Origin of the sequence: Nocardioides insulae DSM 17944 (assembly GCF_000422825.1) — a bacterium.
Lineage (GTDB): Bacteria > Actinomycetota > Actinomycetes > Propionibacteriales > Nocardioidaceae > Nocardioides > Nocardioides insulae.
Genome location: NZ_AUGU01000013.1, coordinates 572,144 through 629,814, shown reverse-complemented (window position 1 = coordinate 629,814; position 57,671 = coordinate 572,144). Strand labels below are relative to the sequence as shown.

The following is a 57,671-nucleotide window of genomic DNA, read 5'->3' as shown; positions in this document are numbered from 1 at the left end:
GGCTGGCGCTCACCCTCGGGCTCGGCCTGTGTGTGATCTGCCTGGTGCTCTCCGGGATGCTGCGCCGGCCGTGGGCCTACACCGCCGGTTGGGTGGTGCAGGTCGCCGCCATCGCGATGGGCTTCCTCACCCCGATCATGTTCGTGCTGGGGATCGTGTTCGCCATCCTGTGGGCGATGGCCGACCTGCTCGGCCGCAAGATCGACCGGGAGCGGGCGGCGGCGTACGCGGCCCTCGACGCGCAACTGGCTGCGGAGTCGGGCGAGACCGGGCAGGATGTCGGCTGACCGCTGACCCCGTCCCTCGGAGGCCCGATGTCCGGCACGATCCGCAGCATCCACCGCTACCCGGTGAAGTCGATGGGCGGGGAGGACCTGGACCGCTGCGAGGTCGACGGTCAGGGGTTGGTCGGTGACCACCGGTTCGCCCTGGTCGACGTCGCGACCGGCAAGATCCTCAGTGCCAAGCGGCCGCGCCGCTGGGCCGGCCTGTTGGACTTCTCCGCCGCGTACGCCGGTGAGCCCGTGGCCGGCGAACCGCTGCCGCCGGTGCGGATCACCTGTCCGGACGGCACGGTCGTCTCCGGCGACGACCCGCAGGTCGACGAGGCGCTCTCCCGGGTGCTGGGCACCGCGGTGCGGCTCACCGATGTGGGCGCGCTGGCCGGGCAGACCATGGAGATGGTGTGGCCCGAGGACCAGCCGCTCAACGGCTTCGCCCGCGACGCGGAGCGCAACGACGACGGTGAGCGGCAGGTGGACATCCAGTCGCCCCCGGGGCGCTCCTACGACGTGGCCGCCCTGCATCTGCTCACCAGTTCCTCGCTCGACCTGCTGGAACGGGCGAGTCCGGAGGCCGCCCCCGGCGCGTTCGATCCGCGGCGCTACCGCCCGAACCTCGTGATCGACTCCGTCGGCGAGGGCTTCGTGGAGAACGGGTGGGTCGGCCGCACCGTGCACGTCGGTGCGGTGGCCGCCCGGGTCTTCATGCCGACCGTGCGCTGCGTCATGACCACCCTCGGTCATGCCGGGCTGCCGGCCGACCGCGACGGGTTGCACGGGGTCATCCGGGCCAACACCCTGCCCGTCGAACCGTTCGGCGAGTGGGCCTGTCTGGGCGCCTACGCCGGCGTCGCCGCCCCCGGCGTCCTGGCCGTGGGCGACCCGGTGCGGGCCGAGTAGTCCGGGCCCCGAGGCCGTGCGGGCAGGGGCTGTCGTCGTGGAGCAGGACTCCTTCGCGATCTCCTACTGACCGAGGCCCCGGGTCAGTGCGTCGAGGGCGCGGTCGAGTTCGTCGTCGGTGACACCGCCGAACCCGACCACGAGGCCGGTCAGGCCGCTGCTGCGGGAGTAGTCGCGCAGCAGGTTGATCTCGAACCCGGCCAGGCGAGCGGAGTCGCGGGCCCGAACGGCGTCGGCGTGGGGGAGCAGCCAGGTGGAGTACATCCCTGCCAGCGGGCCGGCGAGTTCGGCGTACGGCGCGAGCGCGGCCGCGACGCGGGGCGCCCGCTCGGCGTACACCCGACGGGCGGTGCGGACCACCTTGTCGACCCAGCCGTCGCGCAGCAGGGTGAGCAGGGCGCGCTGGGAGGGCCAGGCGGCGCCGGCGTGGGTCACCCTGCGCCGGTGGGTGATCGCCGCGGTGAGCGACGCCGGGGCGACCAGCCAGCCCAGCCTCAGCGTGGGGGAGACGATCTTGGCCGCGGTGCCGAGGTAGGCGACCCGGCCGCGGTCCAGGCTCGCCAGGGCCGGCACCGGTGCGACGTCGTAGCGGAACTCGGAGTCGAAGTCGTCCTCGACCACGACCGCCCCGGCGGCCGCGGCGGCTGCGAGCAGGCCGAGCCGGTCCGCCGCGGACATCACCATGCCCAGCGGGTGCTGGTGGGCCGGGGTGACGTACGCCGCCACGCAGCCGCGCAGATCGGTGACCGGTTCGCCGGCGCGCAGGTCGACCACCCGGCGCCCGGCCAGTCGGACCGTTTCGACGGCGGCGCGGTAGCCCGGATCCTCCACCGCGACGGGCCCCTGCGGCAGTTCGGGCAGCAGGTTCCGTAGGCCGTCAGCGGTGCCCGCGGTGACCAGCACCTCGTCGGGATCGACGTCGAGGCCACGGGTGCGAGCGAGCCGGTCGGCGAGGGCGCGGCGGAGCTCGGGCAGGCCGCGGGGGTCGTCGTACCCGCGCGGGGGAGCGGCGGCCGAGACCTCGCGCCACGCCCGTCGCCAGCCGGCTCGGTGGACCGGGTCGATCCAGGGTGTTCCGGTGTCGAGCCGGACCAGGGTGGGACCGGGGCTCGGCGCCGGTCGGACGGCGGGTGGAGGGGAGACGCCGGCGAGGGCGGTGGGCGCGACGTAGGTGCCCGCGCCCCGTCGGGTGTGCAGCCAACCCTCGGCGAGGAGCTGCTCGTAGGCCTGCTCCGCCACCGAGCGGGACACCCCGAGGTCACCGGCCAGTGCCCGGCTGGACGGCAGTCGGTCCGCACGGCGCAGCGTCCCCGCCATCACCAGGCCGCGGATCTGGGCGGCGATCTGGGCGGGCAGTGGGTCGGACGCCGCCCGGTCCACTCGGAGGGGGAGTGTGGGCATCGGAGTGTCCTGTCGAAATGCCGGTCGATTGGCCCGTGCGTCCAGGCCACTACCCGTTCAGGATAGGGGCCATGACCACCGCGACCGCCGCACCGCTCTCGCCCACCCCCCGCACCAGCCCCACCCGAGGCCGCAACCGCACGGTTGCGGAACGGGACCACCTCCTGGCCTTCCTCGACGAGGCCCTGCTGGCCCACCTCGGGGTCTGGGCCGGCGGGCACCCGGTCGTGCTGCCCACGGCGTACGCCGTCGACCCGGACGGGCCCGATGAGGGGGGCAGCCTCTACCTGCACGGTTCGGTCGGGGCGGGCTGGCTGGCTCGTGCCCTCGAGCACGACGTCTGCGTCACCGTCACCGAGCTCGACGGCCTGGTGGCGGCCCGGAGCGGGTTCCACCACTCGATGAACTACCGCAGTGCGGTGGTCATCGGCCGAGCCCGCCGGGTGGAGGACGAGCAGGAACGCCGGCACGCCCTCGACCTCGTCGTCGACCAGATGATCCCCGGTCGGTCCGCCAGCCTGCGTCCGCCGACACGCAAGGAGCTCGCCGCGACCGTGGTGCTCGCCCTGCCGCTGGCCGAGGCGAGCATGAAGCGGCGGGCCGAGGGTCCGGTCGACGATCCCGAGGACATCGCGGCCGGCATCTGGGGCGGCGTCATCCCCTTGCGCCGGGTCGCCGGCGGCCCGGTGAGCGACCAGGACTCCGATCCGAGCCGGGTGCCGGCCGACGTCGCGGACCGGGCCGCCGGGTTCCGCTGAGCGGGTGGTGCCCTAGGCTGCGCCCCATGACCCAGCGCACCTTCGTGATCATCAAGCCTGACGCGGTCCGCCGTGGCCTGGTGGGTGAGGTCCTCTCCCGGTTCGAGGCGAAGGGCCTCGCCATCGTGGCGATGGAGCAGCGGATCATCGACGCGGAGATGGCCGACACCCACTACGCCGAGCACGTCGAGCGCGACTTCTACCCGCCGCTGCGGACCTTCGTCACGAGCGGTCCGCTGGTGGCACTGGTGCTCGAGGGCGACGAGGCGATCGAGGTGGTCCGCGCCCTCAACGGCGCCACCGACGGACGCAAGGCCGCGCCCGGCACGATCCGGGGCGACCTGTCCCTCTCCAACCGCGAGAACCTCGTGCACGGCTCTGACTCCGAGGAGTCAGCGGCGCGCGAGATCGCGCTCTGGTTCCCCGGCTTCTGACCCCACGGGCGTCCTGATCCGCCGGCTGCGCCGTCCCGTTCGCAGCCGCACCCCAGCGGCGTGCTCGTCCAGCGACTCGACGAGCGGCAGGCGGGCGGATCGGCGCTGAGATCGGGATCACGTTCCCCGGGTTTCGAGAGATGTGATCCGGGGAACACCCGGCCCATGCGCGTGCGCCCTTGCCCTGCCCCCTCGCGCGCTCCGTCCCCCGGAGCGCCCCTGCCTCGGCAGCAACCGGAGAGCGAAGTCGTCATCCTCACGCCGCAGTCCTCAGAGCCCTCGTCCGCCAGCAACACCGGTAACACCGCCGACGCCGCCTCGCCCGCGTCCTCGGATGCCGACCCGAAGCCCGCCTCCGACGACATGTTGCTGGCCGCCGAGGCGGCGGTCGAGGTGACCGTGCAGGGGCTCGCCCCGTGGCTCCCCGAGGCCGAGCAGCGCGAGACCCGGTGGCGGACGGCCGGCGAGGGCGCGGTCAAGAGGGTGGGCCTGGTCGTCGACCGGGGTCATGGACGTCCGGAGAGACTCGAGGCGCTGGCCGGCACCCTCGAGGGAGCCGGCTGGGAGGTGCTCCGCGGCGACGGTGCCGAGCAGGGGTTCACCGCCCGGTCGGAGGAGCAGACCTTCGCGGCGTCGTACACGCCGGGTGAGGACGTGCTGACCATCCGGATCGAGGGTGCCGCCGTGTACGTCGGGGACCGGGCCGGGAGGTTGGCCGACGGGTCCTGAGCCCGCCCGACTGCGTCACCGCTCGAAACGGTCCGGCCGGTTCCGCCGACCGGCGAGTCCCGTGAGTCACATACACCACACCCGTCACGGCGTGCCTCCCGGGGGAGGGGCGGGAGTCGACCTAGCCTCGTCCACGGGTCGGGCCGTCCTGCCTGCCCCACCTTCCCCGAGACCAGGACGACGAGGACAGGCATGGCGAACAGCTTCATCGGCCGTGACATGGCGGTGGACCTCGGTACCGCCAACACGCTGGTGTACGTGCGTGGCAAGGGCGTGCTCGTCGACGAGCCCAGCGTCGTCGCCGTCAACCAGACCACCGGCGAACTCCTCGCCGTCGGGCACGAGGCCAAGCGGATGCTCGGCCGCACCCCCGAGAACATCGTCGCACTGCGCCCCCTCGAGGACGGCGTGATCGCCGACTTCGAGGCGTGCGAGCAGATGCTGCGCTACTTCATCCACCAGGTGCACCGGCGGCGCTACTTCGCCAAGCCGCGCCTGGTCATCTGCGTGCCGAGCGGGATCACCACCGTGGAGCAGCGCGCCGTCAAGGAGGCGGGCTACCAGGCCGGCGCCCGACGGGTCTACATCATCGAGGAGCCGATGGCCGCGGCCATCGGAGCGGGCCTGCCGGTCCACCTGCCCACCGGAAACATGGTGGTCGACGTGGGCGGCGGCACCACCGAGGTGGCGGTGATCAGCCTCGGCGGCATCGTGACCAGCATCAGCGTGCAGACCGCCGGCGACGACCTCGACGCCGCCCTGGTGACCTGGATGAAGAAGGAGCACGGGCTGCTGCTGGGCGAACGCACCGCCGAGGAGGTCAAGATGACGCTCGGCTCGGCGTGGCCCTCGAGCAACGAGCCCGAGGCCGAGATCCGCGGCCGCGACCTCGTGTCGGGCCTCCCGCGGACCGTCTCGGTCCGCAGCTCCGAGCTGCGCACGGCCATGGACGAACCGCTGAGCACCATCGTCGATGCCGTCCGCGCCACCCTCGACCAGACCCCGCCCGAGCTCGCCGGCGACATCATGGACCGCGGGATCGTGCTCACCGGCGGCGGTGCCCTGCTGCGCGGCCTGGACGAGCGGCTCCGCCACGAGACCGGGATGCCGGTGCACGTGGCCGAGAACCCGCTGGCCTCGGTCGCCCTGGGCTCCGGCCGCTGTGTCGAGGAGTTCGAAGCGCTCCAGCAGGTCCTGATCTCCGAGACCCGGCGGTTCTGAGATGACCCTGCTCCACGAACGTCCTCTGCGCCGGGAGACCGGCGCGCGGCCCGGCCGGCTCGGCGGCCGCCCGCCGGGGGACCCCCGCGGCCCCAGGCGAGCGACCCTGGTGGCGCTCCTGCTGGCCTCGGCGACCCTCATCACCGTGGACGCCTCCACCGGAGCCCTCGAGCCTGCCCGGCAGGCGGCGGGGGCGGTCTTCGGTCCGGCCGAGTCCACGGCGGCGACGGTCGCCCGCCCGCTGACCTCGATCCCGGACTGGTTCCGCACCCAGTCGGACCTGACCGACCAGGTCGCCGCCCTGGAGGAGGAGAACGACGAGCTGCGCGGCCAACTGGCCACCCGGCCCTACGACCGGGCCAAGCTCGCCTCCTACGAGGGCCTGACCCGCACCGCCGAGCAGATCGGGTACGCCGTCGTGCCGGCCCGCGTGATCGGCCTCGGTCCCGCCCAGAGCTTCTCGCTCACCGCCACCATCGACGCCGGCTCGGACGCCGGCCTGCGCCCGGACATGACCGTGGTCAGCTCGGAGGGGTTGGTCGGGCGGGTCCTGCGGGTCACCGCCTCCACCGCCACGGTCCTCTCGATCAGCGATCCCGAGTCCGTCGTCGGCGGCCGGGTCGGAGACAGCGGCGAGGCCGGGTTCGTGCACGGTACCGGCGGGGTGGGGGAGAAGACCCGGCTCGACCTCGAACTGCTGGACCAGACCGAGGTGCCCCGCCGCGGAGCCCCGGTGGTGACCTGGGGGAGCAACCGCGGGGCGCCGTACGTCTCCGGCGTGCCGATCGGGCAGGTGACCGCGGTCTACTCCAGCGTGCGCGACTCCTCCCAGCGTGCCGAGGTGCGGCCCTTCGTCGACTTCGCCGAACTCGACGTCGTCGGGGTGGTCGTGCCCTCGGGCACCGAGAGCGACCGGGCGATCATCGAGGCAGACGGAGAGTTGCGATGACCCTGGTGCGCGGTGTCCTGATCGCCGTGGTGATCTCCCTCGCGGTGGTGCTCCAGACCTCGGTCCTGTCCGGCTTCGCCTGGCGCGGGGTCGTTCCCGACCTGGCGCTGCTGGTGGTCATCGCCCTGGCCCTGACCCTGGGCGGACGGGTCGCGCTGCCGGTGGCGTTCGCGACCGGCCTCCTCCTCGACCTGGTCCCACCCGCCGACCACGCGGCCGGACGCTGGGCACTGGCGCTGGTGCTGGCCGCCTACGTCGCGGCCCGGTTCCGGCCCGAGGACCGGACCGGACCGAGCGCCACCGCGACGGTGGCCACGGTTGCGGCCTGTTCCTTCCTCGCCACCAGCGTCTTCGCCCTCAGCGGACTGATCCTCGGCGATCCCATGGTGCCGGTGTCCGACCTGCTCTGGGTGATCGCGGTCGCGGTGGCGATCGACGTGCTGATCACCCCACTGGTGATGCCTCCGCTGCTGTGGTGGCTGCGTCGCTTCTCCCACGACCCGCAGCCCGACCTGTCGCCGATGCGGGGCTAGCCGATGAACCGCACCTCCCGCACCAGTCGGCTGCGCCTGGTGGTCATCCAGGCGCTCGTGGTCGCTCTGTTCGCGACCCTCCTGGCTCGCCTCTACTACGTCCAGGTCGTCGACGGCGATGCGTACACCGCGGCCGCCGCCTCCCAGTCCGTCCGTGAGGTGGTGCAGCAGCCCGCCCGCGGCCTGATCGTCGACGCCCAGGGCCGGCCGCTGGTCACCAACCGGATGTCGTGGCGCATCAGCGTGGACCGCACCGTGCTGGGCAGTCTCGAGGAGCGCGACCAGAGGCGCGTCCTGCGGCGGGTCTCCAGGGCGGTGGACGTGCCGGTACGCCGGATGCGTGCGGCCCTGGTGGACTGCGGTACCGAGGACGCCGTCGAGGACCGCTGCTGGAACGGCTCGCCGTACCAGCCGGTGCCGGTGGCGACCGGGGTCAAGGAGCGGGTCGCCCTCTCCGTCCTGGAACAGCCGGAGGACTACCCCGCGGTGGTGGCCGACCAGGTGAACGTGCGGGCCTACCCGCGGCCCTACGGCGTCAACCTCGCCCATGTGCTCGGCTACCTGAGCCCCATCACCGGTGAGGAGTACGACCGGGCCGAGGAGGACGGAGACCAGTCGGTCAATGGCACCTCGGTGATCGGCCGGGCGGGCGTCGAGAAGGAGTACGACGCCTGGCTGCGCGGGATGCCGGGGCACACCTCGGTCGCGGTCGACTCGCGCGGCCGGGTGCTCGGCGAGGGTGAGGCGGTGCCCGCCCAGGCCGGCGACACCCTGGTGACCAGCATCGACGCCAAGGTGCAGGGCATCGCCGAGCGGCAGTTGCACGCGACCATCACCCGGGCCCGGGGCACCTTCGACGAGGTCACCGGACGCAACTACGAGGCCGACTCGGGCGCCGTCGTGGTGATGGAGGCGAAGACCGGTCGACTGGTCGCCCTGGCCAGCCAGCCGACCTACGACCCCTCGGTCTGGGTCGGGGGTATCACCCAGAGGCAGTTGAAGCGGCTGTACAGCGAGCAGGCCGGCATGCCGCTGCTGAGCCGGGCCACCCAGGGCCAGTTCGCACCGGGGTCGACCTGGAAGCCGTTCATGACCGCGGGTGCGCTGAGCAACGGCTACAGCACCGACACCCAACTCAACTGCTCCTCGGACTTCCAGGTGGGCAACCGCGCCTTCCACAACTACGAGTCCGCCGCCTACGGCAACATTTCCTTCGCCCAGGCGCTCCAGGTCTCGTGCAACACCTTCTTCTACCGGGTCGGCTACGACTTCTGGGCGCGCTACGGCACCGACGTGGACGACGTGAAGGCCAAGGACCCGCTGGTGACCACCGCGAAGAGGTTCGGCTTCGGTGAGCGCACCGGAGTCGACCTGCCCGAGGAGGCCACCGGTCGGATCGCGGACCGGAAATGGAAGCGGAGCTACTACGAGTCCCAGAAGGACTACTACTGCAAGCTCGCCGAGGACGAGGGCAGCGACTTCCTCCATCGCTTCGCCGAGGAGTTCTGCATCGAGGGCTATGCCTACCGGGCCGGCGACGCGGTCAACTTCGCCATCGGGCAGGGCGACACGTTGGTGACGCCGCTCCAGTTGACCCGCGCCTACGCCGCCCTCTCCAACGGCGGCACGCTCTACGAGCCCCGGATCGGCCGTGCGGTGGTGAGCGGGGACGGCACCGTCCTGCGCAAGATCAAGCCGGCGAAGGTGGGCCGGGTCAAGGTCGACAAGGGCGCCATCGACTACATCGACGAGGCGCTGCAGGGCACCACCCGCACGGGCACCCTGGCGTGGAAGTTCACCGACTTCCCCCTCGACGATGTGCACGTGCGCGGCAAGACCGGCTCCGCCGAGGTCTATGGCAAGCAGTCCACCTCCTGGGTCGCCTCGTACGACGAGAACTACGTGGTCGTGATGATGGTCAGTCAGGGCGGTACCGGTTCGGGCACCAGCGGCGACGCCGTCCGCTCGATCTGGGAGGCGCTCTACGGCGTCCAGGACGGTGCGGAGAACGACGAGAGGGCTGCGATCCCCGGGGTCACCCCGCCGGAGTCCCTTCCCACCTTCACCAAGGACGGCGCGATCATGCCGCCGGGCCGGAAGGACGAGGACCGATGAGCCAGGGACTCCTCAGCCGCAGACCGGCCGCGACCGGGCGGGCGCCGATGGGCTGGAGCCGCAGCGCCCGGCACGGGCCGGGACTGCGCGACCGGCTCGCCCGGGTCGACTGGATCCTGCTCGCCGCGGTGCTCGCCATCGTGTGCCTGGGCACCCTGCTGGTGGCCTCCGCGACCCGGGACTCGCTCTCCGGTCTGGTGCCCCGGCATCTGGTGAACATCGGGATCGGTCTGGGCCTGATGATCACCGTATGGCTCATCGACCACCGCATGGTCCGGATCCTCGCGCCGGTGGTCTATCTGGCCTCGGTCGTCGGTCTGGTCCTCGTGCTCGTGATGGGCTCGACGGTCAACGGGTCCAAGTCCTGGATCGACCTGGGCGGCTTCTCGGCCCAACCCTCGGAGTTCGCCAAACTGGCGGTCGTGATCGGCATGGCCCTGGTCCTGGCCGAGCGCACCGAGGGGCGATGGCGGGGACGGGTGGGCAGCGGTGACGTGTTCGCGATGCTGCTGGTCGCCGCCCTGCCCGTCGTGCTGATCGTGCTGCAGCCCGACCTGGGCACCACCCTGGTGCTGGGGGCCACTGTCTTCGGGGTCCTCGCCGCGGCCGGTACGCCGCGCCGCTGGCTCGGGGCGCTGGTGGTCGGCGCGGTCGCAGCCGCCGTGCTCGCGGTCGCGCTCGGGGTGCTCGAGGACTACCAGGTCGATCGCTTCCTCGCCTTCACCGACCCCGATCTCGACCCGCGCGGAGCGGGCTACAACGTCCAGCAGGCGCGGATCGCGATCGGCAACGGTGGCCTCTTCGGGCAGGGGCTCTTCGACGGCAGCCAGACCCGGGCGGGCTTCGTGCCCGAGCAGCACACCGACTTCGTCTTCACCGTCGCGGGCGAGGAACTCGGCCTGCTCGGCGCAGGGTTGCTGATCGCCCTGCTGGGGGTCGTGCTGTGGCGGGCGCTGCGCATCGCCGTACGCACCGACGACATCTTCGGCCGGGTTGCCGCGGCCGGCATCGCCTGCTGGATCGGCTTCCAGGCTTTCCAGAACATCGGGATGTGCCTGGGCATCATGCCGGTCACCGGCGTTCCCCTCCCGTTGGTCTCCTACGGCGGCTCCTCGATGTTCGCCGTGCTGCTCGCGATCGGGCTGCTGCAGAACATCCATGGGCGCACCGCTGCCACCCCCGCCGGCAGGCTCGCCCTGAGCTAGTGCTGGGCTAGCTGAGCTAGGCATGGGCTAGCTCAGGGCCCGCCCCGGCGGTTGGCCCCGTTCGATGCGCGGCACGGGCGCCGAGCCGGTCCCACGGTCGTCACCGGGTGGGCCGGCGGGGTGCGCCCTCAGGGCTGGACGGAGACCACCAGGAAGGCGGCCAGCAGCACCAGGTGCACCCTGCCCTGCAGGCTCTTGGCCTGGCCCTGCGAGATGCTCAGGATGGCCAGCACGACCGAGAGCAGCAGCAGGACCATCTGGGTGGGAGCCAGGCCCAGGGTCAGGGGCCCGTCGATCCAGATCATCGCGACCGCGATCGTGGGGATGGTCAGGCCGATCGAGGCCATCGCGGAACCGTAGGCGAGGTTGAAGCTGGTCTGCATCCGATCGCGCTTCGCGTTGCGCACCGCGGAGATGGTCTCCGGCGCCAGCACCATCATCGCGATCACCACGCCCACCACGCCGTACGGCAGACCGAGCGAAGTGACCCCGTGCTCGATCGTCGGGGAGAGCAGCTTGGCCAGCCCGACCACCGAGACCAGCGCGCACAGGAGCAGGCCCAGGCTGAGCCAGGCCTCCCGGGCCGGGGGCGGGTCGGCGTGGTCGTCGCCGTCGGCGTCGAGCAGCCCGGTGATCCGGCCGTACCTGTCCGCGGTGACCGGCAGGAAGTAGTCGCGGTGACGGACGGTCTGGGTGACCACGAAGGCGCCGTACAGGGCCAGCGAGGCGACCGCGGCGAAGCCCAGCTGGAAGGTGGTGTACTCCCCGCCCTGCGCCGACGTGGTGAAGCTCGGGAGCACCAGGCAGATCCCGGCCAGCGCGATGACCGTGGACAGGGCGGAAGCCGTGCCCGAGGCGTTGAAGCTCACCACCCGGTCCTTGCCGGCGCCGACGAGCAGGGAGAGCCCGACGATGCCGTTGACCGTGATCATCACCGCCGCGAACACCGTGTCGCGCGCATAGGTGGCGGTGGCGTCGCCGCCGCTGGTCATCAGCATGATGATCAGGCCGACCTCGATCACCGTCACCGCGACGGCGAGGATGAGCGAGCCGAAGGGTTCCCCGACCTTGTGCGCGATGACCTCCGCGTGGTGCACGGCGGCGAGGACCGCGCCCACCAGGCCGAGCGCGATCAGGGTCAGCAGGATCGGACCCTCGTGATACGACCAGGTCGACGAGAGCAGCACGAGTGCGGCGATCGGGACCACCAGGGTCCATTGGAGTGGGCCTCGGACCATGGGCGCGCTCATGGGCGGAGTTTACGGATGCGCCCGGGCCCTGGCTCGGGCCGGGGCACCGGCGGGCGCTGAGGCACGGTGAGGAGTCGTGGCGACCGGCCCGCGCGACGTACCCTAGGAGACGTTCTGTCCCCGCCCTCCATGAGGTGTTCTGTGGTGTCTGTCGGTCTCGAGCCGGCCTCGGTGTTCTCCCGGCTGGAGCCCCGCCTGGCGCTGGTGTCAAAGCCGATCCAGTACGTCGGCGGCGAGCTCAACTCGACGCAGAAGCAGTGGGAATGCGCGCCGGACGGCGAGAGCGTCCGGTGGGCGCTGATGTACCCCGACGCCTACGAGGTCGGACTGCCCAACCAGGGCGTCCAGATCCTCTACGAGGTGCTCAACGAGCGCGACTGGATCCTCGCCGAGCGCACCTACTCGGTCTGGCCGGACCTCGAGGCGGTCATGCGCACCGGCGACGAGCAGGGCCCGATCCCGCAGTTCACCGTCGACTCGCACCGGCCGGTGCGCGCCTTCGACGTGTTCGGCCTCAGCTTCTCCACCGAGCTCGGCTACACCAACATGCTCACCGCCCTCGACCTGGCCGGCATCCCGCTGCACGCGGTCGACCGCACCGAGGACGACCCGGTGGTGCTCGCCGGTGGACACGCGGCGTTCAACCCGGAGCCGATCGCGGACTTCCTCGACGCGGCCGTGCTCGGTGACGGCGAGGAGGTCGTGCTGGCGATCTCCGAGGTGGTCCGGGAGTGGAAGGACCAGGGCCGCCCCGCGGGGGAGATGGATTCCCCGCGCGACGAGCTGCTGCGCCGACTCGCCGTCTCCGGGGGCGTCTACGTCCCCAAGTTCTACGACGTCAGCTACGCCGCCGACGGCACCATCGCGGCCGTCGTACCCAACCGCCCGGGCATTCCGCACCGGGTGCGCAAGCACACCCTGATGGACCTCGACGCCTGGCCCTACCCCGCCAAGCCGCTGGTGCCGCTGGCCGAGACCGTGCACGAGCGGTTCAGTGTGGAGATCTTCCGCGGCTGCACCCGCGGCTGCCGGTTCTGCCAGGCCGGGATGATCACCCGGCCCGTCCGGGAACGCTCGATCAACACCATCGGCGAGATGGTCGAGAACGGCCTGAAGAAGTCGGGCTTCGAGGAGGTCGGCCTGCTCTCCCTGAGCTCGGCCGACCACACCGAGATCGGCGAGGTCGCCACCGGGCTGGCCGACCGCTACGAAGGCTCGAACGTCTCGCTCTCGCTGCCCTCCACCCGGGTCGACGCCTTCAACATCACCCTGGCCAACGAGTTCTCCCGCAACGGCCGCCGCTCCGGCCTCACCTTCGCCCCCGAGGGCGGCAGTGAGCGGATGCGCAAGGTGATCAACAAGATGGTCACCGAGGAGGACCTCATCCGGACGGTCGCCACGGCGTACTCCCACGGCTGGCGGCAGGTGAAGCTCTACTTCATGTGCGGTCTGCCGACCGAGACCGACGAGGACGTCCTCGCCATCGCCGACCTGGCCAAGAAGGTCATCGCCAAGGGTCGCGAGGTCTCCGGACGCAACGACATCCGCTGCACCGTCTCGATCGGCGGGTTCGTGCCGAAGCCGCACACCCCCTTCCAGTGGGCCGGTCAGCTCGACCACGAGACCACCGACGAGCGGCTCGCCAAGCTGCGCGAGGTAGTGCGCGCCGACAAGCGTTTCGGGCGCGCGATCGGGTTCCGCTACCACGACGGCAAGCCAGGCACCATCGAGGGGCTGCTCTCCCGTGGCGACCGCCGGGTCGGGCGGATCATCGAGGAGGTCTGGCGCGACGGGGGCCGCTTCGACGGCTGGAGCGAGCACTTCTCCTACGACCGCTGGGTCGAGGCCGCCGACCGTGCGCTGGACGCTCTGCCGGAGTCGCAGGGCGGCGTCGACCTGGATTGGTTCACCACCCGCGAGCGGGAGTACGACGAGACCCTCCCGTGGGACCACCTCGACTCCGGTCTGGACAAGGACTGGCTGTGGGCCGACTGGGAGGACGCACTCGCGGCCGCCGACGGTGCCGACATCGAGGTCGAGGACTGCCGCTGGACGCCCTGCTACGACTGTGGCGTGTGCCCGGAGATGAACACCGAGATCCAGATCGGCCCCACCGGCCAGAAGTTGCTCCCGCTGTCCGTCGTGTGAGGCCCGGGAGCCAGGGTCGAGCGCGTCGGGCCGGGCGACCGGTCCGGCCGTCGGCTGATGCCGGGAGCCAGGGTCGAGCGGGTCCGGCCGGGCCGGCCTCGAGCGACACCCGGGACCCGGGCGACACGGGTCACCGGCGTTCGGCGGCGAGCTCCTCGAGGGCGGTGAGCGCGGTGGCGATCGAGGGCTGCTTCCGGGCGCCGCGGCGTACGCCGGTGAGGATCCGCCGGGCGGGCGCGGGCTCGCCGCGCAGGGGCACGCGGACGATCCGGTAGCCGCTGGGCAGATGGGCCAGCTGGGGGACCAGCGAGACGCCGAAGCCGGCGTCGACCAGTGCCGCGCCGGTCTCCCACTCCACCGCCTCGTGCGCGATCCTCGGGGTGAAGCCCGCGGCCGAGCAGGCCGCGAGGACCAGGTGGTGGTAGGGGCGACCGGGTCGGTCCATGATCCAGGGCTCGGTGGCGGCCTCGCTGAGCAGCGCCGAATGGCGTCGCGCCAGCGGATGGTCCTCGGGCACCAGCAGGTCCAGCGGATCGTCCAGCAGCGCGCGCTGGTCGAACCGCGGGTCGTCCACCGACGGCAGGGCCGAGGTGGCCACCACCACGGCCAGGTCGGCCCGGTCGGCCAGGAGCAGGTCGAAGCACTCCTCGGGGTCGGCCTCGATGATCCGCACCGAGGCGAGCGGATGGGCGGCGGTGACACGCTCGGCGACGCGGGGGAGCAGGGCGGAGGCGGCGGTGGAGAAGCCACACAGCCGGAGCGTGCCGACCTGGGCCGGCTCCGCGGACGCGAGTTCGGCGCGGATCTGCTCCCACCGCTCGTAGAGTTCGTCGCTGCGCTTGACCAGGAGGCGGGCGGCAGGGGTCAGCCGGACCCCCCGACCGTGCTGCTCGAGCAGCGGCATTCCCAATTCTCGGGAGAGCGAGCGGAGCTGGTAGGAAACAGCCGAGGGAGTGTAGCTCAAGGATTCGGCCGCAGCGGTGACCGTGCCTCGTGCCGCAACCACTCTGAGCACCTGCAAGCGGCGATCGATCATGCGTAATCCTTGCATGCTTGCGTGGAATTTCGTTTGCTTCTCTTCATGGGTTGAGCGGGCTGAGACTGGCCGCGTGACCCACTTCGACCCGTTGCTCCAGCCGTTCCGGCTCAAGCACCTGCACCTGCGCAACCGCGTGGTCAGCACGTCGCACGAACCGGCGTACGGCGAGGACGGGATGCCCAAGGAGCGCTACCTGCGCTACCACCTGGAGAAGGCTCGCGGCGGGATGGGGCTGACCATGATGGGCGGCTCCGCGGTGATCTCGCCGGACAGCCCGCCGTCCTTCGGCAACCTGCAGCTCCACCGCGACGAGATCGTGCCGTGGCTGCAGCGGCTCTCCGACGCCGTCCACGAGGAGGGCGCCGCGGTGATGACCCAGGTGACCCACCTGGGCCGGCGTACCAGCAACTTCACCGGGGACTGGCTGCCGGTGGTCTACTCCTCGCCGCTGCGGGAGCCGGCGCACCGCTCGTTCCCCAAGGTCGCGGAGCAGTGGGATCTCGACCGGATCGTCGCCGACTTCGTCGCGGCGGCGCAGCGCTGTCAGCAGGGTGGCCTGGACGGCATAGAGCTGATGCACTACGGGCACCTGCTCGATGGCTTCCTCTCGCCGGCGACCAACCACCGCGACGACGAGTACGGCGGCAGCCTGGAGCATCGGATGGCCTTCCCGCGCCGGGTGATCCGGGAGGTGCGGGAGGCGGTCGGGCCCGACTTCGTCATCGGCGTACGGATGTCGATGGACGAGGACCGCCCGGACGGGCTGGGCCGGGAGGAGGCGCTGGAGGCGCTGCGCCACTACGTCGCCGACGGCATCGACTTCCTCAGCGTCATCAAGGGCACCATCGAGTCCGATGCGACCCTCGCCAAGGTGATCCCGTCGATGGGCACACCCTCGGCGCCCTTCCTCGACTTCGCCGGTCAGATCCGGGCGGCCGTCGACATCCCGGTGATGCACGCCTCCCGGATCTCCGACGTGGCCACCGCCCGGCACGCCGTGCGGGAGGGACTCCTCGACCTTGTCGGGCTGACCAGGCCCCAGTTGGCCGACCCCTACCTCGTGGCCAAGTTGGCAGCGGGGGAGGAGGACCGGATCAGACCGTGCGTCGGTGCCAACTACTGCCTGGATGCCATCTACGAGTCCGGCGACGCCAAGTGCATCCACAATCCGGCCACCGGACGCGAGATCTCCCTGCCGCAGCTGATCGCGCCCGCGGCGGAGGCCCGCAGGGTCGTCGTGGTCGGTGCCGGCCCGGCGGGGCTGGAGGCGGCCCGGGTGCTCGGCGAACGCGGCCACCACGTCGTGGTGCTCGAGGCCGCGGACGCCCCGGGTGGACAGGTCCGGCTGGCCGCCTCCTCGGCCAGGCGCCGCGACCTCATCGGGATCATCGACTGGCGGTTGGCCGAGGCCAAGCACACCGCGGTGGAGTTCCGGTTCGGCACCTACGCCGATGCAGCCACCGTCCTCGCCGAGCAGCCGGACGTGGTGATCGTCGCGACCGGGGGCATGCCCAACACCGAGTTCCTGGCCGAGGGGCGGGAGCTGGTCTCCGACACCTGGGACGTCATGGACGGTTCGCTGCACCCGAAGGGCAGCGTGCTGGTCTACGACGACAACGGCGCCGAGCAGGCCCTGGACGCCGCTGAGCTGCTCGCCGGTCGCGGTGTCCGGATCGAGTACGTCACGCCCGAGCGCACCCTCGGCCCCGGCGTGGGGAGCATGAACTCGCCCGCCTACCTGACCGCGTTCGCCGAACACGACGTCGAGGTGACCCTGGCCCACCGGCTCACAGCGGTACGCCGCGATGCCGGCGCCCTGATCGCGACCCTCGGCAGCGACTACACCGACCGCACCCTGGAGCGCCGCGTCGACCACGTCGTCGTCGAGCACGGCACCCTCCCCAACGACGAGCTGTACGTCGAGCTGCTGCCCGGGTCGACCAACCTCGGTGAGGTCGACCACCGGGCGCTGCTGGCCGGCACCCCGCAACCGGTCCGCACCAACCCCGAGGGCCACTACCAGCTCTTCCGCATCGGCGACGCCGTCGCGAGTCGCAACATCCACGCCGCGGTCTACGACGCCCTGCGGTTGTGCCACCTCCTCTGACCAACCCGGATCCTCACCCTCGACCCGACCTCCATCTCCAGATCTCTCCCGTCCCTCCCGAAGGAGGTCCCCGGTGACCACAGTGGCCGCATCAACCACCGATCCACGCGCCGCCGCCGAGCTCGTCGCCCGCCACAGGCCGGGCCATGCGCTGGAGGCGCCGTTCTACATCAGCCAGGATCTCTTCGACCTCGACATCGCCACCGTGTTCGCCAGGCACTGGTTCTTCGTGGCCAGCGAGGCCGAGATCCGCGAGCCCGGCGACTACCTGACGATCGACATCGGCGACTACTCGGTGATCGTCCTGCGCGACGACGACGAAGAGGTCGCTGCCTTCCACAACGTCTGCCGGCACCGGGGTGCCCGCCTGCTCAACGAGGACAGGGGAGCGGTCGGCAATCTCGTGTGCAGCTACCACCAGTGGACCTATGCCACCGACGGGAGCCTGCTCACCGCCGGGCTGCAGGCGCCGGGGTTCGACAAGAGCTGCTTCGGACTCAAGCGGGTGCACGCACGGTCGGTGGACGGGCTGGTCTTCATCTGCCTGGCGGCCGACCCGCCGGCCGACTTCGACGACGTCGCCGGGTTGGTGACGCCGTACCTCGCCGCCCATCAGCTCCGGCACACCAAGGTCGCCGCGCAGGAGGACCTCGTCGAGCAGGGCAACTGGAAGCTGGTGATGGAGAACAACCGGGAGTGCTACCACTGCGAGGGCGGGCACCCCGAGCTCACCTGCACGTTCTTCCCGACCTACGGCTACGCGCCCGATGCGATCCCCAAGCGGCTCCAGCCCGCCCACACCCGCTACCTCGAGGCCCAGGCGGCGCTGGAGCGGGCCTGCGAGCAACGCGGCCTGCCGCATGCCCCCATCGAGGAGCTGAGCGGCCGGCCCACCGCCTTCCGGGTGCAGCGCGAGGCGCTCGACGGGGCGGGGGAGTCCTACACCCGCGACGGAAGCGCCGCCTCCCGCCGGCTGCTCGGCGAGCTGGACTCGCCCCGGCTCGGGCGGCTCTCGGTGCACTACCAGCCGAACTCGTGGTTCCACTTCCTCGCCGACCACGCGATCACCTTCAGCGTGATCCCGCTCGCGGCCGATCGGACCCTGGTCCGCACCACCTGGCTGGTGCACGAGGACGCCGTCGAGGGGGTCGACTACGACCTAGCCACCCTGACCGACGTCTGGCACCAGACCAACCACCAGGACTCCACATTCGTGGCGCGCGCGCAGGCCGGCGTCCGTAGCCCCGCCTATGTGCCCGGGCCCTACTCGCCGACCGAGACCCATGTCGACGCCTTCGTCACCTGGTATCTCGAGCGTCTGCAGGAGGCACTGGGATGACTCACTCCACTTCGGCGCCGGCCTCATGGGCCGCGCTCCTCAGCCCGACCACCGAGAGGGGAACACCAACATGACCGAGCTGCTGAGCCCCGGATACGTCGGGCACCGCGCGCCGAGGCCGCGTCGGCCCCTCGTCGAGGAGGTCGACGGATCGTTGACCTGCGTGGCGATCCGCCCGATCACCCATGACGTGGTCAGCTTCGACCTCCTCCTCCCGGACGATGCCGTGCTGGCGCACGCACCCGGCCAGTACCTCACCTTCACCTTCGAGGTGGGCGGCCAGCCGATGGAGCGGTGCTACACCCTCTCCTCGGCGCCACCGGTGCCCGGTCATCAGCCCGAGGTCGTCACCATCACAGTCAAGCGAACTCCCGACGGGCCGGTCTCGGCGTGGCTGCACGACCACCTTCGGGTCGGCGACCGGGTGCGCGCGGTCGGGCCCTTCGGGGAGTTCAGCCACACCCGGCACCCCGCGGCCCGCTACCTCTTCCTCTCCGCCGGCAGCGGCATCACCCCGCTGATGTCCATGACCCGGGCACTCGGGGAGACGGCCGATCCGGCCGATGTCGTGTTCGTGCACAGCGCCCGTACGCCGGCCGACATCGTGTTCCGTGACGAACTGGCCCGGATCGCCGAACGGGCGGACCGGTCGGTGACCGTCCTGTGCGAGGGCGACGCACCCGGTGAGGCCTGGACCGGGGTCCGGGGCCGGCTCACCGCGGAGGCGCTGTTGGCGGCGGCCCCGGACCTGCTGGAGCGGGAGGTGTTCACCTGCGGCCCGCCGGCCTACATGGAGGCGGTTCGGGAGACCCTCGACCTGCTCGGCGTCGACCCGTCCCGCAGGCACGAGGAGTCCTTCCGCCTCGGCGCCCTCACCCGCGAGTCCGCCGACCCCGAACTGACCGGTGAACGGCACCGGATCGAGCTGCGGCGTACCGGCCGCACGATCGAGTGCGACGGCTCCGCCACCGTGCTGGAGGCCGCCTTGGAAGCAGGGGTCTCACTGCCCTCCTCGTGTGAGGAGGGAGCCTGTGGCACCTGCAAGGCCACCCTGCTGGAGGGCAGGGTCGACATGCAGCACGCGGGTGGGATCCGGCCGCGGGAGATCCAGGCGGGCAAGTTCCTGCCGTGCTGCTCCAAGCCGCTCGACGATCTGGTGATCGACGCCTGATCAGCCGGACCTCGGGCATGCTGGGCGCATGCGGAGCGTGACTGATCGGGAGCGGCGTGACCGGTTCGCCGTCCGGCACGGGCTGGCGCCGGGCAGCAGGTACGCGGAGGTGTCCGGAGCGGCCCGGGCGATGACCGCACTGCATGCCACCGAGGCAGCGACGGTCCACCTCGCGCTGTGGGCCAGGGTCGAGGACGTCACCCTCGACGACGTCGAGCGGGCGCTCTACGAGGAGCGCAACCTGGTCAAGCAGCTCGCCATGCGGCGTACCCTGTGGGCCCTCCCGCGCGAGTTGCTGCCGGCGGTGTGGGGGAGCGCCGCAGCCCGCACGGCGGCTCCGGAGCGCGCCAAACTGGTGAAGTACGCCGGCGAGGCCGGAATCGCCGAGCCCGACACGTGGGTCGGCGCTGCGATGGACGACGTGGTGGCGCTGCTCGCCGACGGTCGGCCACGCTCGGCCCAGGAGGTGCGGGCGGCCGTGCCCGCCCTGGAGACCACCTTCACCATGGGCGCACCGGGCAAACGCTGGGGCGGGACCTTCCCGATCGGTCCGCGGGTGCTGACCACGCTGGGTGCCGAGGGCCGGGTGGTGCGTGCCGAGAACGCCGGGCACTGGCGGCTCAACAAGCCCGCCTGGACCACCACCGAGGCATGGCTGGGGGAGGTGCCCCCGCCGATGGACCCCGGCCCTGGCTACACCGAGCTGGTGCGCCGCTGGCTGTGGACCTTCGGACCCGGCACCGAGACCGATCTGGTCTGGTGGCTCGGAGCCACCAAGACGATCGTGCGCCGTGCCCTCGCCGACGTGGAGGCGGTCGAGGTCGCCCTGGAATCCGGCGACACCGGCTGGCTGCTCCCCGACGACCCGCTCCTCGACGGCACCGCCGAACCGGTCGAGCCGTGGGCCGCGCTGCTGCCGACGCTCGACCCGACCGCGATGGGGTGGAAGGCGCGTTCCTTCTACTTCCCCGAGCAGCTCGTACCACTGCTGATGGACACCAACGGCAACGTCGGCACCACCGCCTGGTGGGACGGCCGGATCGTGGGCTGCTGGGTGCAGCAGGACGACGGAGGGGTGCGCGTGGTGCTCAGCAGGGCCGTCGAACCGGCCGGTCGGAAGGCATTGGACGCCGAGGCCGCACGACTGTCGGCCTGGCTGGACGGTGTCCTCATCACCAACGTCTACGCCTCCCCGCAGATGCGGCGCGCCAGGCTGCCCTGAGCGTGTGGGACGCACCACGGGTGCGGGGGTGTCAGCGCCGGGCAGCTGGGTAGGTTGCCGCCATGGCGCACCCGGACCCTGACCAGTCGCAGCCCTCCCGCGGGACCGGGGAGGAACCCGACCGGCATTCCGTGCAGCCACCGGCCCCCTACGCGCCGCCGCTCTCGCCGTACGGGCAGCCACCGTCGTACCTGCCGCCCCACCCGTACGCGGCACCGTCGCCGTACGGTCAGCCCTATTACGCCCAGCCGGCCCAGACCTCGGGGGTGGCGATCACCGCGCTCGTGCTCGGTCTGGTCTCGATCGTGGTGGGCTGCGGGCTCTTCCTCGGCATCCCGGCGATGATCGTGGGTCGCAGGGCGACTCGCCAGATCGATGAGTCCCAGGGCAGGCTCACCGGTCGCGGACTGGCCCAGGCGGGCTTCTGGACCGGACTCGCCGGCACCGTGCTGTGGGGCTTGTTCTACCTCGCCTACTTCGGCCTGATGGCGACGGTCCTCTTCCTCTCCGAGAGCGCCTCGACCACCTCCAACGTCTGAGCCGGGAGCGCGCCGATCGGGGTCGTCCTCAGCGTGCCCGGACGGCTGAGGCACGGCACGGGCACGGGGTGGGCCGGTGGCACCGGCGATAGCGACCGGTGCCGATCGCGCCACGGGTGCCTGCCGCAGGCGGGGATCCTCGGCGGCGGGCTGAGGCCGGGATCGCCGGTTCGGCTGCGGGATGTGCTCCGACCCGCCGGCTCGCCGTACCCTCGGGTCGTGCGTCAACAGCCCGAACAGCAGGCCCCGCCGGTCCAGCGACTGAGGATCCGCTACGCCAAGCGCGGGCGGTTGCGGTTCACCAGTCACCGTGACTTCAGTCGGGCCTTCGAGCGCGCGCTGATGCGTGAGCGGGTGCCGATGGCCTACTCCTCGGGCTTCAACCCGCACCCGCGCATCTCCTACGCGGGTGCCGCCCCGACCGGGGCCGCGAGCGAGGCCGAGTACGTCGAGATCGGGTTGGCCGCCGTGGTCGAGCCCGAGGCGGTCCGGAGTGCCTTGGTCGAGGCCCTGCCCGACGGGCTCGACGTGGTCGAGGTGGCCGTCTCCACCGGTGGCAAGCTCGCCGACCGACTCCAGGCCAGCACCTGGCTGATCGACCTGCCCACGCCTCTCCCTGTCGCCGAGGCTGCGGTCGAGGCCTTCCTGGCCGCCGAGACGGTCATGGTGGAGCGGATGGCCAAGAAGGGGCTGCGTGAGTTCGACTGCCGCGCCTCCGTCCTGGCGCTGCGGGCCGTCCCACGCCCGGGAGTCGAGGGCTCCAGGCTGGACCTGCTCCTGCGACACGCCGAGCCGGCGGTGCGACCCGACGACGTGATCACGGGTCTGGGGAGCGTCGCGCCCCTCCCGGTCGGCCCCGAGCACGGGGGCGTGCCCCTGCTCACCAGGCTCGCCCAGGGACCACTGGACGAGGAGACCCTCACCGTCGGCGACCCGCTGCTCTGACCCTGAGCACGGGGCTCCCCCCTGCTCACCGGGCTCGCGCAGGGACCGCTGGACGAGGAGACCCTCACCGTCGGCGACCGCTCCTCCGACCCTGAGCACGAGGCTTCCCCCTGCTCACCGGGCTCGCCCAGGGACGGCCGGACGAGGAGACCTTCACCCGTCGGCGACCGCTCCTCCGACCCGTGCCCCGGTTCGTGATGGGTCCGCGTTTCGGGCCAGTCGGCCGCACGTGTGCGATACTCGCCGTGGTCGATGTGGAAGCGATCACCAACTGCCTCCCGATCGACCCGACGACTCATCCGTCGGCCGACTCCCAACCGGAGCACGGTCCGACACACCGGATGCGTGTCGTCGCCAGACCGCGACGCGGCCCGGCAGGTCGGTGACAGCGGCCCGCAGGCTCGGCGACCGCGGCAGGCGGACGGTGCGGGATCCGGTGACGCAGGAGCGCGGGACGAGGCGCCGCCACCGACAAGCTTTCCGCTCTCGGCCGCGACCATCGGGCCGAGCGCGCCCGACACGTCCATCGCCCTCTCGCGGTGGACCGAGGAGCAGCACATGCCCGACGACGTCAACGTCGACGAGACCACCACCCCCGCGACCGCACCGGCCGGGGAACCCGCCGATCAGGGCAGCGAGGCACCGGCGAAGAAGACCGCCGCCCGCAAGACCGCGGCGAAGAGGACCACCACCCGCAAGACCGCGGCCAAGAAGACCGCGACGAAGCGGACCACCGCGAACCAGCAGGCCGAGGCCGCGCCCGACGCCGCCGAGGCGGAGGCTCCCGCCGACGCTCCGGCCCAGACAGCGGAGACGGAGCCGGTCGCCAAGAAGACCGCCGCCCGCAAGACCGCGGCGAAGAGGGCCACCACCCGCAAGGCCGCGGCGGCCGAGCCCGAGGCCGAGCAGCCGCTTCCCGGCACCGACCCGGCGGAGACGAGCGTCGAGGAGACGTCGGCGCCGGTGACGCGGACCAGGAAGACGGCCGCCAAGAAGACCACCACTCGCAGGACCGCGGCCGCCAAGGCGGCCGGGGCTGCCGAAATCGCCCCCGAGGCACCTGCGGCACCCGAGGCCGTCGTCGAGCCGGTTGCGGAACCGGCGGCCGATGCCGCCCAGACCCCGGCCGAGACCCCGGTCGAGGAGACTCCCGCGAAGCGGACGACGGCGCGCAAGACGACGGCCAGGAAGACCGCGACGAAGCGCACCAGCGCGAAGAAGGCCGAGCCCGACGCCGAGCCCCACACCGTGCCCGGTGCGGAGGCCGGAGAGGTCCCGGCGGAGGAGACCGAGGCAGCCGCTCCGGCCGCACGCAAGTCGGCGGCGAAGCGCACCACCGCGAGGAAGACGGCCGCGAAGCGCACCAGCACCCGCAAGGCCGCTGCGTCCGCGGAGATCGTGTCCGAGCCGGCCGTCGAGGCAGCGGCGGAGGTCGCGCCCGAGGCAGCGGATGAGACCGCGGGCGAGGGTACGACGAGTGCCGTCACGCCGCTGTTCCAGGCGCCCACCACGACCACGCGCAAGCGCTCCACCCGCACCCGGAAGGTTGCCGTGGAGGCGACCGAGCCGGTCGAGGACGAGGCGGCCGCGGCGGCCGTCGCCGAGCCGGGCGAGGCCGAGCAGGCACCCGAGCCGGCCAGGAAGAAGGCTCCGAAGAAGGGCAAGTCCCGCGCCAAGGCCGAGCCCGAGGCCGAGGAGGCCGACGAGACCGAGGCGCAGGAGACCCCCGACTCCGCCGCTGAGCCCGCCACTGAGCCCGCCACAGAGCCCGCCACTGAGCCCGCCACTGAGCCCGCCGCCGAGGAGGGGTCGGAGGACTCCGAGGAGGAGGGCGAATGCACCGGTTCGGGGCGTCGTCGCCGCCGCCGGGGCGGTCGTCGTCGTCGCAAGTCGGGCGGCTCCGGTGCTGACGCCGGCGGTGAGGCCGGCGAGGACGCCGCAGCCGAGGCGAGTGACCAGGACGCCGACGAGGACGCCGACCGGGGTCAGGAGGCGCACGGCGAGGATGAGTCCGGTACCGACGGTGGTTCCTCCCGTCGCCGGCGCCGTCGGCGCCGTTCCGGTGAGAGCGGCGGCGGTTCCCAGGACGACCCGGACAACACCGTCACCAAGGTGCGGCAGAGCCGCACCGGCGAGGACCAGATCACCGCGCTGAGCGGGTCGACCCGTCTCGAGGCGAAGAAGCAGCGCCGCCGCGAGGGCCGCGAGGCCGGCCGTCGGCGGGCCCCCATCGTCAGCGAGGCCGAGTTCCTCGCCCGCCGTGAGGCGGTCGAGCGGGTGATGGTCATCCGGCAGCGCAAGGACCTCACCCAGATCGCCGTCCTCGAGGACAAGGTCCTGGTCGAGCACTACGTGGCTCGGGAGTCCCAGACCTCCCTGATCGGCAACGTCTACCTCGGCCGCGTGCAGAACGTGCTGCCCAGCATGGAGGCCGCGTTCATCGACATCGGCAAGGGCCGCAACGCGGTGCTCTACGCCGGTGAGGTCAACTGGAGCTCCCTCGGCTGGAAGGACGGTCAGCCCCGCAAGATCGAGTCGGTGCTCAGCTCCGGTCAGTCGGTGCTCGTGCAGGTCACCAAGGACCCGATCGGGCACAAGGGGGCACGTCTGACCAGCCAGGTCAGTCTGGCCGGCCGGTTCCTGGTCTACGTGCCGGACGGCACCACCAGCGGCATCTCCCGCAAGCTTCCCGACACCGAGCGCTCCCGCCTCAAGAGCCTGCTCAAGGAGATCGTCCCCGACTCGGCGGGCGTGATCGTCCGCACCGCCGCCGAGGGCGCCAGCGAGGATGAGCTGACCCGCGACGTCGAGCGGCTGCGCGCGCGCTGGGAGGAGATCGAGAAGGCCTCCAAGAGCGGCAACGCGCCGAAGCTCCTCTACGGCGAGCCCGACCTGACCCTCAAGGTCGTGCGCGACCTGTTCACCGAGGACTTCAGCAAGCTGGTCGTCCAGGGCGACGGGGCCTGGGACACCGTCCAGAACTACGTCCACCAGGTCGCCCCGGACCTCGAGGAACGGCTGGAGCGGTACGACGCCACCGAGACCAAGGACGCCTTCGCCACCTACCGCATCGACGAGCAGATCGCCAAGGGGCTCGACCGCAAGGTCTGGCTGCCCTCCGGCGGTTCGCTGATCATCGACCGCACCGAGGCGATGACCGTGGTCGACGTCAACACCGGCAAGTTCACCGGCTCGGGCGGCAACCTCGAGGAGACGGTCACCAAGAACAACCTCGAGGCCGCCGAGGAGATCGTCCGCCAGCTGCGGCTGCGCGACATCGGCGGCATCATCGTGGTCGACTTCATCGACATGGTGCTGGAGTCCAACCGGGACCTGGTGCTGCGCCGCATGGTCGAGTGCCTGGGCCGCGACCGTACCCGCCACCAGGTCGCCGAGGTCACCTCCCTGGGTCTCGTCCAGATGACGCGCAAGCGGATCGGCACCGGGCTCCTCGAAGCCTTCAGCGAGCCGTGCGAGCACTGCCACGGCCGTGGCCTGCTCACCCACGACCACCCGATCGAGCAGGGCAAGGGCGGAGGCGCCGACGAGGAGCCTCGCCGCGGTCGCCGTGGCCGTGGACGCGGCAAGGGCGACCAGGAACCCGGGAAGGACTCCGCGAAGGAGTCCGGCAGGGATTCAGCGAAGGGTTCGGGCAAGGACTCGGACACCGTTCGCGACTCGAAGCCGTCGAACGGCGCCTCCCCGAGCGCGCCCTCCCCGAAGGAGTTCGCCGCGATGGCGGGTGCCGATCAGGCTCCGGTCGCTCCGGCAGAGGTCCCCTCGGAGATCCCCGCCGACTCCCCGGTGCCCACCGCGGAAGCCTCGCGCGAGGCGGCGCCGGTGACCGACGCCGCGGTGGCCGCGACCGAGAGCGCGCCGGCGGAGCCGGCCGCCCCGATCGTGCGTACGACGACGCGGCGGCGCGGACAGCGCCGAGGTGCTGCCCAGCAGGTCCCGGCCCCCGAGCCGGTGGCCCCGGCCGAGCCGGTGGCACCCGCCGAGCCCGTGGCCGCGCCGGCCCCCGTTGCACCCACTGAGCCCGTGGCGCCGCCGGCGCCGGTGGCACCCGCCGAGCCGGCCGCCGCAGAGCCGGCCGCCGCCGAGCCGGCCGCCGCAGAGCCGGCCGCCGCAGAGCCGGTCGTGGCGCAGGCGACTGAGCAGACCCCTCCGGCGGAGCCGGCCGGTCCGACGGTGGTGACCCGGACCCGTGGGCGCCGCGGTGCGAGCCGTGCGGTGACCAGCACCGGGCAGGGCACCGTGCTGGAGGCGGCGGCCGTGCCGGCGCCCGTCGTACCCCCGACGGCGGGTGCGGCTCCCGAGCCGCCGAAGGTGGTCACCCGCACGCGTCGTGGCGCGAGCCGCGGCGCCGGGTCCGTGGCCGTCCCTGCCGATCAGGCCGCGGAGTCCACTGGCGAAGAGCCGACCGTGGAGCACGTGCCGGTGAAGAAGAAGGGCTCGCGCAAGCGCTGAGCCGCTGCTGACGACAGCCACGGCCCCGGGGGTGATCACCCCCGGGGCCGTCGCCGTCGTGGACCGAGGCGGTCAGGGCCTCACAGGACCGCCTGGAGGAACTGCTGGGTGCGCTCGTGCTGGGGCGCGGTGAACATCACCTGCGGCGAGGCCTCCTCGATGATGTGGCCCTGGTCGAACATCAGCACGCGGTGCGAGACATCCTGGGCGAACTGCATCTCGTGGGTGACGATCAGCATGGTGATGTCGGTGTTGCGGGCGACGTCCCGAAGAACCTGGAGCACATCGCCGACCAGTTCGGGGTCGAGCGCGGAGGTGACCTCGTCGAGCAGGAGGATCTCCGGCTCCATCGCGAGGGCACGCGCGATCGCGACCCGCTGCTGCTGGCCGCCGGAGAGCTGGGTCGGATGGGCCTGGGCCCTGTCCTTCAGGCCGACCTGGTCCAGCAGGTCCAGTGCGTCGGCCCGGGCCTGGTCCTTGGACCGGCCGAGGACGTGGATGGGCGCCTCGGTGATGTTCTCCAGCACCGACATGTTCGGGAACAGGTTGAACTGCTGGAAGACCATCCCGATCCGGCGCCGGATCCTGCTCACCTCCCCGGAGCGCAGCTTCACCCGGCGCTCACCCCGCTTGGCGTGGGTGAGGGGCTCGCCGTCGACGTAGATGTACCCACCGGTGAGCTCCTCCAGGGTCATCAGCAGACGCAGGATGGTGGTCTTCCCGGATCCGCTCGGACCGATGAGGGTCACGCGCTCACCGCGGTCGACCGAGAAGTTCAGGTCGTCGAGCACGACGTTCTTCCCGAACTGTTTGCGCACGTTCTCCATCACGATCCGCGGCCCGGTCTCGGAACTCCCGGCGCCGGTGGGGTCGGGTGCGGTTTCAGTAGGCAAGCTTCTTCTCCAACTTTCGCATCAGGACGGCCGTGGGATAGCTGGCCGCGAGGAAGATCAGTCCGGCGACGGCGAAGGTCTCGGTGTACTTGAACGACGCTCCGCCGATCCGTTCGGCCTCGGAGACCATCTCGGGCACCGTGATCACGATCAGGAACGGGGTGTCCTTGAACATCGCGATCGCCCAGTTGCCCAGGGAGGGCAGCGTGGCCCGGAGCGCCTGCGGGATGATCACCGCCCGCCAGGTCCGGCGGCGGGGGAGGGAGAGCGCGGTGGCGGCCTCCCACTGGCCCTGCCGGATCGACTCGATGCCGGCCCGGTAGGACTCCGCCATGTAGGTGGAGTAGTGGATGCCGAACACCACGATGCCCAGGTAGGTCAGCAAGGTGGTGGGCTCGATGTCACCGAACCGGCGGAAGCCGTCCAGTTCGGTGACCACGGCCATCCCGAAGAGCAGTTGCAGCGGCAGCGGCGTCATCCGGACGACGTCGAGGATCCAGGCGAGGATCGCACCGGGGATCCGGGGGAGTTCGCGGCGGCCGATCGCCCAGACCAGACCCAGCGCGGCGGCGATGATCGAGCCGAGCACGGTGACCAGCAGGGTGACCTGGAGGAAGGCCGCGAGCAGCGGACCGACCGCCTCGAAGGCGGCATTCGGATCGAATTCCATCAGGCCACCGCCTCGGCCGTCGCCCGATCCGTGACCGCCACGTCAGCGCGCAGGCCGAGCCGGCGCTGGGCCCGGCGCTCCAGCAGGCGTAGCCCGCTGGAGCAGGCGAGGGCGATCAGGTAGTAGAGCAGGAAGACGATTCCGTACGCCGTCCACAGGCCCACGTCGGGATCCTTCCGCATCTCGTCGGCCCAGTAGGTCAGGTCGTGCAGGCCGAGCAGCAGGGCGACGGCGGTGCCCTTGACCAGCATCACCGTCAGGTTGTTCAGGCCCGGCAGCATCAGGGCCCAGGCCTGTGGCCAGACGACGCGGCGTACCTTGAGCGGCCACGACATGGACAGGGCGAGGGTGGTCTCCCACTGGCCCTTGGGCACCGCGTTCAGCGAGCCGCGGACCACCTCCGAGCCGTAGGCCCCGTAGTTGAGGCCCAGGCCGACGATGCCGGCCCCCACCGGGCCGAGATCGAGCCCGAGCGGCGGGAGGACGTAGTAGAGGAAGAACAGCTGGACCACCAGCGAGGTGCCCCGGAAGAACTCCACGATCACCCGGGAGACCACCGGGAGCACGGGAAGCGGACTGATCGCGGCCAGCCCCAGGACGACGGAGACGACAATGGCGACCGCCACCCCACCCAGGGAGAGTTGCAGGGTGACCTGCAGACCCTCCCAGAGGTAGGGACGGTAGTCCGAGAGTGCCTGGAGGATGTCGGACAAGACGTCGGATCAGCTCGTCGGCTCGTAGTCGTCGACCGAGGGCAGGTCGCCCTCGCACAGCATGTCGGTCGAGACCGCGTCGGTGGGACGCTCCGCCTCGGAGAATCCGAAGGGGCCGAGCACCCGCTTGTACTCCGCCTTGTCCCCGACGATCTTGGCCAGCTCCTTGTTGTAGGCCTCGCGCAGCTCGGAGTCCTCCTCCCGGAAGACGGTGGCACCCGCTCCGACCTGGACGGTGTCGTCGACGACGGCCTCGAAGGGCTCGGTCGCCTCCAGGCCCGCGTCGGGGTTCTCCTCCACCCAGGTGCGCACCGAGATGCCGGTCAGGGCGAACACGTCGGCCCGGCCGTCCTGCACGGCGGCATAGCCGTCCTCGGCCGAGTTGACCGTGGTGACGTCGATGCCGAGATCGTCGGCGTAGCCCTGCTCGATGGCGCCGTTGATGGCGGCGAAACGTACGTCGGAGTCGGCGATGTCCGCCATGTCGTGCAGGTCCTCGGGGTTGCCCTCCGGTACGGCGAAGGACGTGGTGTACATGATCTCCGGGTCGCCGAAGGCGGCCTGCTCACACCGCTCGGGGAGGATCGACATGCCGGCGCTCACAGCGTCGTAGTGGCCCGCGTTGAGCCCGGGGATCAGCGAGTCCCACTCCACGACCTCGGCCTCGACGTTGTCGATGCCCAGCTTGTGGAAGATCTCCTCGTGCAGGGCGACGGTCGCGCCGGTGGGCTCGCCGTCATCCAGGTAGCTGTAGGGCTTCTCGCCGGCGATCGCGATCGTGATGGTGCCGTCCTCCTTGAGGCTCTCGAGCGAGGCTCCGGCACTGTCACCCCCCTCGTCGGAGCCACCGCAGGCGGACAGGGTCAGAGCGCTCAGGGCCAGGGTGACCGCGCAGGTGCGTGCTCCACGGGTGGTGGGCAGTCGCATGCATGAACCTTTCTGTTCGTCCGGGCAGCGCTGATCGCCGTCCCCGAGGTCGGACCCAGGGACCGTAGACACGGTTCGCTGAAGTTCTCAACGACCTCCCGGGCGGATCGGATCGGCCTCGGAGGGGGCGCGACCGCCGTCCTGACCTGCGCAAACAGGGTGGCGCGGGACGGACATACCGACGGTCCGGGTCGTTATCGTTTCGTTATCCGCGCGGTGGCCGGTGGCTCGGCGTACGCTGGGGCGGCGCCGTTTTGCGGTGCCACCGGAGCATCCGTACTATTGGACTTCGGCGTGCGTCGTGTGCGCCACCTGCGAGCATCCCACCTCCACCAGTGCCTGACGGCCCGATCCTGACGGCGGAGGGCAGCGGTGTGCCGCAGCCCGTGAACTGTGAGCAAGTCAGGATGAAGGAGACCGCGGTGTACGCGATCGTGAAGGCTGGCAGCATCCAGCAGAAGGTTGCCGTCGGCGACGTCATCGAGATCGACAAGGTCGAGACCGGCGTCGGTGATTCCGTCACGCTCCCCGTCGTGCTCGTGGTCGACGGCGAGCAGGTCACCTCGACCGGTCTGGACAAGGCCGCAGTGACCGCCGAGGTCCTCGGTGGCACCAAGGGCCCCAAGATCGTCATCCAGAAGTACAAGAACAAGACCGGGTACAAGAAGCGCCAGGGTCACCGTCAGAAGTACACCCAGGTGAAGGTCACCGACATCTCCCTCTGAGCTGGTCGCTCGAGGACAGAATCGACTCAGAAGGAACTGACATGGCACACAAGAAGGGCGCGGCCTCTACCAAGAACGGTCGCGACTCCAACGCCCAGCGCCTCGGTGTGAAGCGCTTCGGTGGCCAGCTGGTCAACGCCGGCGAGATCATCGTCCGCCAGCACGGCACCCACTTCCACCCCGGCTCCAACGTCGGGCGTGGCGGCGACGACACCCTGTTCGCTCTTGCCCCCGGCGCCGTCGAGTTCGGCACCCGGCGTGGCCGTCGGGTCGTCAACATCGTCCCGGCCGAGTGACCTGAGCCGGACTTCTACACTGCGCGAGCAGATCGCCGATGCTCCGGTGCCCGCAAGCACAGGAGACACCGGCCTCCTCGACTCGCAGCCGCACCATCACCCAGGGCGTCCCCGCAATCGGGACGCCCTGAGTGCGTATCGGCACCCATCCACCGCACCACACGGCCTCACAGGAGAGTGACCCCATGGCTGTCCCCACCTTCGTCGATCGCGTGACGCTGCTCGTCGCGGGAGGTCGGGGCGGTCACGGCGTGGCCTCCGTGCACCGGGAGAAGTTCAAGCCGCTCGGCGGCCCCGACGGCGGCAACGGCGGCCCCGGTGGCTCGGTGATCCTGCGGGTGACCCCCGACGTCACCACGCTGATCGACTACCACCACAGCCCCCGCCGCAAGGGCAGCAACGGCGGCCAGGGTGCCGGCGCGCACCGCAACGGCGCCCACGGCGAGGACCTGGTGCTGCCGGTCCCCGAGGGCACCGTGGTCACCGACCTGAAGGGCAACGTGCTCGCCGACCTGGTCGGCGCGGGCACCGAACTGGTCGTCGCGGCCGGCGGTCGCGGGGGTCTCGGCAACGCCGCGCTGGCCAGTTCCAAGCGCAAGGCCCCCGGTTTCGCCCTCCTCGGCGAGCCGGGCGAGGAGCGCCAGATCGGCCTCGAGCTCAAGGTCGTGGCCGACATCGGCCTGGTCGGCTACCCGAGCGCGGGCAAGTCCAGCCTGATCGCCTCGATCTCCCGTGCCCGCCCCAAGATCGCCGACTACCCGTTCACGACGCTGGTGCCGAACCTCGGCGTCGTCCGGGCCGGGGAGACCACCTTCACCGTGGCCGACGTGCCCGGCCTCATCGAGGGCGCCGCGGAGGGCCGCGGCCTGGGGCACGAGTTCCTGCGCCACATCGAGCGCTGCGCCGCCCTGGTGCACGTGGTGGACGCCGCCTCGATCGAGCCGGGGCGCAACCCGCTCGACGACCTGGAGGTCATCGAGGGGGAGTTGGCCCGGTACGGCGGCCTGGAGGACCGGCCGCGCCTGGTCGCGCTCAACAAGATCGACGTCCCCGACGGCCGCGACATCGCCGACATGACCGTCGCGGACATCGAGGCCCGCGGATACCGGGTGTTCCCGATCTCGGCCGCGTCCGGCGAGGGCACCCGCGATCTGATCTTCGCGATGGCTGAGATCGTGGCCGGGTCGCGGGCGGAGACCCCCAGCGTGCCGCCGCAGCGCATCGTGCTGCGCCCCGAGGGCATCGACGCCGGCACCGACTTCACCGTCAAGGAGATCAAGGACCCCGCCGACGGCATCGCCCGCGCGTTCGTCGTCCGCGGCGAGAAGCCGGAACGGTGGGTCCGGCAGACCGACTTCACCAACGACGAGGCGGTCGGCTACCTCGCCGACCGGCTCAACCGGCTCGGTGTCGAGGACCGGCTCCTCGAACTCGGCGCCGTCGAGGGCGAGACCGTCATCATCGGCCCCACCGAGAACGCCGTGGTCTTCGACTTCCGTCCGCTGGTCGAGGCGGGTGCGGAGATGCTCGGTCGCCGCGGCGAGGACCAGCGCTTCGACGAGTCCCGTCCCGCCGCCCGGCGTCGGCGCGCGATCGACGAGGCCATGCCCGAGCGCGGCGAAGGGGAGGCCCGCGCCGACGTCGCCCGCCGGATCGACGAGGGTGACGGGCCGGTCTCCTACGAGATCGGCGGTGAGGACGACCCGGACTGGATGGAGTACGACCCCGACGCGGACCGCCCCGAAGGCGACCCCGACGGGGACCAGCCTGCGGGGGAGACCGACACCGACGACCGCGCGTGACCCGGCAGACCGCCCGCTCCGCGGTGACCCGCGCCCGCCGGATCGTGGTCAAGGTGGGCTCTTCCTCCCTGACCACGGCGGCCGGCGGGATCGACCCGCACCGGGTGACCACCCTCGTCGAGGCGCTCGCCGCCACCCGCGCGCGTGGGGTCGAGGTCGTGCTGGTCTCATCCGGAGCCATCGCCGCCGGGCTCGCTCCGCTCGGGATGCGCAGCCGTCCCCGCGGCCTGGCCGCCCAACAGGCCGCGGCCTCGGTGGGCCAGGGCCTTCTGGTGCACCGCTACACCGAGGAGTTGGCGCGGCACGGTCTCACCGCCGGTCAGGTGCTGCTCACCGTGGACGACGTGGTGCGGCGAGCGCACTACCGCAACGCCTACCAGACCCTCACCACCCTGCTCGAGCTCGGCGTGCTCCCCGTGGTCAACGAGAACGACACGGTGGCCACCGGCGAGATCCGCTTCGGTGACAACGACCGGCTGGCGGCGCTGGTCGCCCACCTGGTCAAGGCCGACCTGTTGGTGCTGCTCTCCGACGTCGACGGTCTCTACGACGCACCGCCCTCGGACCCCGGCAGCAATCGCATCGCCGAGGTCGGCTCCTGGGCGGAGATCGAGGGGATCCAGGTCGGCTCCGCCGGGTCGGCCGGTGTCGGCACCGGAGGCATGGTCACCAAGCTCGACGCCGCGAGGATGGCCACCGGTGCCGGGATCCCGGTCGTGCTCACCGCCGCCGCGCACGCCGCCTCCGCCCTCTCCGGGGCCTCCACCGGGACCCTGTTCCAGCCGACCGGTCGCCGCCGCCCGGCGCGACTGCTCTGGCTCCGGCACGCGACCGAACCCCAGGGGCATCTGGTGCTCGACGAGGGTGCGGTCGCGGCCGTGGTCGACCGCCGGGCCTCGCTGCTCCCCGCCGGCGTCACCGAGGTCACCGGTCGCTTCGACGCCGGCGACCCCGTCGACCTGGTCGACCCCACCGGACGCCCTGTCGCCCGGGGACTGGTCAACTTCGATGCCGCCGAGATCCCCAAGCTGCTCGGCCGCTCCACCCGCGACCTCAAGCGAGAACTCGGGCCGGCCTACGAACGCGAGGTCGTGCACCGCGACGACCTGGTCATCCTCTGACCCACCCCCGGCCGCCCCCTTCGTCCTCGACCGACGGTGGGTCGACACAGATGGTGGGCACGGTTGGTGACCGCGGACCGGTACGCCGTACCCTGGGAGGAGCCATGTCGACCCCCACCGTCTACCTCGACCATGCCGCGACCACCCCGATGGTTCCCGCGGCCGTGGAGGCCATGACGGCACAGCTGCTCGAGGTGGGCAACGCGAGTTCGCTGCACGCCTCGGGGCGGCGCGCGCGGCGCGTGGTCGAGGAATCCCGGGAGACGATCGCGCAGGCACTCGGATGCCGGCCCGGCGAGGTCGTCTTCGCCTCCGGTGGCACCGAGAGCGACAACCTCGCCCTCAAGGGGGTCTTCTGGTCCCGCCGTGCCGCCGATCCGCGGCGTACCCGCATCCTGTCGACCGCGATCGAGCACCACGCGGTGCTCGATCCGCTGGCCTGGCTGGCCGAGGGGGCCGAGCAGGCCGAGGTGGAACTGCTCCCCGTCGACGCTCGTGGACGGCTCGACCCGGCGACGCTGGAGGCCGCGATCGAGCGCGACCCCGACACGGTGGCCCTGGTCTCGGTGATGTGGGCCAACAACGAGGTCGGCACGCTCCAGCCGATCGACGAGGTCGTCGCCCTCGCCGGCCGATACGACATCCCCGTGCACACCGACGCGGTCCAGGCCGTCGGTGCCGTCCCCGTCGACTTCGCCACGAGCGGCGTCGACGCCCTCACCCTCACCGGGCACAAGCTCGGCGGCCCCTACGGCATCGGAGCACTGCTGGCTCGTCGCCAGCTCGACATGACCGCTCTCCTGCACGGCGGCGGGCAGGAGCGGGACGTGCGCAGCGGCACCATCGACCCGCCCGCGGTGGCCGGCTTCGCCGCGGCGGTCGAGCTCGCGGTCAAGCAACAGGCCGACTACGCCGTGCGCGTGGCGGGGCTGCGGGACCGGCTGGTGCGGGGCGTGCTGGCGGCGGCTCCGGAGGCGGTCCTGAACGGCCCCGACCCGGCCGAGCCCGGAGCCCGGCTGCCCGGGATCGCGCACTTCAGCTTCCCCGACTGCGAGGGCGACTCGCTCCTGATGCTGCTCGACGCCCGCGGCATCGAGTGCTCCACCGGGTCGGCCTGCTCGGCCGGCGTGCCCCAGCCCAGCCATGTGCTGTTGGCGATGGGGCGCGATGACCGGACCGCGCGGAGCTCGCTGCGGTTCTCCCTGGGGCACACCTCGACCGAGGCCGACGTCGACGCGCTCGTGGCCGCCATCGGGCCGAGTGTCGAGCGCGCCAGGACGGCCCACGCATGACCACCCCGTGCATGACCACCGGGCGTCCTTCATCTCCGCTGCGCACCGCCGGCCGACCGGGCGGGGGTCCCGAATGAGGGTCATCGCCGCCATGTCGGGCGGGGTCGACTCCGCCGTCGCCGCAGCCAGGGCGCACGAGGCCGGTCACGAGGTGACCGGTATCCACCTGGCGCTCTCGCGCAACCCCGCGTCGTACCGCTCGGGCGCTCGGGGCTGCTGCACCATCGAGGATGCCAACGACGCCCGCCGGGCCGCCGACATCATCGGGATCCCGTTCTACGTGTGGGACCTCTCCGACCGCTTCCACGAGGACGTCGTGGAGGACTTCATGGACGAGTACGCCGCCGGCCGCACGCCCAATCCATGCCTGCGGTGCAACGAGAAGATCAAGTTCGCCGCGGTCCTGGACAGGGCGCTGGCACTCGGCTTCGACGCCGTGGCGACCGGGCACTACGCCCAGCTCCGCACCGGCTCCGACGGCCTGGTGGAGATGCATCGCGCCACCGACGACGCCAAGGACCAGTCCTACGTGCTCGGCGTGCTCGACCAGCAGCAGTTGCGGCACTCCCTCTTCCCCCTGGGTGACACCCCCAAGCCGCAGGTCCGCGAGGAGGCCGCGCGCCGGGGGCTGCTGGTCGCCGACAAGCCCGACTCGCACGACATCTGCTTCGTCGCCGACGGTGACAACGCCGGCTGGCTGCGCGAGAAGCTCGGCGACCGCGCGCCCAATCAGGGCGGGCCGATCCTCGACGAGACCGGCGCGCAGGTCGGCGAGCACGAGGGCACCTACGCCTACACCATCGGCCAGCGCCGGGGGCTCCGGCTCGGCCGCCCGGCCCCGGACGGCAAGCCCCGCTTCGTGCTCGACATCGAACCCGTCTCGGGCACCGTCACCGTCGGCCCGCGCGAGCGGCTCTCGGTCGACCGGCTCGAGGGCATCAAGCCGCGCTGGTGCGGCACCGTCCCGACCCTGCTCGACGGACCCGGGGTCTCGGTGCAGCTGCGCGCCCACGGGCGCGAGCACGGCGCCGTCGTCCGGGTGGACGAATCCGGGGACGGACCCGCCGTCGGGATCGACCTGCTCGAGCCGGCCGAGGGCATCGCCCCGGGCCAGGCCGCCGTCATCTACGACGGCACCCGGGTGGTCGGGTCGGCGACGATCTCGCGCGCCCACCGGCTGGTCGACGCGTGAGGGCGACCGGGATCGGGTCGCTGCCGGGTGAGGAGTACGCCGAGGCGACCCGGATGGTGCTGGGCGAGCTCGGTGAGTCTCCGGGCATGCCCCACCTGCCCGAGCTCCCCGCCCGCGGCGCCACCGCCTCGATGACCGGGCGCGCCCTGGCGGTGCTGGCCGACCTGGACGCCGACCTGCAGCCTGCGGGCTGGCGCCTGACCGGTTCCTCCGGGGCGCCGGGGGTCGACCACCGCCGTGCCCGCTCGTTGCTGGCCCAGGATCTCGACGCCGTCGAGGAACTCACCCACGACTCGGGCCGGTTCGACCCGGCCGGCGGGTTCAAGATCCAGCTCGCCGGGCCCTGGACCCTCGCCGCCACCGTGGAACGCCCCCGGGGCGACAAGATCCTCGCCGACCACGGCGCCCGCCGCGAACTGGCCCAGGCCCTTGCCGAGGGACTGCGCGACCACGTGCGCGACGTACGCCGCCGGGTGGGTGCCGAACGGCTGGTGGTGCAACTCGACGAGCCCGCCCTGGCCGCCGTCCATGCCGGCCGGGTGCCGACCGCCTCGGGCTACGGACGGCACCGCAGCGTCGACCGCCCCGAACTCACCGAGACGCTCGGCTGGGTCCTCGAGGCGATCACCGCCGAGGACGCCGAACCCTGGGTGCACTCCTGCGCACCGCAGACTCCCTGGGAGTTGGTCCGCACCGCCGGTGCGGTGGGGCTGGCCGCCGACCTCGGCGTCCTCTCCGCCGCCGACCACGACCAGTTCGCCGAGGCGATCGAGGCGGGGCAGACCGTCGCACTGGGCGTCGTACCCTCGCTCGATCCTGCCCCCGATGCGGTGCCGACCGACAAGGCGGCCGTCGAACGAGCCCTGCGCTGGCTGGACATGCTCGGGCTCGATCCGGAGGAGCACGGAGAGCGCCTGGTCCTCACCCCGACCTGTGGCCTGGCCGGCGCCTCCGCTGCCTGGGCCGGGCGCGCGATGACGCTGACCCGCCAGGCCGCCACCGCGTTCTGAGGATGCGGGTCGGCCTCCTGCAAGGCACTGCCGTCCAGCACTGTCGGCGGCACCGGGCAAGATGAGCACATGACCGAAGCGACACCCGCCCCCGCCGAGATCCGTGCCGACCACCAGGCCCTGGCCGAGGAGGTCGAGGGGGCGAGGTATCGCTACTACGTGCTCGACGACCCGACCCTCTCCGACGCCGACTTCGACGTGAAGATGCGGCAGCTGGAGGCATGGGAGGAGGAGTTCCCGGAGCTCCGCACGCCTGACTCGCCCACCCAGAAGGTCGGTGGGGCGGTGTCCACCGAGTTCACCGCGATCGACCACCTGCGGCGGATGGAGAGCCTGGACAACGCGTTCTCCCTCGAGGAGGTGGCGCTGTGGCGCGAGCGTCTGGCCCGCGATGGCGTGGTCGACCCGGCCATGCTGTGCGAGCTCAAGGTCGACGGCCTCGCGATCAACCTGCTCTACGAGCGCGGCCGGCTCGTCCGCGCGCTGACCCGCGGCGACGGCACCACGGGGGAGGACGTCACGCCCAACATCAAGACCATCTCCTCGGTGCCGCACCAGTTGACCGGCACCGAGGAGTTCCCGGTGCCGGCCCTCGTCGAGGTGCGTGGCGAGGTCTTCCTCTCGGTGGCCGCCTTCGACCGGCTCAACGAGTCGCTCACCGCGGCCGGCAAGCCGATGTTCGCCAACCCGCGCAACTCCGCGGCCGGCTCGCTGCGGCAGAAGGACCCACGGGTGACGGCCACCCGTGCGCTCGGCATGGTCTGTCACGGCATCGGGGCCCGGGAGGGGTTCGAGCCGACCGCCCAGTCGGAGGCCTACCGGGCGCTGCACGCCTGGGGTCTCCCGACCAGTGAGCGGGTGCGGGTGCTCTCCGGTCTGGAGGAGGTCAGGGAGTTCATCGAGTACTACGGCGAGCATCGCCACGAGGTCACCGAGCACGAGATAGACGGCGTGGTGATCAAGGTCGACGACGTCTCCCTCCAGCGCCGGCTGGGGTCCACCAGTCGGGCGCCGAGGTGGGCGATCGCGTTCAAGTACCCACCCGAGGAGGTCAACGCCAAGCTGCTGGCCATCGAGGTGGGGGTGGGCCGCACCGGCCGGGCGACGCCGTACGCCGTGATGGAGCCGACCCGGGTGGCCGGCTCCACGGTGGAGCGAGCCACCCTGCACAACGCCCACGAGGTGACCCGCAAGGACGTCCGCCCCGGCGACACCGTGGTGCTACGCAAGGCCGGCGACGTGATCCCGGAGATCGTCGGGCCGGTGCTCCCGCTGCGTCCCGAGGGGTTGGCGGCGTGGGTGATGCCCACCGAGTGCCCCGAGTGCGGCACCACCCTGGCCCAGCAGAAGGAGGGCGACAAGGATCTGCGCTGTCCCAACCACCGGTCGTGCCCGGCGCAGGTGCGCGAGCGGGTCTTCCACGTGGCCGGTCGCGGCGCCTTCGACATCGAGGGCCTGGGCGAGGAGGCCGCCGACGCGCTGCTCGCCTCGGGCGCGCTGGTCGACGAGGGCGACGTCTTCGACCTCGACGAGGCCAAGTTGTTGGCGACACCGCTGTTCACCCGGGCGGCGAAGAAGGCCGAGCGGGAGGCCGGTGCAGGCGACCGCGTGCTCACCGCCAACGCCCGCAAGCTGCTCGACAACCTCGCTGAGCGCAGGTCGGTCCCGCTGTGGCGAGTGCTGGTCGGACTCTCGATCCGTCATGTCGGTCCCACTGCGGCCCGGGCACTGGCAGCCGAGTTCGGGTCCGTCGAGGCCATCCGGGCGGCCTCGCGTGCCGAGCTCGCCGCCGCGGACGGCGTCGGCCCCACCATCGCCGATGCGGTGATCGAGTGGTTCGAGGTCGACTGGCACCGCGGCATCGTGGCCAAGTGGGCCGCAGCGGGGGTCACCACCGCGGATGAGCGTGACGAGGGGACGGCGCGCACCCTCGAGGGGCTCACCGTGGTCGTGACCGGCTCGCTGGTCGACTTCAGCCGGGATTCGGCGAAGGAGGCGATCCTGGTCCGCGGCGGCAAGGCGGCCGGCTCGGTCTCGAAGAAGACCTCCTACGTCGTGGTGGGCGACAGCGCGGGCTCCAAGGCCGACAAGGCCGAGCAGCTCGGTGTCCCGATCCTCGACGAGGCCGGGTTCAAGGCCCTGTTGGAGGGCGGTCCCGACGCACTCTGAGCCGGGCCCCCGGCCGCATACTGGGGTGATGGGACGCCGGGCGCCACGAGCGGGAGTGGCCCTCGCCTGCGCGGCACTGCTCCTGCCGGCGGCCGCGTGCACCGGTGAGGAGTCACCCGACCCCGTGGATGCCCGGTCCGCGACGACACCAGGCACCTCGACGGCCCCGACCTCGGAGCCCTCAGCCCCGGCCGGCGCACCCTCCGGGCCCGCGTCGCCGTCCGCGTCCTCCTCCGGCCCCGCACCGCACCCGGTCTCCCTGCCGGCCCTGATGCGGCGGGAGTACGACGGCGGCGGTCTGCGCCTGGGCGAGGAGGTGCTCAGCACCTCGACCCAGACGCAGTACCACGTCACCTATCGCAGCGGGGACCTGCGGATCTCGGGCCGGATGGCGGTGCCGACCGGGCCTGGCCCGTTCCCGACGGTCGTGCTCGCCCACGGTTACATCGACCCGGCCTACTACGTCAACGGCCAGGGCATGACCCGGGAACGGGCGTGGTTCGCCGACCGGGGCTATGTCGCGCTGCACGTCGACTACCGCAACCACGCGGAGTCCGACGTCGACGAGCGCGCCGACCAGCGGCTCCGGCTCGGCTACACCGAGGACGTCATCAACGCGGTGCAGGCGCTGCGGCAGTGGGACGGCCCGGTCGACGACGGGCGGGTAGCGCTGGTCGGCCGATCGATGGGCGGCGGCGTGGTCTACAACGCGTTGACCGTCCGGCCGGGACTCGTCGACGCGGGCGTGGTGTTCGCGCCGGTCAGCTCGGACACCGTGGACAACTTCGACCGCTGGACCCGGGGTGACCCGGGGAGCGAGCGGATCATCGCCGCGTACGGCGACCCGGCCCGTCCGCGCAACGCCGCCTTCTGGGCGGCCACCAGTCCGCGCAGCTACTTCGGCCGGGTCACCGAGCCGGTCCTGATCCATCACGGCACCTCCGACGACACCTGCCCGATCGGGTGGAGCCGCGCCACCGCCCGGGCCATGCGGACCGACGGCGTCGAGGTGACCCTGGCGGTCTACGAGGGCGAGGAACACGCCTTCGGCCCCCAGTTCCTCGACTCGATGGAGCGCACCGACCGGTTCTTGCGGCAGCACTTCGCCTGACCGATCTCCGGTCCGCTCCCACCCCTCCGGTCCGCTCCAACCGGCCTCAGACCCGGCCTCAGACCCGGCCTCAGACCCGGCCTCAGACCCGGCCTCAGACCCGGCCTCAGACCCGGCCTCAGACCAGGCCTCAGACCAGGCCTCAGACCAGGAGACCCGACCTCAGACCGACCACAGGCCTGACGTACGCCTGCGCCCGCCCGGAGACACCATGAGCCGGCGTACGAGTACGCCGGCTCATGGTGTGCGGGAGTGCGATCAGGAGGTCGCGACCGCCTCGGCCGGCACGTCCTCGTCCTCGGTGGCGCTGACGCCACGGAGGCCGGCGACCGCGAACGCCGAGGCCGCGACCACGATCGCTGCGGCGACGTAGAGCTGGACGGCGCTCCAGCCGTTGTCCAGCAGCCAGCCGGCCAGGACGGGGGACATGATCGCCCCGATCCGGCCCATGCCCAGCGCCCAGCCCATGCCGGTGCTGCGGGTGCGGGCGTTGTACAGCGTGGGGCCGACGGTGTAGAGACCGCCCACGCAGCCGTTGATCAGGGCACCGACGAGCACGCCGATGGCCAGCGCGACGGTGAGGTGGGAGGTGGTGGTGATGAACAGGACCATCGCCAGCCCGGAGAGGATCGCGAAGCCGATCAGGACGTTCTGCGGCGAGGTGCGGGTGGTCGCGACGCCGTAGAGCACCGAGCCCACGGTGCCGCCCAGAGCCAGCATCATGCCGGCGGTGACCGAGTCGGCCTCCGACATGCCGGAGGTGATCAGCAGTTGCGGCGTCCAGCTGTTGACGAAGTAGAAGCCGAACATGATCGCCACGAAGGAGACCCAGAGCAGCACGGTACGGCGGCGCAGGGCACCGGTCACGAGCGTCAGCGGGCTGACCCGTTCGACGGAGGCACCGGAGGTGGACGCGGCGTAGGCGTCCAGGTCAGCGGCGGTGATCACGGGCTGTCCGAGCCTGGTCAGGGTGGTGTTGATCCGCTGGAGGGCCCGGCGCGGCCGGCGCTGCTGCAGGAAGGCCAGCGACTCGGGGAGCAGGGCGAACAGCAGGAGCAGCGCCACGACCGTGCCGATACCGCCGGCGAGGAAGACGCCACGCCAGCCGATGTCGTCCAGCATCGCCCGCGCGGCGATCCCGCCGAAGGTGGCCCCGATGCCGTAGCCGGCCGTGTAGAGGCCGATCGCCAGACCGCGTGACCTGGTGGAGGAGTACTCGCTGGCGATGACATTGGTACTGGCCAGGATGCCGCCCACGCCCAGGCCGGTGATCGCGCGCGAGGCGCCGAGCACCAGCGCGGACGGCGCGGCTGCACCGATGAGCATGCCCACGGCGGCGAGGGTGAGGCTGATCAGCACGAGCGGGCGGCGACCGATCACGTCGGCGTACGGCGCGATCACCATCGAGCCGATGGCCATGCCGATCAGCCCGGTGGAGATCAGCCAGCCCAGTTCGGAGCCACTGAGGCCGAACTCCTCGGTGACCGAGTGGGAGGTGAACGCGATCGCCATCACGTCGAATCCGTCGAGACAGTTGAGCAGGACGCAGAGCGCGACCACCATCCACTGGTAGCCGGTCATGGGCGCGTCCGAGATGCGCTGTTGCAGGTTCATGGTGGGACCTCGTCGAGGGGGACTCGGGGGTTCAGGGGAGGAGGACGGTGACCGCGGCCGGGGCGTTCCCGTTGGACCTCGTGCGCGCCTTGGCATTGGCGTCGGCGCCGGCGACCGCGCGGGAGACACACAGGCACAGGTGGGCCGAGCGTTCCTTCTGGTCGCGGCTGAGGAAGACGTCGCGATGGTCGACCTGGCCGTCCACATCGAGCACCTTGACCAGGCACAGGCCGCACTCGCCCTTGCGGCAGTCCGACATCACGTCCAGACCGGCGTCCTCGAGGGCGTCGAGCATGGTCGTCTCGGGACCCACGGCGATCTCACGGCCGAACTGCGGGATGCGGACGACGAACTCCTCCGCGGCGAAGGTGCCGCTGGAGCCGAAGGTCTCGAAGCGCAGGTTGGGCTCCGGGAGCAGGTGCCCGGTCCAGGCCCCACGGATCGCGTCCATCAGGCCGATCGGTCCGCACATGTACAGCTCGGTGTGCCGGGCACCGGCGTGCTCGGCCACCTCGGCGACCAGGGCCGCCACGTCGAGGGGGGTGCCCTCGTCGTCGACGTGCAGCCGGACCCGGTCGCCGTGCTCGGCCACCAGATCCTCGGCGTAGGCCATCACCCGACGGCTGCGACCGACCAGGACGACCTGGTAGTCCGCTCCGCGCCGGCGCAGCGCCGAGGCCATCGCCACCAGCGCGGTGACGCCGATGCCGCCCGCGACGAGCACGTAGCGGCTGGCACCGACGCTGAGCGGGAAGCTCTGCACCGGTTCCGTCATGGCGATCTCGTCCCCGGCCCGGAGCGTGTGCATGTGGCGGGAGCCTCCCCGCGACTGCCGCGCCAGCTGGACGCTCAGGGTGAGCCGAGCACCGCCGTCCTCGGAGCGTACGACGGAGTAGGACCGGGTGCGGGTGCGGTGCTCGGTGCCCAGGTCGACGTCCACGTGCGTGCCCGGCGCGGCGGGTACGGGGTGCTCGGGCTCGAGCACGATCCGGCGTACGCCCTCGGCGACCTCCTCGACCTCGGCGACCCGGCCGCGCTGCCAGCGGGTCTGGGTGAGCGCGGCCATCTCAGGCGCCCTGCCCGGCCGGCGCGGCGGAGCTCGGTCGGCCCTCGGCCTGGAGCATCCGGTCGAGGATCTTGCGTACCCACATGCCGCCGGCGTCGATGTTGAGGCTGTAGAACTCGTGACCGGGGTTGGCGTCGATCGCGCGCTGCTGGGCGCGGAGCATGTCCTCGTCCTCGCCGAACACCCCGTGCACGCCGTTGCGCAGCTGGGTGGTGATGGTCTGGCTGTCCAGGCAGTAGTTGCGCATGAAGGCCCAGAAGTAGTGGCTGGTGCGGTCGGTCTCGGGGGTGATGGTGTTCATCACGAAGCCGTTGACGCCCTGGCTGCGGTCGCCCTCCGGCGCACCGGTGCCGGCCTTCGCCACGCCCACGTCGATGCAGATGGTGCCCGGCGCCTCGAAGTGGATGATCTGCCAGCGGTCGACCTTGCCCTCGAAGCCGGGGAACTTGTCGCGCATGTTCTTCAGCCAGAACGGCGGCGCGTCGATGTTGTGCATCCAGCGGGAGACCGTGACCCGGGTGTCGTCGTGGGTCACCTCGAACTCGGATTCGGAGAGCTCCTCCTGCCCGATGCTCGAGGAGTGCACGAACTCCTCGTGGGTCAGGTCCATCAGGTTGTCCAGGATGAGCTGGTAGTTGCAGTCGGCGTGGATGGTCTCGCCGTCACCGGCCCACTCCGGGGAGTCCATCTGGTGCATGTCGGGCACGGTGTCGGGGTCGGCGAGGTCGGGGTCGCCCACCCAGACCCAGACGTAGCGGTAGCGCTCCACGACGGGGAAGGACGGCACCATCGCGCTGGGGTTGATCGTCTCCTGGGCCGGCATGCCCGAGCAACGGCCGGTCGCGTTGTATCGCAGGCCGTGGTAGGGGCACTGGATCTCGTCGCCCAGGATCTTGCCCTGCGAGAGCGGCGCCAGCCGGTGCCAGCAGGTGTCCGCGAGCGCGACCGGGCGACCCTCGCTGTTGCGCCACAGCGCGATCGGCGTACCGGCGATGGTCCGGGCCAGTGGCGACTTGCCGGTGACCTCGTGGTCCCAGGCCGCGACGTACCAGGCGTTGCGGGGGTGGTTGAAGATCTTGGCGGCGGCGCTGGCCGGCGCGCTCGGGTCGACGGGCCGGGCGAGCGTGCCGCCGGCCGGGAGCCGGACCGGTCCGGAGGGGGCCGCGGTGTCCGTGGTGGTGGCGTCAGTGGTGAGGGTCATGTCAACTCCCTATGGAGATAGTTGTTACGCGCGCCACAAGGTACCTATGGATATAGTGAATTGGCAAGCAGGTCACACTTACCCACCCCAGGGGGCGTCGAGGTGGGCACGGACCACGCACGGATCGAGCACGGACCAGCAGGGATCGAGGAGGTGGCATGTCGCTGCGCTACGCGCTGCTCGCGCTGCTCACGGCACAGCCGATGACGGGATACGACATCTCCAAGGGCTTCAGTGGGTCGGTCGCCCACGTGTGGCACGCGCCGGACTCGCAGATCTACCCCGAGCTCAACCGGATGGAGCGCGACGGCCTGCTGACCTCCGAGCAGGTGCCCTGGGGGAAGCGGAGTACGAAGAAGGAGTACCACGTCACCGAGGCCGGCCTGACCGCCTTCCGTGCCTGGATGGACGAGCCGCTGGACATCAGGCGACAGCGCGACCCCGCCTACCTCAAGGCGGCCTACCTGGACTGGGCGCAGCCGGAGGCCGCCAGGGAGCAGCTCCGCAAGCAGCGGGAGTACTGGCGCGACCACCTCGCACTGCTCGAGGGCACCCGGGCGATGCTGCTCGACCGCAGCCATCCGACGCTGGTCGCCCGGCTCAGCCACCTCCCCGAGGAGCAGGGTGAACTGGCCGCGCGCTACCGCATCCATGCCTACAACGGGCTGATCGCGCACGCGAAGACCGAGCTCGCCTGGATCGACGACGGCCTCGCCCTCGTGGACGAACTCGACGGGCAGTAGCCGGTCCCGAACCGACTTGCCTCTTGTTACATGCCCGTCACGTGACCCCGTTACGGTCCCCGGCATGCCTCCCATCTTCGAGGGCTACGACGCGGCCCGAGGACCGGCGTACGACGAGATGTTCGACGCGGTCGGCCCGCGCCTGCCCTATCGCCAACTGCGGTCCTCGCTGAGTGATCTCTCCGACCGTGACCTGCGGGCGAGGGCGGAGGCCCTGGGGACCGCCTATCTCGACCAGGGCGTCACCTTCGACATCGGCGGCGAGGAGCGCGCGATGCCGCTGGACATCGTGCCCCGGGTGATCGAGATGGAGGCCTGGGCCACGGTGGAGCGCGGCGTCCAGCAGCGGGTCGCCGCCCTGGAGGCGTTCCTCGCCGACGTCTACGACGCGGGCCGCGTCTTCGAGGACGGCGTGGTACCTCGGGCCGTGGTGACCACGTCCTCCCACTTCCACCGGGCGGCGGCGGGCATCGAACCGCCCAATGGTGTGCGCATCCACGTGTCCGGCATCGACCTGATCCGCGACGACGACGGCGAGTTCCGGGTGCTCGAGGACAACGTGCGGGTGCCCTCGGGGGTGTCGTACGTGATGACGAACCGGCGGGCGATCTCGGCGGCCCTGGCCGAGTCCTTCGCCCAGCACCGGATCCGTCCGGTGGCCGGCTACCCGCAGCGTCTGCTCGCGGCCCTGCGCGCGGCCGCACCGGCCGGCATCACCGACCCGACCGTGGTCGTGCTCACCCCCGGGGTCTACAACGGCGCCTACTTCGAGCACGCACTCCTGGCCCGGACCATGGGGGTGGAACTGGTCGAGGGACGTGACCTGGAGTGCCGGCGCGGTCGGATCATGATGCGGACCACGCATGGTCTGGAGCAGGTGCACGTGATCTACCGGCGCGTCGACGACGAGTTCATGGACCCCGTGCAGTTCCGCGGCGACTCGCTGCTGGGCTGCCCGGGAGTGGTCAACGCGGCCCGGGCCGGCAACGTCTCCATCGCCAACGCGATCGGCAACGGCGTGGCCGACGACAAGCTCGTCTACACCTACCTGCCCGACCTGATCCGCTACTACCTGGCCGAGGAGCCGGTCCTGCGCAACGTCGAGACCTGGCGCCTCGGCGAGGCATCCGCCCGGGAGGAGGTGCTCGACCGGCTCGACGAACTCGTGCTCAAGCCGGTGGACGGCTCCGGTGGGAAGGGCATCGTGATCGGGCCGCAGGCCGACCGGGCCGAGCTCGATGCGCTGCGTGCGCGGATCGAGCTCGACCCGCGCGCCTGGATCGCCCAGCCGGTGGTGCAGTTGTCCACCGTCCCGACCTACGTCAACGGCCGGATGGCGCCGAGGCACGTCGACCTGCGGCCGTTCGCGGTCAACGACGGGGAGCGGGTGTGGGTGCTGCCCGGTGGCCTCACCCGGGTCGCGATGGCCGAGGGCGAGCTCATCGTCAACTCCTCCCGCGGCGGCGGCTCCAAGGACACCTGGGTGCTGGCCGGAGCCCGTCAGGCCCGCTCCGGGCCCGTGCCCGCCCCGGCGGTCAGGCAGGCGGTCGCGCCCGGACCAGCGCCTGATCCTGGCCCCGACGCCCTGCTCCTCTCCGAGCAGGAGGAGCAGCAACAGCAGCAGGGGCAGGAGGGGGAGTCGCGATGCTGAGCCGGATCGCCGAGTCGATGTTCTGGATCGGCCGGTACGTCGAACGGGCCGAGGACACCGCCCGCATCCTGGAGGTGCAGACCCAGCTGCTGCTGGAGGACCCTCATGCCGACGAGGCCGAGACCTGCCGGGGCCTGCTCTCGGTGATGGGGGTCCCCTCGCCCGAGGGGGCGGTGACGACGGTGAGGATGCTGGACCTGCTCGCCTACGACCCCGGCTCGCCGTTCTCCATCGCGGCGGCGCTCGGATCCGCGCGGGAGAGCGCCCGCCGGGCCCGCGAGACGCTCTCCGAACCACTCTGGGAGGCCCTCAACACGACCTACCGCACGCTGGGGTCCGGCCGGTTCAGAACCCTGCGCCCACCCGCGGTCTTCCACTGGGTGCGCGACCGAGCGGCACTCATCGACGGCACCGCGGACGCCACCATGTCCCGCGACGAGGGATGGCAGTTCCTGGTACTGGGCCGGATGATCGAACGGGCCGACATGACCGCGCGCCTGGTGGCCACGGCCGAGTTGGCCGCATCCGGTGCCGCTCCCGCCTGGCCGACGACGCTGCGCGCCTGCGGCGCCTACGAGGCGTTCCTGCGCACCTACCGGGGCAGCGAGGCGGACCGGGACGCCGCCGAGTTCCTGCTGTTGGACCGGTGGTTCCCGCGGTCGGTCGTCTACTCACTCAACCGTGCGGAGCAGTGCTTCGAGAACCTCGGGGCGACCACGCCGCGGGCCGGCTTCCGCGACGACGCCCAGCGCCTGCTCGGACGTACCCGCGCCGACCTGGAGTACCGCTCCCTCGCCGACGTGGTGGCGGACCTGCCGACCGAGATGGAGCGGCTTCAGCGCACCTGCGCGGCAGCGACCGAAGCCGTGACCCGGCGCTACTTCGCCGGGTCCGAGACGACCGAGTGGCAGGCGGAACGGACGTGAGCATGCAGCTTCGCATCGTGCACACCACCGGATACGAGTACGACGGTCGGGCGACCGCGTCGTACAACGAGGCGCGGATGACCCCGCAGACCACGGCGGGCCAGATCGTGGTGCACTCCCGGATCGATGTGTCCCCGGCCCCGTGGACGCACACCTACACCGACTACTTCGGGACCCAGGTGACCGTCTTCGAGGTGCTCGATCCGCACGAGGACCTCCGGGTCACCGCCACCGCCACGGTGCACACCGATCGTCCGCCGGCGCGCCCACCGAGCCTCCCGTGGGAAGAGCTGGCCCTGCCCGAGGTCGTCGACCGGCACGTGGAGCACCTCGCCGTGCCCGCTCTGGTCGAACCGCCGCCCGACCTGGCCGAGCGTGCCGCAACGATCGCTCGCGGGGCCGCCCTGCCGGGGGAGGCCGCGCTGGCGATCTGTGCGCTGGTGCACGAGGAGGTGGAGTACCGGTCCGGGTCCACCGGGGTGCGCACCAGTGCCGCCGAGGCCTGGGAGCAGCGCGCCGGCGTCTGCCAGGACCTCGCTCACCTGGTGATCGGCTGCCTGCGCAGTGTGGGGATCCCGGCCCGGTACGTCTCCGGATATCTGCATCCCCGGGCCGACGCCCCCGTCGGCGAGGGGGTGGTGGGGGAGTCCCACGCCTGGGTGGAGTGGTGGGACGACCAGTGGTGCGGCTTCGATCCGACCAACGACCAGCCGGTCGGCGACCGGCACGTGGTGGTGGCGACCGGTCGTGACTACGACGACGTCCGGCCCCTGTCCGGGCTCTATTCGGGTGTGGGCACCTCCTCGATGTTCGTCAACGTCGAGATCACCCGGCTCGCCTGAGGGGTCGGGGTCAGGCCGAACCCGTCGTCGTCGTGCCCGGACCTTAGGATGTGGCCATGCCTGAAATCAGCCGAGACGAGGTCGCGCACCTGGCCGATCTCGCCCGGATCGACCTCGACGATGCCGAGCTCGACCACCTGGCCCCACAGCTCAACGTGATCCTCGAGTCGGTCGCCTCCATCCAGGGGGTGGCCGGTGACGACGTGCCGCCGACGTCCCACCCGATCCCGCTGGTCAACGTCTTCCGTGACGACGTGATCCGTCCCGGCCTGACGCCGCAGGAGGCGCTCTCCGGGGCGCCCGAGGTCGACGAGCAGCGGTTCTCCGTGCCGCGGATCCTGGGGGACGAGCAGTGAGCACTTCGCCGATCACCCGGACCGCCGCCGAGCTCGCCGACGACCTCGCCGCCGGTGCCACCACCTCGGTCGAGCTGACCCGGGCCCACCTCGACCGGATCGCCTCGGTCGACGGCGACGCGACCGAGGGCGTGCACGCCTTCCTCCACGTCGACGCCGAGGGTGCGCTCGCCAGCGCCGCCGAGTCCGACGCCCGGCGCGCGGCCGGGGCGCCCCTGCACCGGCTCGACGGTGTTCCGATCGCGATCAAGGACGTCCTGACCACGCGCGGTCTGCCCACCACCTGCGCCTCCAAGATCCTGGAGGGCTGGCGCCCGCCGTACGACGCCACCGTGGTCGGCAAGATCCGTGCCGCCGGTCTGCCGATCCTGGGCAAGACCAACATGGACGAGTTCGCGATGGGCTCCTCGACCGAGCACTCGGCGTACGGTCCGACCCGCAACCCGTGGGCCCTCGACCGCATCCCCGGCGGCTCCGGCGGTGGCTCGGCCGCCGCGGTGGCCGCCTACGAGGCCCCGCTCGCGATCGGCACCGACACCGGCGGCTCGATCCGCCAGCCGGGCGCGGTCACCGGCACCGTGGGGGTCAAGCCGACCTACGGATCGGTTTCCCGCTACGGCCTGGTCGCGATGGCCAACAGCCTCGACCAGGCCGGCCCGGTCACCCGTTCGGTGCTCGACAGCGCGCTGCTGCACGAGCTGATCGGCGGTCACGACCCGCTCGACTCCACCTCGGTCCAGCAGCCGGTGACCGGTCTGGTCGAGGCGGCGTTGCAGGGCGCCTCCGGTGACCTGTCCGGCCTGCGCGTCGGGGTCATCAAGGAGCTCGCCGGCGACGGCTGGCAGCCCGGCGTGATGGCCCGGTTCCAGGAGTCGGTCGACCTGCTGACCAAGCTCGGCGCCGAGGTGGTGGAGGTGTCCTGCCCGAGCTTCGTGCACGCGATGGCGGCCTACTACCTCGTGATGCCGGCCGAGGTCTCCTCCAACCTCGCCAAGTTCGACGCCATGCGCTTCGGTCTCCGCGTCGTGCCCGACGGGCAGCCCAGCGCCGAGGACGTCATGAAGGCCACCCGCGACGCCGGTTTCGGCGACGAGGTCAAGCGCCGCATCATCGTCGGCACCTATGCCCTCTCCAGCGGCTACTACGACGCCTACTACGGTCAGGCGCAGAAGGTCCGCACCCTGATCTCCCGCGACTTCGCCGCGGCCTACGACCGGGTCGACGTACTGGTCAGCCCGACCTCGCCGACCACGGCGTTCAAGCTGGGGGAGAAGCTCGACGACCCGTTGGCGATGTACCTCCAGGATCTCGCCACCATCCCGGCCAACCTCGCCGGCGTCCCCGGGATCTCGGTCCCTGCCGGGCTCGCCGATGAGGACGGACTGCCGGTCGGCTTCCAGGTGCTGGCGCCGGCGCTCGCCGACGACCGGCTCTACCGGGTGGGGGCCGCCCTCGAGGCCGCCCACGCCGCTGCGTGGGGTGGCCCACTGCTCGCCCAGGCCCCGGCCCTTCAGGAGGTTGCCCGATGACCAGTGCGGTCACCACCCTCGTCCCGTTCGAGAAGGTGCTGGAGACCTTCGACCCCACCATGGGGCTGGAGGTCCACGTCGAGCTCAACACGGCGACCAAGATGTTCTGCGGCTGCCCGACCGAGTTCGGTGCCGAGCCCAACACCCAGGTCTGCCCGACCTGCCTGGGGCTGCCCGGCGCGATGCCGGTGGTCAACGGCGCGGCGGTCGAGTCGGCGATCCGGATCGGTCTGGCGCTCAACTGCGAGATCGCCGAGTGGTGCCGCTTCGCCCGGAAGAACTACTTCTATCCGGACATGCCGAAGAACTTCCAGACCTCCCAGTACGACGAGCCGATCTGCTTCGAGGGCTATCTCGACGTCGAGGTCGACGGGGAGACCTACCGGGTCGAGATCGAGCGCGCCCACATGGAGGAGGACACCGGCAAGGCCACCCACATCGGCGGGGCCACCGGTCGCATCCACGGCGCCAGCCACTCGCTGATCGACTACAACCGCGCGGGCATCCCGCTGATCGAGATCGTCACCAAGCCGATCCGCGGCACCGGTGCCAAGGCTCCCGAGGTCGCCAAGGCGTACGTCGCGGCGCTGCGCGAGCTGGTCAAGGGGCTCGGGGTCTCCGACGTCCGGATGGATCAGGGCTCGATGCGCTGCGACGTCAACCTCTCCCTGGCGCCCAAGGGCTCCGAGGTGCTCGGCACCCGCACCGAGACGAAGAACGTCAACTCCCTGCGCTCGGTCGAGCGGGCCGTCCGCTACGAGATGTCCCGGCACGCCGGCATCCTGTCCGCGGGCGGGTCGATCCTGCAGGAGACGCGCCACTTCCACGAGGGTGACGGCAGCACCTCGGCGGGCCGGGAGAAGTCCGACGCCGAGGACTACCGCTACTTCCCCGAGCCCGACCTGGTGCCGGTGGCGCCCGCCCGGGAGTGGGTCGAGGAGTTGCGCGGCACCCTGCCCGAGCCGCCGGCGGTGCGCCGGGCCCGGCTGCAGGAGGCCTGGGGCTTCTCCGACATGGAGATGCGCGACACGGTGGGCGCCGGCGCTCTCGAACTCGTCGAGGAGACCATCGCCGCCGGTGCCGCACCGCAGGCGGCCCGCAAGTGGTGGCTCGGCGAGCTCGCCCGGCGGGCCAATGACCACGGTCTGGAGCTCACCGAGGTCGGCGTGACCCCGGTCCAGGTCGCCGAGGTCCAGGGGCTGGTCGACGCCAAGACGATCAACGACAAGCTGGCCCGCCAGGTGTTCGAGGGCCTCTACGCCGGCGAGGGCACCCCCGCGGAGATCGTGGAGAAGCGCGGGCTCGCGGTCGTCTCCGATGACGGTGCGCTCTCGGCCGCGGTCGACAACGCGATCGCGGGCAATCCCGACGTCGCCCAGAAGATCCGCGACGGCAAGGTCGCCGCCGCCGGCGCCCTCATCGGCGCGGTGATGAAGGAGATGCGCGGCCAGGCCGACGCCGGTCGCGTCCGCGAGCTCATCCTGGCCAAGCTCACCTGATCCGACCCTTGGTCCCGCCTCCACCGAGATCGGCGGAGGCGGGACCCAGGGGTTAGGCTTCGCCAGCACAACTGAAACCATCACGCCCGCGCGCGGGGGAAACCGGTGAGAATCCGGCGCTGACCCGCAACCGTGTGCCGACCCGTCCGGGCCGGCGAGCCGGAACACCTGCCGCGGAGCGTCCTCACCACACGCTGTCGAGGCACGCGGCGGGTCGTCCCAGGGATTCGGGCGCCTCTCGCCGCGCAGCGGGAAGGACCCCCATGACCAACTCTGCGCATTCGTGGCGCCGGCGTCCGGTGGCGCTCGCCCTGGCCGCGACGGCCGCCCTGGCCCTGTCCGCCTGCACCAGCGAGGACGCGGCCGACAGCAGCCCCGAGGACGAGGCGACCAGCAGCGCCAGCAGTGCCCCGGCGTACGACACCTCAGCCCGCGCGCAGGCGGCGACCTGGATCAGCGGTCAGCTCGCGGACAACGGGATCATGCACAACGCCCAGTTCGACACCGACGACTACAGCCTCACCGTCGACACGGCGTTGGGCCTGATCGCGACCGAGGAGCAGCCTGAGACGGTGCGGACCATCGGCACCGCGCTGGCCGAGCACGTGCAGGACTACATCTCGCCCGGGTTCGGCACCGTCGTCTCGGCCGGCTCCACGGCGAAGCTCGCGGTGATGGTGCAGGAGTCGGGGCAGGATCCCGCCTCCTACGGCGGCCAGGACCTGATCTCAGTCCTCGAGCAGCACACCCTGGACCAGGGCCCGGCGGCCGGCCGGATCCAGGACGAGCTGGACCCCAAGCAGAAGGACGCCGCCGACTGGTCCAACACCCTCGGTCAGGCCTACGCCGTCTCCGCGCTGAGCGGTGCCGGCAGTGCCGAGGCAGCCGCAGCCACCGACTTCCTGCTCGCGCAACAGTGCGACGAGGGCTGGTTCCGGGTCACCTTCGCCACCGACGCCGCAGCCGAACAGCAGGGCTGCCAGGACGACGCCGCCGCCGTACCCGACGTGGATGCCACCGCGGTCGCGGTGCGTGCGCTACTGGCACTCGACGACGAGGAGGCCGCGGGCGCCGCCGAGGACGCCGTCGCCTGGCTGGTCGAGCAGCAGGAGGACGACGGATCCTTCGCCGGCGGGACCCCGCCGGCCGCCAACGCCAACAGCACCGGCCTGGCCGGCTGGGCGCTGGGCGACGCCGGGCAGAGCGAGGCCGCCTCGGCGGCCGCCGTGTGGGTCTCCGAGCACCAGGCCGGCTTCGCCTTCTGCGGCGGCGAGGGCACCTCGGGCGCGATCGCCTACGACCAGGCCGCCGCCGAGGCCGCGCTGAAGGGCATCACCGACGAGACCGCCTCGCAGTTCCGGCTGGCCACCGCGCAGGCGATGCCCGCCCTCGGCTGGCTCCCCGAGGGCACCGAGCCGATGAGCTGCTGACCGTGCCCACCATCCGTCTCCCTCGCGCGGTGCGGGCCGCGACCCTGCTGACCGGCGCGCTGCTGCCCGGTGCCCTGCTGGTCGGTACGGCGAGCGCCGCCTCCGGCACGCCGGAGCCGGGCGAGGCCTGCGCAGCCGACGAGGTGACCGTGGTGGTGGAGCCGGGCGACCTGGCGGTCGAGGCCGGCACCGGCTGTGCGCCTCCGGGCACCGCGGGCGACGTCGTGGCTGCCGCCGGCTGGACGCTGACGCCTCACCCGCAGCAGCGCGAGTTCCTGTGCCAGGTCGACGGCGAGCCGGCCGACGGCGACTGCCTGCGGACCGATCGCTACTGGTCCCTGTTCGTCTCCGACGGCGGGGCGCCGTGGGTCTACGCCACCCTGGGTATCTACAGCCAGCCGGTGGAGGCGGGCGACTCGGTCGCACTGGTCTGGCAGCAGACCAACACCCGCGAGCTCCCGGCCGCCGCGCCGGGAGGTACGCCGGCCGTCTCCGGGGAGGGCACGGTCAACCCGCAGACCCGACCGCCGGTCGGCGAGACCGGCGAGAGCGACAACGGCCTGCCCGGCTGGGTGCCACCGGCCGCGCTCGGCGTCCTGGTCGTCGCGGGAGGCGTGGTCGTGCTCGTCCGCCGGAGGTCGGGCTCGTCGTGACCGGCCGGGACGGGCGTTCCCGCCGACCCGGGTCCGCCCGGGCGCTGCATCTGCCTCGGGACCTGCACCCCGTGGCGTGGTGGCTGTGGGCGATCGGGCTGGCGGCGTACGCGTCCCAGACGACCAATCCGTGGCTGCTGCTCCTGCTGTGCGCGGTGGCCGCGCTGGTCGTCGCGGCCCGCCGCTCGGACCAGCCCTGGGCCAACGCGTTCAAGCTCTATGCCGTGGTGGCGGCGTTCATCGTGCTCACCCGGGTGCTGTTCCGGATCGTGTTCGGTAGCGGCGACAGCGGCACGGTGATCTGGGACCTCCCCGAGATCCCGCTGCCCGACTTCGCCCTGGGCATCACCCTGCTCGGCCCGGTGACCAGGGAGGCCCTCCTCTCCGGGCTGTACGACGGCCTCCGGCTGGGCACCATCGTGCTCTGCTTGGGCGCGGCCACCGCGCTGGCCAATCCGAAGCGGCTGCTGCGCTCGGTGCCGCCGGCGCTCTACGAGATCGGCACCGCGCTGGTGGTGGCGGTGACCGTGCTGCCGCAGCTGGCCGACAGCGTCCGGCGGGTGCGCGCCGCGCAGCGACTCCGACCGGCTCCGGAGAGCACAGGCTTCGGGCGGCGTACCCGTCGGCTGCGGCGTTTCCTGGTGCCGGTCCTCGAGGACGCCCTCGAACGCTCGCTCGCCCTCGCCGCCGGGATGGACACCCGCGGTTACGGCCGCGCCGGCGAGGCCACCCCGGCCCAGCGCCGCGTCACCGGCGGACTGATGCTGGCCGGGCTGGTCGGCGTGTGCGTGGGCGTGTACGCCGTCCTCGACTCGACCGCCCCGCGACTGCTCGCCGGCCCCCTGCTGGTGGTCGGGCTGGCGCTGGCGATCGCCGGCCTGGTCAGCGCCGGTCGTCGCGTGCACCGCACCTTCTACCGACCCGACCCCTGGCGCTGGCCGGAGAGCATCGTGACGCTGAGCGGTCTCGCGGTGGCGGCGGCGGGCTGGTGGGTGGCCCACCACGACCTCGCGATCGCCTATCCGGATGTGACGCTCGCCCCGCAGGTCTCGCTGGCGGCGCTGGCCGGCGTGGCCGTCGGCCTGGTGCCGGCGGTGGCGGCACCGCCGCCGCGTCGGCTCGCGGCCGACCTGCCGGTGCCCGAACTGCAGGGGGCGGCATGATCGAGCTCCGCGGCATCTCGCTTCGTCATGAGGACGAGCACGGCAACCCCACCACGGTGCTGGACGGGGTCGATCTCACCTTGGAGGAGGGCGAGCTGGTCCTGGTGAGTGGCCCGACCGGCGTGGGAAAGTCCACCTTGCTGGGCGTGGTCTGCGGGCTGGTGCCCCGCTTCACCGGTGGCTCCCTGGACGGTGATCTGCTGCTCGACGGGGCCAGCATCGTGCACAGTCCGCCCCGGGAACGTGCCAGCAGCATCGGGTACGTCGGCCAGGATCCCGCCGCCGGGTTCGTCACCGACACCGTCGAGGAGGAACTCGCCTACGGGATGGAGCAGCTCGGCCTGCCGCCGGAGACGATGCGTCGCCGGGTCGAGGAGACCCTCGACCTGCTCGGCATCGCCGCTCTCCGCGACCGCGACCTGCGCACCCTGTCCGGAGGGCAGCAGCAGCGGGTCGCGATCGGGGCCGTCCTCACCATGCATCCGCGGGTCCTCGTCCTGGACGAACCCACCAGCGCTCTGGACCCCACCGCGGCCGAGGAGGTGCTGGCCACGCTGACCAGGCTGGTGCACGACGTCGGCACGACGGTGCTCCTGGCCGAACACCGCCTGGAGCGGGTGGTGCCGTTCGCCGACCGGATGGTGCTGCTCGACCGCAGCGGCGGCGTACAGGTGGGGGAGCCCGCCGACCTGCTGGCGGTGAGCCCCGTCGTCCCCCCGATCGTGGAACTGGGCCGGCGACTGGGGTGGTCCCCGCTGCCGTTGACCGTGCGTGAGGCGCGCCGCCGGGCGCGGGCGCTGTCGCTCGGCTCGCCGCCCGACCCGCAGACCACCGCCGACGCCGCACCGACCCTGGAGGCGGAGGGGCTGGTCATCGCCCGCGGGCGGCGTCCGGTGCTGCGCCACGCGGACCTGGCGCTGCGGCCGGGTGAGGTGACCGCCCTGATGGGCCGCAACGGTTCCGGCAAGTCCACCCTGCTGTGGACCCTCCAGGGTGGTCTCACCCGTACCTCGGGCAGGGTGCGGGTCACCGGGCGTGACTCCGTCGCCCTCGACCCGGGAGCGCTGCCCCCGGACCAGCGCCGCCACCACGTCGGACTGCTGCCGCAGAACGCCGCCGACCTGCTCTACCTGGAGACCGTGGGGGAGGAGTGCGACGCCGGCGGGCCGGGCACCCGTGCCGTGTTGGACCGGCTGGTGCCGGGGATCCCGGACGACCAGCACCCGCGCGATCTCTCCGAGGGACAGCGGTTGGCGCTCGCCCTCGCCCTGGTGCTCGCCGGCGATCCGCCGGTGCTCCTCCTCGACGAGCCCACCCGCGGGCTCGACTACGCCGCCAAGCACGCCCTGGCGGTCCTGCTCGGCGAACTCGCCGGTGCCGGGCGCGCGATCCTGGTGGCGACCCACGACGTCGAGTTCGTCGCGCAGGTCGCCGGGCAGGTCGTCGTACTCGCCGACGGCGAGGTCGTCTCGCACGGTGAGGTACGCCGCGTGGTGGCCGAGTCACCCGCGTTCGCGCCGCAGGTCATGAAGGTGCTCGGTGCACCCTGGCTGCGGGTCGACGAGGTGGTCGCCGCGCGGACTGCCGCCGGCACCGGCCGGGGGGACTCGCGATGAGCCGGGACGCCGCCCGCCATCCCCCGGCCGTCCGCCTGTCGCGCCGGTCGGCGATGGTCATCGGCGCTGCCTCGATCGGCGGCCTGCTGATGCTCCTGTGGCCACTGATCGTGCACCGGCCCGGTGAGGCCGTCGTCCAGCCGCCCTTCGTCTTCCTGCTGCTGCTCCCGGTCGTGATCCTGGTCTGCCTCGCCGAGATCGGGGAGGGCGGGCTGGACGCCAGGGTGCTGGCGATCCTCGGGGTCCTCAGCGCCGTGAACGCCGTCCTGCGCGCTCTCTCCGCCGGCACCGCGGGGGTAGAGCTGGTCTTCTTCCTGCTCATCCTCGCGGGCCGGGTCTTCGGGCCGGGCTTCGGGTTCCTGCTGGGCTGTACGTCGCTGTTCGCGAGCGCACTGGTCGCGGCCGGGGTGGGGCCGTGGCTGCCCTACCAGATGCTCGTCGCCGCCTGGGTCGGCCTGGGTGCCGGTCTGCTCCCGCGGGCGACCGGACGGATGGAGATCGCCCTGCTGGCGGGGTACGCCGTGGTGTCGTCGTACTTGTACGGACTGCTGCTCAACCTGCAGGGGTGGCCGCTGCTCGCCGGCGTGGTCGTGCCCGGCCAGGACTCCTCCGACCTGGCCTTCGACCCGTCGGCGTCGTTCTGGGACAACCTCACCACCTTCCTGCGCTACACCCTGGTCACCTCGACCGGCAGCTATGACACCG

General features: G+C 71.9%; 49 protein-coding genes and 1 riboswitch (2 of these 50 running past the window's edge). Of the genes, 39 read left to right on the top strand and 10 right to left on the bottom strand.

Annotated features, from left to right (window positions below; all coding sequences use genetic code 11):
• Together G515_RS0103615 and G515_RS0103610 are read left to right on the top strand one after the other, a co-directional pair.
• Positions 1 to 287, top strand: partial view of a DUF4233 domain-containing protein gene (locus G515_RS0103615; protein WP_245565182.1) — the 3' portion only. The gene continues 121 nt to the left of window position 1, outside the view; 287 of the gene's 408 nt are visible here — the last part of the coding sequence; its start codon lies off the left edge, out of view; the stop codon is at positions 285 to 287.
• Positions 288 to 314: 27 nt separating this feature from the next.
• A complete protein-coding gene (locus tag G515_RS0103610) occupies positions 315 to 1,181 on the top strand; it encodes an MOSC domain-containing protein (protein WP_036553842.1) in 867 nt (288 codons plus the stop codon).
• Between the two features lie 63 nt (positions 1,182 to 1,244).
• Here the strand turns inward: G515_RS0103610 and pdxR are convergent, their stop codons facing one another.
• Complete coding sequence (gene pdxR, locus G515_RS0103605; protein WP_028659045.1) at positions 1,245 to 2,582, bottom strand: MocR-like pyridoxine biosynthesis transcription factor PdxR; 1,338 nt, start codon at positions 2,580 to 2,582, stop codon at positions 1,245 to 1,247.
• Between the two features lie 71 nt (positions 2,583 to 2,653).
• Here pdxR and G515_RS0103600 point away from each other — a divergent pair, with 71 nt between their 5' ends.
• From G515_RS0103600 to rodA, 8 genes are all read left to right on the top strand, one after another.
• Complete coding sequence (locus G515_RS0103600) at positions 2,654 to 3,340, top strand: pyridoxamine 5'-phosphate oxidase family protein (RefSeq protein ID WP_028659044.1); 687 nt, start codon at positions 2,654 to 2,656, stop codon at positions 3,338 to 3,340.
• A gap of 26 nt (positions 3,341 to 3,366) precedes the next feature.
• Positions 3,367 to 3,774, top strand: a complete 408-nt coding sequence (gene ndk, locus G515_RS0103595; RefSeq protein WP_028659043.1) for a nucleoside-diphosphate kinase — start codon at positions 3,367 to 3,369, stop codon at positions 3,772 to 3,774.
• 363 nt (positions 3,775 to 4,137) lie between these two features.
• Positions 4,138 to 4,503 carry a hypothetical protein gene (locus tag G515_RS23445; protein ID WP_028659042.1) on the top strand — a complete coding sequence of 122 codons (366 nt, stop codon included), beginning with the start codon at positions 4,138 to 4,140 and terminating at the stop codon, positions 4,501 to 4,503.
• A 192-nt stretch (positions 4,504 to 4,695) separates the two neighbouring features.
• Entirely contained in the window at positions 4,696 to 5,724 is a 1,029-nt protein-coding gene (locus tag G515_RS0103585) for a rod shape-determining protein (protein WP_028659041.1), read from the top strand.
• A 1-nt stretch (position 5,725) separates the two neighbouring features.
• A complete protein-coding gene (gene mreC, locus G515_RS19350) occupies positions 5,726 to 6,673 on the top strand; it encodes a rod shape-determining protein MreC (protein WP_051217803.1) in 948 nt (315 codons plus the stop codon).
• Positions 6,670 to 7,206 carry a rod shape-determining protein MreD gene (gene mreD, locus G515_RS0103575; RefSeq protein WP_028659040.1) on the top strand — a complete coding sequence of 179 codons (537 nt, stop codon included), beginning with the start codon at positions 6,670 to 6,672 and terminating at the stop codon, positions 7,204 to 7,206. The genes mreC and mreD overlap by 4 nt, the downstream gene beginning before the upstream one ends.
• 3 nt (positions 7,207 to 7,209) lie before the next feature.
• A complete protein-coding gene (gene mrdA / locus G515_RS0103570; RefSeq protein ID WP_028659039.1) occupies positions 7,210 to 9,321 on the top strand; it encodes a penicillin-binding protein 2 in 2,112 nt (703 codons plus the stop codon).
• Positions 9,318 to 10,526, top strand: coding sequence for a rod shape-determining protein RodA (gene rodA / locus G515_RS19345; RefSeq protein WP_084653012.1), 1,209 nt, complete (start codon positions 9,318 to 9,320; stop codon positions 10,524 to 10,526). Before mrdA ends, rodA begins: the two co-directional genes overlap by 4 nt.
• Positions 10,527 to 10,654: 128 nt before the next feature.
• Here the strand turns inward: rodA and G515_RS0103560 are convergent, their stop codons facing one another.
• Positions 10,655 to 11,776 carry a calcium:cation antiporter gene (locus G515_RS0103560; RefSeq protein ID WP_028659038.1) on the bottom strand — a complete coding sequence of 374 codons (1,122 nt, stop codon included), beginning with the start codon at positions 11,774 to 11,776 and terminating at the stop codon, positions 10,655 to 10,657.
• Between the two features lie 144 nt (positions 11,777 to 11,920).
• On the opposite strand from G515_RS0103560, the gene G515_RS0103555 reads away from it, so the two are divergent.
• Positions 11,921 to 13,924, top strand: a complete 2,004-nt coding sequence (locus tag G515_RS0103555) for a TIGR03960 family B12-binding radical SAM protein (RefSeq protein WP_028659037.1) — start codon at positions 11,921 to 11,923, stop codon at positions 13,922 to 13,924.
• 130 nt (positions 13,925 to 14,054) lie between these two features.
• On the opposite strand, the gene G515_RS0103550 is transcribed toward G515_RS0103555, so the two are convergent.
• Positions 14,055 to 14,960 (bottom strand): LysR family transcriptional regulator, encoded by a 906-nt coding sequence (locus G515_RS0103550; RefSeq protein ID WP_028659036.1) that lies wholly within the window; start codon positions 14,958 to 14,960, stop codon positions 14,055 to 14,057.
• 73 nt (positions 14,961 to 15,033) lie between these two features.
• Here G515_RS0103550 and G515_RS0103545 point away from each other — a divergent pair, with 73 nt between their 5' ends.
• The 7 genes from G515_RS0103545 to G515_RS0103515 all read left to right on the top strand — a co-directional run bounded on the left by G515_RS0103545 (position 15,034) and on the right by G515_RS0103515 (position 26,756).
• Entirely contained in the window at positions 15,034 to 17,070 is a 2,037-nt protein-coding gene (locus G515_RS0103545; protein WP_028659035.1) for an NADH:flavin oxidoreductase, read from the top strand.
• 73 nt (positions 17,071 to 17,143) lie between these two features.
• Positions 17,144 to 18,409, top strand: coding sequence for an aromatic ring-hydroxylating oxygenase subunit alpha (locus G515_RS0103540; protein WP_028659034.1), 1,266 nt, complete (start codon positions 17,144 to 17,146; stop codon positions 18,407 to 18,409).
• 70 nt (positions 18,410 to 18,479) lie between these two features.
• Entirely contained in the window at positions 18,480 to 19,580 is a 1,101-nt protein-coding gene (locus G515_RS0103535; RefSeq protein ID WP_084653007.1) for an FAD-binding oxidoreductase, read from the top strand.
• A gap of 28 nt (positions 19,581 to 19,608) precedes the next feature.
• A complete protein-coding gene (locus tag G515_RS0103530) occupies positions 19,609 to 20,802 on the top strand; it encodes a winged helix DNA-binding domain-containing protein (RefSeq protein ID WP_028659032.1) in 1,194 nt (397 codons plus the stop codon).
• 62 nt (positions 20,803 to 20,864) lie between these two features.
• Positions 20,865 to 21,341, top strand: coding sequence for a DUF4190 domain-containing protein (locus G515_RS22455; protein WP_051217800.1), 477 nt, complete (start codon positions 20,865 to 20,867; stop codon positions 21,339 to 21,341).
• A gap of 219 nt (positions 21,342 to 21,560) precedes the next feature.
• Complete coding sequence (locus G515_RS0103520; RefSeq protein WP_028659031.1) at positions 21,561 to 22,286, top strand: TIGR03936 family radical SAM-associated protein; 726 nt, start codon at positions 21,561 to 21,563, stop codon at positions 22,284 to 22,286.
• A 558-nt stretch (positions 22,287 to 22,844) separates the two neighbouring features.
• Positions 22,845 to 26,756 (top strand): ribonuclease E/G, encoded by a 3,912-nt coding sequence (locus tag G515_RS0103515; protein WP_028659030.1) that lies wholly within the window; start codon positions 22,845 to 22,847, stop codon positions 26,754 to 26,756.
• Between the two features lie 80 nt (positions 26,757 to 26,836).
• On the opposite strand, the gene ehuA is transcribed toward G515_RS0103515, so the two are convergent.
• From ehuA to ehuB, 4 genes are read right to left on the bottom strand one after another with little or no spacing between them, the layout of a single operon-like run.
• Positions 26,837 to 27,649 (bottom strand): ectoine/hydroxyectoine ABC transporter ATP-binding protein EhuA, encoded by an 813-nt coding sequence (gene ehuA, locus G515_RS0103510; RefSeq protein WP_281168277.1) that lies wholly within the window; start codon positions 27,647 to 27,649, stop codon positions 26,837 to 26,839.
• Positions 27,639 to 28,319, bottom strand: a complete 681-nt coding sequence (locus tag G515_RS0103505) for an amino acid ABC transporter permease (protein ID WP_028659028.1) — start codon at positions 28,317 to 28,319, stop codon at positions 27,639 to 27,641. Before G515_RS0103505 ends, ehuA begins: the two co-directional genes overlap by 11 nt.
• The gene (locus G515_RS0103500) at positions 28,319 to 29,032 is read right to left on the bottom strand and encodes an amino acid ABC transporter permease (protein ID WP_028659027.1); all 714 of its coding nucleotides are present in this window, start codon (positions 29,030 to 29,032) and stop codon (positions 28,319 to 28,321) included. Before G515_RS0103500 ends, G515_RS0103505 begins: the two co-directional genes overlap by 1 nt.
• 9 nt (positions 29,033 to 29,041) lie before the next feature.
• Complete coding sequence (ehuB, locus tag G515_RS0103495; RefSeq protein ID WP_028659026.1) at positions 29,042 to 29,959, bottom strand: ectoine/hydroxyectoine ABC transporter substrate-binding protein EhuB; 918 nt, start codon at positions 29,957 to 29,959, stop codon at positions 29,042 to 29,044.
• Between the two features lie 422 nt (positions 29,960 to 30,381).
• On the opposite strand from ehuB, the gene rplU reads away from it, so the two are divergent.
• From rplU to G515_RS19325, 9 genes are all read left to right on the top strand, one after another.
• Positions 30,382 to 30,684: a 50S ribosomal protein L21 gene (gene rplU, locus G515_RS0103490; protein ID WP_028659025.1), complete on the top strand. Its 303-nt coding sequence runs from the start codon at positions 30,382 to 30,384 to the stop codon at positions 30,682 to 30,684.
• A gap of 41 nt (positions 30,685 to 30,725) precedes the next feature.
• Entirely contained in the window at positions 30,726 to 30,980 is a 255-nt protein-coding gene (rpmA, locus tag G515_RS0103485; RefSeq protein ID WP_028659024.1) for a 50S ribosomal protein L27, read from the top strand.
• Positions 30,981 to 31,165: 185 nt separating this feature from the next.
• Positions 31,166 to 32,782 carry a GTPase ObgE gene (gene obgE / locus G515_RS19330; RefSeq protein ID WP_084653005.1) on the top strand — a complete coding sequence of 539 codons (1,617 nt, stop codon included), beginning with the start codon at positions 31,166 to 31,168 and terminating at the stop codon, positions 32,780 to 32,782.
• A complete protein-coding gene (gene proB / locus G515_RS0103475) occupies positions 32,779 to 33,903 on the top strand; it encodes a glutamate 5-kinase (protein ID WP_211220925.1) in 1,125 nt (374 codons plus the stop codon). Before obgE ends, proB begins: the two co-directional genes overlap by 4 nt.
• Positions 33,904 to 34,007: 104 nt before the next feature.
• A complete protein-coding gene (locus G515_RS0103470) occupies positions 34,008 to 35,195 on the top strand; it encodes a cysteine desulfurase family protein (protein WP_028659022.1) in 1,188 nt (395 codons plus the stop codon).
• Positions 35,196 to 35,268: 73 nt separating this feature from the next.
• A complete protein-coding gene (gene mnmA, locus G515_RS0103465) occupies positions 35,269 to 36,387 on the top strand; it encodes a tRNA 2-thiouridine(34) synthase MnmA (RefSeq protein ID WP_028659021.1) in 1,119 nt (372 codons plus the stop codon).
• On the top strand, positions 36,384 to 37,397 hold the full coding sequence (locus G515_RS0103460) for a uroporphyrinogen decarboxylase/cobalamine-independent methonine synthase family protein (protein ID WP_028659020.1): 1,014 nt from the start codon (positions 36,384 to 36,386) through the stop codon (positions 37,395 to 37,397). The genes mnmA and G515_RS0103460 overlap by 4 nt, the downstream gene beginning before the upstream one ends.
• A gap of 69 nt (positions 37,398 to 37,466) precedes the next feature.
• Positions 37,467 to 39,566, top strand: a complete 2,100-nt coding sequence (gene ligA, locus G515_RS0103455) for an NAD-dependent DNA ligase LigA (protein ID WP_028659019.1) — start codon at positions 37,467 to 37,469, stop codon at positions 39,564 to 39,566.
• Between the two features lie 28 nt (positions 39,567 to 39,594).
• Positions 39,595 to 40,677, top strand: a complete 1,083-nt coding sequence (locus G515_RS19325) for an alpha/beta hydrolase family protein (protein WP_245565180.1) — start codon at positions 39,595 to 39,597, stop codon at positions 40,675 to 40,677.
• A 258-nt stretch (positions 40,678 to 40,935) separates the two neighbouring features.
• Here G515_RS19325 and G515_RS0103445 read toward each other — a convergent pair whose 3' ends face one another.
• Genes G515_RS0103445 through G515_RS19320 form a run of 3 tightly spaced genes read right to left on the bottom strand, consistent with a single transcriptional unit; the run spans position 40,936 to position 44,558 of the window.
• Entirely contained in the window at positions 40,936 to 42,291 is a 1,356-nt protein-coding gene (locus G515_RS0103445) for an MFS transporter (RefSeq protein WP_028659017.1), read from the bottom strand.
• A gap of 31 nt (positions 42,292 to 42,322) precedes the next feature.
• The gene (locus G515_RS0103440; protein WP_028659016.1) at positions 42,323 to 43,357 is read right to left on the bottom strand and encodes a PDR/VanB family oxidoreductase; all 1,035 of its coding nucleotides are present in this window, start codon (positions 43,355 to 43,357) and stop codon (positions 42,323 to 42,325) included.
• Between the two features lies 1 nt (position 43,358).
• Positions 43,359 to 44,558, bottom strand: a complete 1,200-nt coding sequence (locus G515_RS19320) for an aromatic ring-hydroxylating dioxygenase subunit alpha (RefSeq protein ID WP_084653003.1) — start codon at positions 44,556 to 44,558, stop codon at positions 43,359 to 43,361.
• 158 nt (positions 44,559 to 44,716) lie between these two features.
• On the opposite strand from G515_RS19320, the gene G515_RS0103430 reads away from it, so the two are divergent.
• From G515_RS0103430 to G515_RS19310, 12 genes are all read left to right on the top strand, one after another.
• Entirely contained in the window at positions 44,717 to 45,301 is a 585-nt protein-coding gene (locus G515_RS0103430) for a PadR family transcriptional regulator (protein ID WP_028659015.1), read from the top strand.
• Positions 45,302 to 45,365: 64 nt separating this feature from the next.
• Positions 45,366 to 46,952 (top strand): circularly permuted type 2 ATP-grasp protein, encoded by a 1,587-nt coding sequence (locus G515_RS19315; RefSeq protein ID WP_036553839.1) that lies wholly within the window; start codon positions 45,366 to 45,368, stop codon positions 46,950 to 46,952.
• A complete protein-coding gene (locus G515_RS0103420; RefSeq protein WP_028659014.1) occupies positions 46,946 to 47,878 on the top strand; it encodes an alpha-E domain-containing protein in 933 nt (310 codons plus the stop codon). Before G515_RS19315 ends, G515_RS0103420 begins: the two co-directional genes overlap by 7 nt.
• Before the next feature lie 2 nt (positions 47,879 to 47,880).
• On the top strand, positions 47,881 to 48,720 hold the full coding sequence (locus tag G515_RS0103415) for a transglutaminase family protein (protein ID WP_036553838.1): 840 nt from the start codon (positions 47,881 to 47,883) through the stop codon (positions 48,718 to 48,720).
• 56 nt (positions 48,721 to 48,776) lie between these two features.
• On the top strand, positions 48,777 to 49,076 hold the full coding sequence (gene gatC, locus G515_RS0103410) for an Asp-tRNA(Asn)/Glu-tRNA(Gln) amidotransferase subunit GatC (protein WP_028659012.1): 300 nt from the start codon (positions 48,777 to 48,779) through the stop codon (positions 49,074 to 49,076).
• Positions 49,073 to 50,605 (top strand): Asp-tRNA(Asn)/Glu-tRNA(Gln) amidotransferase subunit GatA, encoded by a 1,533-nt coding sequence (gatA, locus tag G515_RS0103405; RefSeq protein ID WP_028659011.1) that lies wholly within the window; start codon positions 49,073 to 49,075, stop codon positions 50,603 to 50,605. Before gatC ends, gatA begins: the two co-directional genes overlap by 4 nt.
• On the top strand, positions 50,602 to 52,104 hold the full coding sequence (gatB, locus tag G515_RS0103400; protein ID WP_028659010.1) for an Asp-tRNA(Asn)/Glu-tRNA(Gln) amidotransferase subunit GatB: 1,503 nt from the start codon (positions 50,602 to 50,604) through the stop codon (positions 52,102 to 52,104). Before gatA ends, gatB begins: the two co-directional genes overlap by 4 nt.
• Positions 52,105 to 52,200: 96 nt before the next feature.
• A riboswitch (cobalamin riboswitch) is annotated at positions 52,201 to 52,273 on the top strand.
• 94 nt (positions 52,274 to 52,367) lie between these two features.
• Entirely contained in the window at positions 52,368 to 53,534 is a 1,167-nt protein-coding gene (locus G515_RS0103395; RefSeq protein ID WP_028659009.1) for a prenyltransferase/squalene oxidase repeat-containing protein, read from the top strand.
• A gap of 2 nt (positions 53,535 to 53,536) precedes the next feature.
• Entirely contained in the window at positions 53,537 to 54,187 is a 651-nt protein-coding gene (locus G515_RS0103390) for a hypothetical protein (RefSeq protein ID WP_028659008.1), read from the top strand.
• On the top strand, positions 54,184 to 55,350 hold the full coding sequence (locus tag G515_RS0103385) for a CbiQ family ECF transporter T component (protein WP_281168276.1): 1,167 nt from the start codon (positions 54,184 to 54,186) through the stop codon (positions 55,348 to 55,350). Before G515_RS0103390 ends, G515_RS0103385 begins: the two co-directional genes overlap by 4 nt.
• Complete coding sequence (locus G515_RS0103380; RefSeq protein ID WP_028659006.1) at positions 55,347 to 56,966, top strand: ABC transporter ATP-binding protein; 1,620 nt, start codon at positions 55,347 to 55,349, stop codon at positions 56,964 to 56,966. Before G515_RS0103385 ends, G515_RS0103380 begins: the two co-directional genes overlap by 4 nt.
• Positions 56,963 to 57,671: the 5' portion of an ECF transporter S component gene (locus G515_RS19310; protein WP_051217798.1), read on the top strand. The gene runs 167 nt beyond the window's last position; 709 of the gene's 876 nt are visible here — the first part of the coding sequence; the start codon lies at positions 56,963 to 56,965; its stop codon lies beyond the right edge, outside the window. Before G515_RS0103380 ends, G515_RS19310 begins: the two co-directional genes overlap by 4 nt.

Coding starts and splice junctions, on each gene's coding strand:
- G515_RS0103610 (WP_036553842.1), top strand. CDS start 315: ATGTCCGGCACGATCCGCAGCATCCACCGCTACCCGGTGAAGTCGATG.
- pdxR (WP_028659045.1), bottom strand. CDS start 2,582: ATGCCCACACTCCCCCTCCGAGTGGACCGGGCGGCGTCCGACCCACTG.
- G515_RS0103600 (WP_028659044.1), top strand. CDS start 2,654: ATGACCACCGCGACCGCCGCACCGCTCTCGCCCACCCCCCGCACCAGC.
- ndk (WP_028659043.1), top strand. CDS start 3,367: ATGACCCAGCGCACCTTCGTGATCATCAAGCCTGACGCGGTCCGCCGT.
- G515_RS23445 (WP_028659042.1), top strand. CDS start 4,138: ATGTTGCTGGCCGCCGAGGCGGCGGTCGAGGTGACCGTGCAGGGGCTC.
- G515_RS0103585 (WP_028659041.1), top strand. CDS start 4,696: ATGGCGAACAGCTTCATCGGCCGTGACATGGCGGTGGACCTCGGTACC.
- mreC (WP_051217803.1), top strand. CDS start 5,726: ATGACCCTGCTCCACGAACGTCCTCTGCGCCGGGAGACCGGCGCGCGG.
- mreD (WP_028659040.1), top strand. CDS start 6,670: ATGACCCTGGTGCGCGGTGTCCTGATCGCCGTGGTGATCTCCCTCGCG.
- mrdA (WP_028659039.1), top strand. CDS start 7,210: ATGAACCGCACCTCCCGCACCAGTCGGCTGCGCCTGGTGGTCATCCAG.
- rodA (WP_084653012.1), top strand. CDS start 9,318: ATGAGCCAGGGACTCCTCAGCCGCAGACCGGCCGCGACCGGGCGGGCG.
- G515_RS0103560 (WP_028659038.1), bottom strand. CDS start 11,776: ATGAGCGCGCCCATGGTCCGAGGCCCACTCCAATGGACCCTGGTGGTC.
- G515_RS0103550 (WP_028659036.1), bottom strand. CDS start 14,960: ATGATCGATCGCCGCTTGCAGGTGCTCAGAGTGGTTGCGGCACGAGGC.
- G515_RS0103535 (WP_084653007.1), top strand. CDS start 18,480: ATGACCGAGCTGCTGAGCCCCGGATACGTCGGGCACCGCGCGCCGAGG.
- G515_RS0103530 (WP_028659032.1), top strand. CDS start 19,609: ATGCGGAGCGTGACTGATCGGGAGCGGCGTGACCGGTTCGCCGTCCGG.
- G515_RS22455 (WP_051217800.1), top strand. CDS start 20,865: ATGGCGCACCCGGACCCTGACCAGTCGCAGCCCTCCCGCGGGACCGGG.
- G515_RS0103515 (WP_028659030.1), top strand. CDS start 22,845: ATGCCCGACGACGTCAACGTCGACGAGACCACCACCCCCGCGACCGCA.
- G515_RS0103505 (WP_028659028.1), bottom strand. CDS start 28,319: ATGGAATTCGATCCGAATGCCGCCTTCGAGGCGGTCGGTCCGCTGCTC.
- ehuB (WP_028659026.1), bottom strand. CDS start 29,959: ATGCGACTGCCCACCACCCGTGGAGCACGCACCTGCGCGGTCACCCTG.
- rpmA (WP_028659024.1), top strand. CDS start 30,726: ATGGCACACAAGAAGGGCGCGGCCTCTACCAAGAACGGTCGCGACTCC.
- obgE (WP_084653005.1), top strand. CDS start 31,166: ATGGCTGTCCCCACCTTCGTCGATCGCGTGACGCTGCTCGTCGCGGGA.
- G515_RS0103470 (WP_028659022.1), top strand. CDS start 34,008: ATGTCGACCCCCACCGTCTACCTCGACCATGCCGCGACCACCCCGATG.
- mnmA (WP_028659021.1), top strand. CDS start 35,269: ATGAGGGTCATCGCCGCCATGTCGGGCGGGGTCGACTCCGCCGTCGCC.
- ligA (WP_028659019.1), top strand. CDS start 37,467: ATGACCGAAGCGACACCCGCCCCCGCCGAGATCCGTGCCGACCACCAG.
- G515_RS19325 (WP_245565180.1), top strand. CDS start 39,595: ATGGGACGCCGGGCGCCACGAGCGGGAGTGGCCCTCGCCTGCGCGGCA.
- G515_RS0103445 (WP_028659017.1), bottom strand. CDS start 42,291: ATGAACCTGCAACAGCGCATCTCGGACGCGCCCATGACCGGCTACCAG.
- G515_RS0103440 (WP_028659016.1), bottom strand. CDS start 43,357: ATGGCCGCGCTCACCCAGACCCGCTGGCAGCGCGGCCGGGTCGCCGAG.
- G515_RS19320 (WP_084653003.1), bottom strand. CDS start 44,558: ATGACCCTCACCACTGACGCCACCACCACGGACACCGCGGCCCCCTCC.
- G515_RS0103430 (WP_028659015.1), top strand. CDS start 44,717: ATGTCGCTGCGCTACGCGCTGCTCGCGCTGCTCACGGCACAGCCGATG.
- G515_RS19315 (WP_036553839.1), top strand. CDS start 45,366: ATGCCTCCCATCTTCGAGGGCTACGACGCGGCCCGAGGACCGGCGTAC.
- G515_RS0103420 (WP_028659014.1), top strand. CDS start 46,946: ATGCTGAGCCGGATCGCCGAGTCGATGTTCTGGATCGGCCGGTACGTC.
- G515_RS0103415 (WP_036553838.1), top strand. CDS start 47,881: ATGCAGCTTCGCATCGTGCACACCACCGGATACGAGTACGACGGTCGG.
- gatC (WP_028659012.1), top strand. CDS start 48,777: ATGCCTGAAATCAGCCGAGACGAGGTCGCGCACCTGGCCGATCTCGCC.
- gatB (WP_028659010.1), top strand. CDS start 50,602: ATGACCAGTGCGGTCACCACCCTCGTCCCGTTCGAGAAGGTGCTGGAG.
- G515_RS0103395 (WP_028659009.1), top strand. CDS start 52,368: ATGACCAACTCTGCGCATTCGTGGCGCCGGCGTCCGGTGGCGCTCGCC.
- G515_RS0103380 (WP_028659006.1), top strand. CDS start 55,347: ATGATCGAGCTCCGCGGCATCTCGCTTCGTCATGAGGACGAGCACGGC.